This window comes from Acinetobacter wuhouensis (genome assembly GCF_001696605.3).
Taxonomy (GTDB): domain Bacteria; phylum Pseudomonadota; class Gammaproteobacteria; order Pseudomonadales; family Moraxellaceae; genus Acinetobacter; species Acinetobacter wuhouensis.
In genome coordinates, this window is record NZ_CP031716.1 from 3,572,545 (window position 1) to 3,630,215 (window position 57,671).

Here is a 57,671-nt window from a genome sequence, read left to right on the forward strand (position 1 = left end):
GGCTTGCAATTCCTCGATAAAGTTGTGGATATTGACCAAAGCCCGATTGGTCGTACGCCACGTTCTAACCCTGCAACCTATACAGGTTTATTTACACCAATTCGTGAATTATTTGCGCAAACGCCTGAAGCAAAAGCGCGTGGTTATGCAGCGGGTCGTTTCTCGTTTAACGTGAAAGGTGGTCGCTGTGAAGCCTGTGAGGGTGACGGCATGATCAAAGTGGCTATGCATTTCTTACCTGATATGTATGTGCCGTGCGATGCTTGTCATGGTGATCGTTATAACCGTGAAACCCTGGAAGTCGGCTATAAAGGTAAAAATATTTCTGATGTTTTAGGTATGACTGTTGAAGATGCAATGCATTTCTTTGATGCGATTCCTGTGATTCATCGTCGTTTGGAAACTTTAAATCAGGTCGGTTTGGGTTATATCCGTCTAGGTCAGTCTGCCACTACCCTTTCAGGCGGTGAAGCACAACGTGTCAAACTAGCACGTGAACTGGCGAAGCGTGATACAGGCAAGACTTTGTATGTGCTGGATGAACCAACGACTGGTCTGCACTTCCATGATATTGCGAAACTTTTAGATATTCTTCATGAGCTGCGCAATAAGGGTAATACCATTGTGGTGATTGAGCATAATCTGGATGTGATTAAAACTGCCGACTGGGTGATTGATCTCGGTCCTGAAGGTGGTGCTGGTGGTGGTCAGATTATTGCTGAAGGTACACCTGAAGAAGTATCAAAATCTAAAGTTTCGCATACAGCTAAGTTTTTGAAGCCGATGTTGAAGTAAACTAGTTTTTCAGGTAAAAGAGTCTAAAGAATTAATAATTTAGGCTCTTTTAATGGCTACACCTAGAGTTTTTGTAAGTTCAACTTGTTATGATTTGAAATACATCCGAGACAATTTACGATATTTCATTACAACTTTAGGTTATGAACCAATCCTTAGTGAAGATGGCGCAGTTTTTTTTGACCCTGCTTCACACACTCATGACTCCTGCTTAACTGAAATTCCAAATTGTCAATTGTTTGTTTTAATCATTGGTGGGCGATATGGTGGAAAATTTCAAGGTACAGATGACTCTATTACCAATATGGAATATAGAGAAGCTATCAAAAATAAAATCCCTGTGTTCACTTTAGTCGAATCTGGCGTTCTCCATGATCACCACACTTATTTGACTAATAGAAAAAATAAAGATATAGATTTAACAAAATTCAACTTCCCATCATCAGACTCGATAAAAATATTTGAATTTGTTGATGAAGTACGTAAAGCAGCCTCCAATAATGCATTAGTACCTTTTCGTGACTTCAATGATATTGAGTGTTATTTAAGAAAACAATGGGCTGGAATGATTTATGACTTTTTAACGAAAAAAAGTGCAAGTGAAAAAATTACTGATTATTTAGAGGTAATTAGCCAAATGAACTCACGGATAGAGTTATTATCCCATGAAATTTTAAATTCTGTTGGTACAAAAAAAGCTAAGCTAAATGCTATTTTTTATGAAGAAATGCTTAGCAATAAAGCTATACAAGATTTAACCTTCCTCGGTCTAAAACCAAAACCAACAGATATTTTAAATAATCCTGATTTTAGTTCTTATTGTAATAGTTTCAATATAGAACTTTTTATACATGATGATGACCACGAATTTTCAATTAGCGGAAATGGAGAAATTTCAAACTCACGCTTCGAAAACAATATAGAAAAATATCATAAAATTCAAAATTTTATCAAAGATATGCTAAAGAAAGATAACATGAGCATTGAAGAGTATTTAAATGATGAGAATTAATCTGACAATAATAATCACATCTACTACAACAACTTATTAAAATATCTTTAAGCCCCCAAGAACTATCTGATAAAACGGTGAATAACCCATCGTTTTATTCTTATAAACTTAGACATTACAATGAAAAAAATCCTACTTTCAGCTCTGTTATGCTACTCACCACTGACTCTGGCTGAGTCTGTTGCCATTCTCAGATATACACCTGTGTATACCGCAGAAAATGTTGCGCCAAACTCAATTTTCTGGATTGAAACACCTCAAAATGACAATACACCTTATCTCCTCAAATCTGGTAAGCAACAAATACGACTGATTGCACAAACTCCGATTTCCCACATTCAAGCCACACCATTTAAACCCGAAACACCCTTAATCACAGGTCAAACCTATACGTTGAATACTGCTGAAAAAAGCGAACGCTTTGCAAATGAACTGACCTATCATTATCCTGTCAAACAACACACAACCACTGCAAACATCCAATGGAGCGCCCCACCCAAACTTGAACACATTGAATTTTTTGAACATTCAAATGATCTAATATTAAAATTTTCAACACAAATGCAGTTCAATCCAAAAGACTATCTTATTCAGGTTCGCATCGCACCATTACATATATTCGCAGGCGAAACAGCTCACATCATCATCCCAACTGTGGATGATCAGAACAAGGTTCTCTTTAAATTAAACTTAGATCCCAAAACGATGACGCTATTTAATTCTGATTTACGAGGTGATATTCTCAAAATCAAATTTGATCTGATTCGTTATGACGGAAAAGTTTTCCTATGGCAGGGCAAAGCAGTTAAATACATTGTTAAAAAATTAAACAAGTAGAATCTTGAATTTTCACGAACTCTAAAGCTAGAAATTTAAAAAATGATCACCTATCAACCTTTTTACAATAGCTTATTCTAATTTAAACTCACACCACCACTTTATTCCGCCCTTGTGCTTTCGCTTTAAACAAAGACTCATCGGCTCGACTAAACAGTGTCTCCCAATTCGGCGCCCCAGATGCAATCCCAATACTCACAGACACTTTCAGCTGTTCATCTGTTCCAGGTAAATCAAAACGTAACTGCGAAATATCTGCCAAAATACTTTCCGCAATTTGAATCAACCAATCTTGCTTCAAATTTTTCAAAACAATTAAAAACTCATCACCACCAAAACGCACAATCAACTCAGAACGCGCAATATTGGCTTGTAAACAAGATGCAATTTGAGCAATCACATGATCCCCCAAAATATGCCCATATTGATCATTCACCGACTTAAAATGATCAATATCAACCACAATCAAACTCAACTGTTGAAACAACTGTGGCTCAGTCGCATACTCTTTTAAAAAAGTATCCAAAGCGACACGATTCGACACACCCGTTAAACTGTCGGTGTTCGCCATATTTTTCAATTTAAATTCAAATACATCCCGCTGTTGCAACATCTCTTTTAAAATATAAATTGCATCATTCAGCGTTTGCGCCTCTTTATACGTTAAATCAACGCCCCCTACATATTCACGCTGATGAGACTTCGATAATTCCACAATCATTTGCTGGGCTTGAATCAAAGGTTCAAACAATTTTTTACGCGTATAAAGCATTGTAAACATCGCGACAGCTAAGGAGATTAACGATGTAAAAAGTGTCAGCAAAAATTGTTGATGAGATGCGCTCGCTTTTTCTTGAGCATCGAGACTTTGCATTTCAAGCAAATAGGTTTGTAGATCCACAACAGTTGTAAATTTTCCCACCATCGCATCAGTAAGCTGATTTGCAGTGATGCTATAAGGCTGATGAAGATCACTCTCTTGCAAAAGCTTCACGACTATAGATAAACCTTGATCAATAAAGCGATCTTTGACCTGTTGATGTAAATTTAAATAATCTTGTGTTTTCAATGATTCAGGTTGGATCGTATCCAGCAACTGCCATAAATATTTTACTTGCTCCTGTGTTTGCAAAGATCGAAGTTTATTCTTTTCTGGAAATGAGGCTGAAAAACTTAATGGCGCCATAATATTTGATGCAACACGACCTGCTTGATCACGCAAATCTGCAAGTATCAGTACCATAGACGCATAGTCCGTCACTTCCTTATTGCGCTTTTTTGAATCCATGACCAATTGTTGTAAAAGTACTCTACAACTGTCCCATGCACCAAACATTCCTAAAATGGCTTGGTCCATCTGCTGAACAGTCCGTTTTTCTTTAGGTAATGCTAAATACACATCAACATGTTTACGGGCATTGCCTAAATCATATTTCAATTGCTGATCAACGCGCTTTGCTAACTCAGTAAAGCCTGCTCGATTTAATGTTTTGACGGTTATATCGATTTGCTGATCGACTTCGCTACGATATTTATTCAGTTCATTGATATTTTTTTGAGCTTCAAGGGTTGTACTCGACATTGCTTTATTTGTAGGTGCTCTTTCACGAGATATTTTATTTGATGTTTCCGCAAATACTCTCAATGTCTGGATGTCTAAAACAGCTTGATGTGAAATTCGATATTGTTGGTAACTACTAATAATTTGAGGAATTGCAATTAACAGCACAGATAAGATAATGATCGACATTAAAAGCAATAAGCGAGTACTAATTTGTTCTGAGCGCAATTGCTGTCCCATTTGTTTTCACCATATCTGTTGTTATTGGTCTACTTTGAAAATACAACTATTCGATTTATTTAACATCAATCTCATTATAAATTAGCCATTAAAAATGATCTATGACTCAAATAATTTTATGAATACCACACAATACCTATTTTTACCTAAGTTTGAATACTGTATATATAGCGATGTTTAACCACAATCTAAAAGCTTAATATTCAAAATAAAATTTGACTTAATTGACGATAATGAGAAGTTCTTTTTGTACCATCAATACATTCATTTAAAGAGTCAAACCAACGTTTAGTCTAAAGAATTAACCAATCGTTTAAAAAACCAACATTTAAAACCAAGTAAAATAATCAAGATTTTATAAAAAACAAATCTACATTCATTTACTTAAATAAAACCTCAATGCTAAATCGCTATTTCAGATCTGTAATATTCAAAATTAACATTTTACATAAAAGTAGAATGAACCTAAAATAAGAAACCAATAGAGATAAACATTATCACTATTTAAGAATTTAACGTTTTCTATGCCCAGTTATCCCCAATAAACTGGGCATTTTTTTGTCTATGATTTTGTAAATGATCTAACGCAAATAGAAAAATAAGCCTAATTTATCCAAAACATCTAAAGACAATTGTTTACGTTGAGCAGGATTATCATCTTTATTCATCTGCATATTTAAAGCAAAAGCTGTAACTTTACCATTCGGCTGTTCCACCCAACCGGTATACCAACCGACTTGAGGTTCAACATCCATTCCCCAACCACTTTTTGCATACAATTTTGCACCACCACGACTCTCCACATAGAGCATATCTTTCACTTGTTGTTGCACAGAAAGATCAAAAGGCAAAGTCTTCATTGCCAGTTGATAGGCAAATTTTGCTTCTTGCTCAGGCGTAATTTTTAATGGGCCAACCAACCAAAAATTATCAACTTGTTTTCCAATATTGGCATTTCCAAAACCAATACGTTTCACTTCTTTTTGCATAAGTTCAAGACCAATACGACGCGCAAGTTCCTGATAAACAGGTACAGCCGATGCCTGCATCGCCTCTCCCAAAGTCATATCTTTTTCCCATGAAGGAAAAAGCCTTTTCTCCCCATGCCATTTAAAAACTTCAGTGGCTGTTGCTTTGTGATGTTGCAAACCGATTAAAGCATTGAGCATTTTGAATGTAGAAGCAGGAATATACTGCGTATTTGCTCGAGTTAAATCATTGCCGTAACGATTTATTTGATTACCGTCATAGGTGATGAATACCGCTTGAGCTTTCGCTTGTTCAAATAACAATGGAATTTCATTCACCCGATCTTCGACTCTATGCTGAGTTTGCACATCGTACATGCAACCTGAAAGTGCAAAGCCCAACAAACAAATACCAAAATATATTTTAACTTTCATAAACTTAACCAGCAATCAAAAAACTATCACCCTTATATATTTATAATCTACTTAACTCCACCAACAATTTCTGTATGATTATTTAAAATATGATTGTAAGAAAATATTTACAGGTGCAATATATTGGTGCATAATGCACTCACTTAGGGCATATTATTAACATTCCTCAGCAGATTTTATTGATTTGCCCCAGATTTTGGCGAAAAATCCCAGTTTTCTTTGAAAATTGGGATTTTTTTTGGCAAAAATCATGCCAATATTTCATTCTATATATCAATAAAGCACCTTAATAGTGCATTTTAATAAATTATCGAATCATTCTCTGCAAAAAGTTGAGTACTTTATAAAGCTTGTAAGTTTTAAAGCAAAAAAAAGCCCAACCTTGGGGAAAGCTGGGCATATAAACTTCAAAATTCATCATATAAATAAACTCTATTTCTTAATTATGTTAAATATATAAATTTTTGTAAAACAAATTAAATAAATAAAACGCTAAAATTTTATCGCTTTTCTAGATAATTGAGGTTTAATTAACAATATATATAAAAAGTGAAGATTAATTCACAAATTATTATTTTATAAATTTAACCATTCATGACATTAATTTGAAATTACATAAAATAAATCATCGAAAATGACGATTAATAAGTATAAAATCAATCATAAAAGCAATTAATAAGTGTAGTATTTTGTCATACTTTTCAAATGAATTAAAAGTTTTATATTAATTTATTTTATTGTTCTGATTACACTTTTTATACGGTTGACTTAAATTTTAACAAATGAGTAGTTTTTAAACAATTTACTTTTCATGTAATTGATTTGTAACGAATGGCCGTAAACATCATTGACTTAATATCTTGTTACAATACAATGCCATGTGTTTCACCAATTTCAACTATTGGAAAAGATTATGAAAAAACTCGGTTTAGCCACTGCTTTATTATTAGCCATGACCGGCGCTCAAGCATACCAATTCGAAGTACAAGGTCAATCAGAGTATATCGATACAACTGTAAATGACAAAGACTTCACTGGTGGCGTACAAGGTACTTACTACCTTAAAAATGTTGACTCTTCTAAAGGTCCTTTAGCTGAAGCAGCATTCTTAAACCAAGCTTCTAATGTATCTTTAGCTTATAACTTTAGCCAATTAGATGCAGGCGTTGATGTTCATAATTTTGGTGCTAAAGCAGAAGCTTATGTTCCAACTCCATACGTTCCAGCTTATGCTAGCGTTTCTTATAGCCACACTATCCTTGATGGTAAAGTTGGTAACTCAGATGACAAAGGCGACCGTTATTCTCTAGAAGTGGGTGCTCTTCCAACTCAAAACTTCTTGGTTGCTGTAGGTTATACAAGCGTTGCTGACCAAACTGCTTTAGATGCATTCAATGTAATGGGTAACGGTGCTGCTAAAGCGGTTGCTGAAGCTGCAACTATCGGTGAAGACCAAGACGCGATCACTGCACGTGCTAAATACGTTGGCGGTATCGATGGTACTAACATGTCTTTAGCGTTTGAATCAGGTATTGTTTATGGTGATGCTACTGCTTACCAACTTAAAACTGATTTGTATTTGAACCCACAATTAAGCGTTGGTGCTTCTTATGCAGAATCTAGCTTTGACGCTACTCCTGATTCAGCTTGGGGCGCAAACGTAAATTACTTTATCACTCCTGCTATTGCAGTAGGTGCAAGCTACGTAAATGCAAACTCAAAAGCTGCGAACGACACTCAAACTGTTGGCGTAAATGCTAAATTCCGTTTCTAAGATCTAATCTTTAGAAATTGAATCAAAAAAGGACTCTAATTTAGAGTCCTTTTTTTGTATAACGAATTAAACTTAATTACGAATCACATTTAAAAAATGTAAATGACGTTCATATTGATCAATGATGTCTTGTAATAGATCTTCTTGCGTCCAATCCATCACATCATAACCCTGCCCGCCTTCACGTAAAAACACTTCAGCCTGATAAAACTCATCAATTTCATCATGTTGTTCATCTAACATAAAACTTGCTGCTTCAGTTTGATGGGTTTGTACTTTATAGACAAAGTTGAGTTCACTTTGGTGATCGACACTCAAAGCTAAACCATCATCGACCTCACGGATATTCACCTCTAAATGACGGCGCTTAAATTCACGTTGAATGCTTTCAAAAGCCTGTCGTACTTGATGTTGAATATAATTATTCACTTCATCGCGTGTATGCGGATAGTGCATGATCAAGCCTAAACGCTGTTGCCAACTGCGAGGATTTTGTACTGCACGCGGGGTAATTCGAGCAGCTTGCAAAGCATTCATTTTCGTGACATCTAAACGTAATGCTTTGAGTAATCCCCAACACAGCAACAACATAATAAATGTAAAAGGTAAAGCACTCATCATGGTTGCCGATTGCAATGCCCCTAATCCGCCAACAAGCAAAAGAATGATCGACAAAACTGCCATTAATGCCGTCCAAAAGAGGCGCTGCCAAATTGGCGAGTTTTCTGATTTCGCTGTGAGATAATCCGTCACTAACGCACCAGAGTCAGCAGAAGTCACAAAGAATAGCACCACCAAAATCGTGGCAATAAAGCTTGAAATACCAGCAAAAGGTAAATGACTTAAAAACTCAAACAGCGCTACAGATGAATCATTTTGAACTGCTGTGATTAAACTGGTGTGTCCTTGTTCTAAAATGCTGAACAGTGCGGCATTGCCCATGAAACCCATCCAAATCAAGGTAAATCCTGTTGGAATCAACAACACACCCACAATGAACTCACGAATAGTACGCCCACGGGACACCCGTGCAATAAACATTCCTACAAATGGTGACCAAGAAATCCACCATGCCCAATACATAATCGTCCAACCACCAATCCAACCATTCGGTTGATACGCATAAAGATTAAAGGTCATGGAGAATAAATTGGACATATACTGTCCAGCATTTTGAATTGTGGTTTGTAAAATATAAATACTTGAACTGGCTAAAAATACAAAGACCAATAAAGACAATGCAAGCACTAAATTCAGTTCAGATAAACGCTTAATTCCTTTATCTAAGCCCAAACCCACAGACAAAGATGCCAAAGCACTGACAAAAATAATCAGCATGATTTGCGTGCTGATCTGGTTTTCCCAACCAAATAAATAACTCAAACCTGAGTTAATCTGTGTGACGCCAAAACCCAATGTCGTTGCAACACCAAAAACCGTTCCAAGTGTTGCAAAGGTATCGACCGCATCACCCATTGGTCCATAGATTTTTTTACCAATAATCGGATATAAACCTGAACGAACTTTTAAAGGCAAATTATAGCGGAATGCAAAATAAGCCAATGTTAAACCAACTAAGGCATAGATTGCCCAAGCATGTAATCCCCAATGGAAAAAGGTGATTCGCATCGCTTGCTGTGCGGCTTGTACCGTTTGTGCATCACCTGTAGGTGGACTGACATAATGCATGACGGGTTCAGCCACACCAAAAAACATCAATCCAATCCCCATCCCTGCGGTAAATAGCATGGCGAACCAAGAGCCACTGCTATATTCGGGTTGGCTATGATCAGGGCCAAGTTTTATTTTCCCCATGTCTGATAATGCAATAAACACAAGAACCAAAAGAAAAATTGCAACCGCAAGTACATAGAACCAACTAAATGAATCGGTAATCCACTGATTCATTTGTTTGGTCATGAGATCAAAAGCATTCGGTGTCAAAATCACGAATGCTAAAAAAATAACGATAATTCCAACCGTACTGAAAAACACATTTGGATTGACATTATCAAACCAAGATGACTTTTTGGAAGGCATATCTTCCTCACATTTTTTTAATTAACGGGCAGACCCTATGGGTCAAGAAAGGCATTCACAAGAAGTGAAAAAGAGCAGACTCAGCTTAAGAAAAGTCCAGATTTGATTATAATTCAAGCAAAAAATCGATACAGTTTACTTACTGTAAAAAATATTCAATTGAAATTATTCATTTTTATGCGCGATATAGTGTAAAGAAATCAAACGCGAAACAATCAATGCCAAGTACATCACACCACCAAACATTTGTAGCATCGCAACAACCCGTGCAGGTGGTGCAAGCGGAATTACATCAGACAGCCCTGTAGCAGACTGCAAACTAAAACTAAGAAACAGCAAATCGAGCCAAGTTTGATATTCACCAAGATGATTTGGATTTTGAAAACTATTGGGCACGAGTAACTGACAAATACTATATAAAAATGCAAAGCCCCATGCGATCAAGGTAAAAACAGCCCCTGCTGCAAACAGTTCATCTTTGGTGAGATAGCGGTCTTCAAACATATAACGTACCAAACCATAAGCAGCGCAAAAATAAGCCATGGCTTCAAAGAAATGCGCTGTGATTTGCATCGGAATGGAACGTTGCCCAATGAGCATCAAAATCGAAAATATAAATGCACCACTAACAAAAATCATGCCCAAGATGGTAAATGTAGGTGTTTGTCGAATTACTTTGGCAATAATCAAAAGTGCCAAGACACCCACAGCCCACGTGAGAATTTGATAGCTTCGACTTTGACTGGTATAGAGATAAAGGAATAAGCTACTTAACTGAACCAATAGCAGCCAAGCAGAGGGCAATAGTTTAAAGTCTTTCCAAAAATCAACAATTGGACGCATATTTTAGATTCTGTTTGTTTTTATCAATTTCAAAGTTAGCACATTCATGCATGTTGATACATTTTTTCTACGATGAATACATTTTAAAACCATAAAAAAAACACCTCCAAGGAGGTGTTCTTTATAGGATCAGATCATTTGAATTAGTGATCTGAAGCACCTGAGATGCCAATACCTGTTTGTGAACGAACATACTGTGCATCAAATGCTTTGCGTTCTGCTTCTGCGCGAGCTGATTTATCAGTCACAGAGAATAACCAACAGCAGATGAATGCTAACGGCATTGCAAAGATTGCAGGGCCATTGAATGAGTTGATTGGTGTATCAGAGATTTTTAATGTATCTACCCAAACTGCTTTAGATAAGATAATTAACGTTACTGCTGTTACTAGACCAACAACACCACCGATCACCGCACCACGAGTTGTTAAACCTTTCCAGAACATTGAAAGTACAAGTACTGGGAAGTTTGCACACGCTGCTACAGAGAATGCTAAACCAACCATGAATGCTACGTTTTGTTTTTCGAACAAAATACCCAAGATCATCGCGAAGATAGCAAGACCTAAAGTCGCAATCTTAGACATACGTAATTCAGATTCAGGCGTCGTTTGACCTTTCTTCAATACGTTTGCATACAAGTCATGAGAGATTGCTGAAGCACCAGACAATGTCAAACCAGCAACAACCGCAAGGATCGTAGCAAATGCAACTGCTGAAATAAAGCCCATGAACAAGTCGCCACCAACAGCATCAGACAAGTGAACCGCAGCCATGTTGTTACCACCAACAAGTTCTAACTTGCCAGTAACTGCCATTTTTGCAACGTCGATGAATTGTGGGTTGTTTGATACGAAAAGGATCGCACCGAAACCGATGATGAATGTTAATAGGTAGAAGTAACCAATGAAACCTGTTGCAACTACAACTGATTTACGTGCTTCTTTCGCATCTTTAACTGTGAAGAAACGCATAAGGATGTGTGGTAAACCTGCTGTACCGAACATCAACGCTAAACCAAGAGATAAAGCATCTAATGGGTTTTTAGCAAGGCTACCAGGCCCCATGATCTTAGATGCATCTTCAAGGCTCACATCATGTACTTTTGCAAATACGTCGATTGATTGCTTGAACATTTCAGAGAAGCTATAACCTACAGAATGCATCACCATGAACGCCATGAATGTTGCACCTGAAAGTAACATCACCGCTTTAATGATCTGTACCCAAGTTGTTGCCAACATACCACCGAACATTACATAAGCCATCATGAGAAGACCCACGATCACAACTGCGATGTTGTAGTTCAAACCGAATAATAGTTTGATTAACTGACCTGCACCTACCATCTGTGCGATTAAGTAGAATGCAACTACAACCAATGAGCTGATCGCTGCAAGCGTACGTACTGGTTTTTCTTCTAAGCGGAATGAAACCACGTCAGACAGGTTATATTTACCTAAGTTACGCAGACGTTCAGCCACCAAGAACAATACGATCGGCCAACCCACCATGAAGCCTAGTGAATAAAGCAAGCCATCAAAGCCTGAGCTAAACACCATTGCGGAAATACCCAAGAACGATGCTGCTGACATATAGTCACCCGCAATCGCCAAACCATTTTGGAAACCTGAGATACCACCACCAGCAGTATAGAAGTCAGCAGTATTTGTCGTTTGTTTAGCAGCCCATTTGGTAATGAACAATGTTAAACCCACGAAAATCGCAAACATGATAATTGCGTGCCAGTTTGTTGCCTGTTGTTGAGCTTCACCTAAGTCAGGACCAGCTTGTGCGACAGTTGAAAGCAGTGCAGTAGATGCAAGAGCTGCTTTAGTTTTTAAAGAGTTCCATTTCATCATTAGTGCAGTCCTTTTTCATGAGCAATTTCTTCTACTTCTTTCATTGCTTCTTCAGTCAATTGATCCAAAGAATTGTTGGCGATATATGAATACACGCCACATAAAAGAAAAGATAAAACAATAATGCTCAGACCTAAAGGAATTCCCCAAGTGGTGACACCACCTTCCGATACTTTAGATAATAAAAACTCTTTGTTGTAGCCAACTAAAAGCATAAATCCAACATAAACAAACAACATAATTGCCGTAAGTGTCCAGCTCAATTTACTTTTCTTAGCAACCATTTCTTTGAATTTTGGATTTTGTAGAATCGCGTCTACTTGTCTCTCATCCATAACCATGCTCCTTGTTAAGCGACCAGTATCCTGGTTGCTTCTTTTTAATCATTTTTTTACATGGTCAAAATTAACAAGATTGTGGGGTTCTCGTAACTTAGACTTTGGTCGTTAAATTTTGATCGAAATGAACGAGTCAGTTCATAGATAGAGTATTATAGAACGAGATTTTTACATCGTAGTCCTTATGAGCAGTTGGTTAATTATAGGGGTTCTCGCCCTTTACATCCTCATTCTCTTCGTTTGCGCCTTCTTTGGAGAGAAGCATGCGAGTCGATTAAGCACGCGCGGCAGGATGTTACTCTTTAGTCTAACATTGGGGGTTTATTGCTCATCTTGGACATTTTATGGTGCAACGGGTGCAGCGGTTCGTGAAGGGATTATTTTCTTACCCATCTATTTAGGGCCACTATTATTTGTTTGGCTTGGTTACGATATTTGGCGTCGTTTAGGACGAGTTCGTCAGCATCATGCAATCTCTTCTATCGCTGACTTTGTCGCTGCACGTTATGGTAAAAGCGGGACACTGGCATCTTTAGTGACCATTCTTGCTGTAGTCGCAATTATTCCGTATCTCGCGCTACAACTGCGTGCCATTGCACTCAGTGCTTCCGTCATGCTGGATCACAACACTCAAGTGCTCTCTACGACAACGAATGGGGTTCTCGGTTTAACTGCAGTTTTAGCAATTTTGGCCATGATGTTTGGGACACGACAAATTGCCAATACAGAACAACATGGCGGTTTAATGTTAGCTGTAGCATTTGAATCTTTTGTGAAACTCTTTGCCCTACTCTGTGTTGCATTCTTTTTTATATTTGAAGCCCCTGAAAACATCGTCCAGATTTCGCATGATGTGCAAAAGACTTTCCACGAAGTGCAATTGTTTGGTGTCCCTGAAACCTTTTGGGTTCAAACGCTTTTAGCCGCATTGGCAATTATCTGTTTACCTCGCCAATTCCACGTAGCAGTCGTTGAATTACGCGATGAAAAGCACATTCGTGGCGCACGTCGTTGGTTCGCAGCTTATTTAATTTTAACCATCATTGCGATTATTCCAATTGCCAGCTGGGCGCTACACGCTGCACCAAAATATTTGACTATTCCCGATGTTGCAGTGCTATCTTTACCAATCAGTTATAACCAAGACTGGTTGTCTTTACTGGCTTTTCTAGGTGGTTTTTCAGCATCTACAGGAATGCTCTTGGTTTCATCTGTAGCATTATCAATCATGCTCAGTAACGATTTAATCATGCCTGCTTTGTGGAGATTTGGCATTCTGTCACGCCATGATAAACGCCTCCCGCAAGTACTCAAATTCACCCGTCGTGTATGTATTTTAGCGGTGATGTTGTTAGGCTTTTTATTCTTCCATTTTTTTAATGATATTGACCAGTTATCAACTTTTGGCTTATTGGCATTTAGTGCTGTTGCACAATTCTCTCCTGCATTGATTGGCGGATTATATTGGCGTGGTGGTAGTCGCCAAGGTGTTTACGCAGGCTTGGTGGTCGGCTTTATTCTATGGTCTTATACCTTACTCTTACCGACGATTTTGCGTAGTTTACCGACTGAATATGGGGACTTCGCTCATCAGTTTTTAATGTTTGGGCCTTTAGGGATTACATGGTTAAGACCTGAAGCCTTATTTGGTTTTGAGTCTTTTGCACCATTGACCCACGGTGTGATTTGGGCATTGGGCTTAAATATTATGCTTTACATTTGGGTATCTAGAATTTATCGCCCAAGTATTGCAGAACAAATTCAGGCAGAGAGCTTTTTCTACTATGAAACTAAACCTCTTCCTGCACAAAGTACCTCAACAGACATCAATTATTTACACCATGATGTTGCAAAACTTAAAGTTGGCGACTTAATCGCACTTGCCAAACGTATTACAGGTGAAGGTCCAACGACCCATGCATTCCGCCAATTTTGTATCATGAACAATGTGGTCATGAATGAGAATAGCAGTGCAAACGGGATGTGGTGGCGTTTTACTGAGCAGTATTTGGCAGGTACGATTGGTGCAGCATCAGCCCGTACCCTGCTGACTACAGCCATGGTGAATAATGGTTTAGCACTGGGGCAAGTGGCGAATATTCTTGACCAAGCCTCACAATGGCAACGCTTTAACCAAAACCTGATCATGACCATGATTGACCACATGACCCAAGGCGTCAGCGTAGTCGATGAGAATATGTGCTTGGTCGCGTGGAATAATCAATACCTTAAACTTTTTGATTATCCAAAAGATTTAGTTTATGTCGGTTGTCCAATTGCAGATTTGATTCGTTATAACGCTGAACGTGGTGAATGTGGTCCAGGTTCAGTCGAAGAACACGTTCGCAAACGGATTCACTGGATGAAAGTCGGTAGTGCGCACGAATTTGAACGGATTCGTAAAGATGGTCGCGTTATCCAAATGCGTGGCAATCCGATTGAAGGCGGTGGTTTTGTTACAACCTTTGCGGATATTACAGCGTTCCGTGAAAATGAAGCGGTACTTGAAGCACGTGTTTCTGATCGTACCCAACAGCTTGCAGATGCATTGACAGAACAGCAATTGGCTCGTGAGCAAGCCGATAAAGCCAATATGTCAAAAAGTCGGTTTATCGCAGCAGCCAGCCACGATCTTTTACAACCTATGCATGCAGCACGCTTGTTCAGCACTGCGTTAGAGCAAAGTATTCAGTCTGATGAAGACCGTAAAACCTTACAACAACTGGATCGGGCATTGCATGGCGCAGAAAGCATGCTTTCTGCCCTTTTGGATATTGCACGTTTAGAAGGTGGTTCAATCCAACCAAAGCGTCAAGCTTATCCACTGCATGACTTACTCAACGATTTAGAATTGCAATTTAAATCCATTGCCGCACAACGTGACATTCAATTTAGTGTCCATGATGCAAAATTCTGGATTGATACCGATCCACAATGGATTCGTCGTATTATTCAAAACTTTGTTAGTAATGCCCTACGCTATACTGCACGTGGTCGTGTCGTGGTTGGTGTACTTCGCGCTTCTAACCGCCCAAATCATATTCGTATCGGCGTTTGGGATACGGGTCCAGGTATCGCAGAAGAACAACGTATTAAACTATTCCAAGAGTTTGAACGTTGTGGACATACCTCACCTTGGGGTGAGCAAGGTTTAGGCTTAGGTTTAGCCATCGTACAACGTATGACCAGCCTACTTGATTACCCTGTGCATGTTTACTCTACACAAGGCAAAGGCTCATGCTTCATGATCGATGTACCGATTGTTGATGCACCGAAAGTCGTAGCCACGCCTGTACAAGCAGTTCCGCTCAAATCAAAAGCCTATAAAATCTTGTGCTTAGATAATGATGAAACCATTTTGGAAGGTATGTCTACATTGCTGACCAAGTGGGGGTATCAAGTCTTTAAAGCCACAGAACCTGAACAAGCTTTGGAGCTGATTCAGAAAGAAAATATCCAAGTCTGGCTCGTTGATCAACACTTGAATCATGGCAAAATCGGCTTAGATTTTATCATTGAACATCGTCAGGAAAATGTACCTTCCGCATTGATCACGGCAGACTCAGATCCTGAACTGCCACAACGTGTCAAAGATTTGAATATTGTGTTGTTAAAGAAACCATTGAAGCCAGCTTCGTTACGCTCATGGTTATCTGGTCTAAAAATTTCTCAGTAAATTTTAACTAGGCAGCTGTATCAATTTCATATTTTGATACATTTATAACCTCTATCCAGCTGATGGATAGAGGTTTTTGTTTCACTATTTTTAAGTGAAATAGCAATTTATTTTAAACTTTATGCAAAAGCATTCAAAAACAGTAAGAAAATAATCAGAATCATTGACCAAAAATTTCAAAGCTTTATTTTCTATGGCAATTTCAACCAAAATAGTAAATATACACTTGTATAATTAGTTACAATTAAATATGCTGCTGATTTTTATAAACAAAAATATCATCTTAACCCCGAATACAACTTTAGTCTTATTCCTATTGCAACCCATATAAATCGAAAATTATCACAACACAAAAGCACGCGCTTGTTCAGGGAAGCAACATTTGCGTATTAAATGAATTTAAATAGGATTTTTGCCATGAATATTTCAGAAGTTTCAAATGGGCATCAAGCTCAACAATTCCACCGTCAATATGGTGCAAATGCAATCCTGCCTGAAATCGATTGGCAAGATATTTTTAAACACAGCAAACTGCAAAACACACAAATCCAAGCCTTAAACACACTTTATCAAGCTGCTGTTCCATTGGCTTTACAAGTTTTTGAAGACTTGAAATTTGATGTTTTTGCACCTGTTGCATTCCACCCACAAGGTTTGGGCTTATTTGATAAATTAGCGCAACAAGAAGAAAAACTGGTTCAACGCTTAGAAGATGAATGTGAATGCTTAAATGATGAAGTTCGTCATCAAGTGTGGAGCATGTTGCTGCGTGGTGGCGCAGTACTTGTATTCAAAGCTTGGCTGGGTAAAGTTAAACTGGGAAATAATAGCTTAGATATGACTCAATTTGATGAGCTTTCTGATTTACTGTTTATTAAAACATCACCTACAACTTTAGCGCACCGTCTAAGTGTAAATTCACAAGCTAATTATGATCACGTCTTTTTAATGTATGGTAATGACGTATTCTTAGATCGCTTTAACAGCCTTGAAACTGCTGCATTATTTGTTGATCTCGGTGTATATGATGCCGCATTCTTAAGCTTACGTGACGACCGCGTTGCTGAATATTTAAAATCTAAAGGCTATGTCAGCCAAGATCAAATAGAAGACTTAAAATGTGCTTTAAACCCATTGGGTTGCCCAGATCAAGTATCGAAACAAGATTGTTTAGCTTAAAATAAAACGACAAAATAGATCTAAAGAAGCCAGTCATATGACTGGCTTCTTATCAATAATATCATTCAGAGTATATACATACTAAAATAATGCCTTCGGCAATTTAATCTGAATAATTTCATTATCATCTGCTTTTTTCGCATTTCGCCCAGATGATCCAGGGAAGTTATTATCATTCAATACCGTTAAGGTATTTTTATTCTCAATAATCACATCTTCAATGGTAAAAAATGGGAATGCGAAGTTTGTACCCGTACCAATGTCACCATCGCGAGCAGTACCATATAAATTATTTGGGTTCGCGATCTTCATTAAATCAACCAATTCGGCACGTTGAACAGCTTTACCCGATTCACCCAATTTAATTTGAATCAACTTCTTATAACCCTCTAACTTATTTTCTGAATCATCACGCTCAATGATCACACCTGATTCATGATCAAATAATTGAAAATCACCAATCGAGGTCGCTTTTTCATTTAAATCGAACAAATAATATTTGCCTGTATACGCTTTTTTCTTCACATCAAACTGTGAAATTAATAACTGACGCCGTACTGAACCTTTCAAAGGTTTTTCTAAAAGCGGATATAAATACTGACCATCTTTTGACAAAGCCATCCCCTCAAAACCACCACTTTGTAGCGTTAAAGGTTCTACATAATTTACATTGGCTTTATTCAATTGATTTTGTGGAGAACGCAATTCTGTACCGACTTTAAACGGATTTGGAAGCGAAATAGGTGCGTCAATTAATACACCATCTTTATCAAAATGAAGTAAATAAGGACCAAATTCATCTCCAATCCAATACGTTCCATCTGCAGTTCGTTGAATCGACTCAGGATCAAAATCTGCACCTGTTAATAAACGATCTGAAGTATTTTTATTGGTAATATCAAAGGGAACTAGCTTATTTGGATCGCGTAACTGAATAAAACTCATCACTTGAACTTTTGCTGAACCTGTTGATTTGGTACGAAAATCAGGTTTGATTTGATAGATGCGTAATAGAAAATCTGCTGAATTTTCTTGTGCACCAAAACCATTGTCCGCCATCACCATATACGTTCCGTCACCATTTTTCAAAGCGCCTGAAAAACCTTGTACAGGCTGCCCCTTAAATGGAGGGAAAATACCATTTGCTCCTTTCACTGCTGCACCTGAATTCGGTCCTGCGGCATAGGTTTCAACATCAAGCTTGGCAAATGACACCAACGTAGGCACTGAAACCGATGATTCAAATGAGAAGTCATCTTCATCATTACAGGCGGTTAAACCTAAAGCACTACAGCAGAATAAAGCCAATAAAATTTTCTTGTTCATGGTCTTATACATTTGATAAAAATTTACGCAAATTTAACAAGTTTTGATGACGCTTTTACTGCACTAAAATGAAGACTTCATGGCGGAAAAAATAACAATGTAACGCAATGCGTTGTGATCTGAATGAAAATAACACTCATCGAATCAGTATTACTCAAGTTTAGTCGGTTGATATTCACCCGCAATCGCTGCTTTTAAATACTTTTGAAAGGTTGGACATTGCATATGATTTTCTGCGGGGCATACGGCAGCATGTCTCAGTCCTTCACTGATGAAATGTAAGCGCCGAGTCATCTGTTCCAGTTGCTCGGCTTTCTGATTTAACATTTTTCGATCCAATTCAGGCTGACCATCTTGGCTAAACATCTGCGCAATTTCAGTTAAGGAAAAACCTGCCGCTCGTCCCAAAGCAATCAGTGCCAATTGATCTAAAACTTGCTTGCCATATTGTCGGCGTAACCCATGACGACCAATAGATTTAATTAAGCCCTTTTCTTCATAAAAGCGTAAGGTCGATGTCGCCACATTTGCCCGTTTAGCCACCTCTCCAATATCCATAAATACCTCTTGACTTCAAGTTGACTTTAATTTGCACACTATCTTTATCGCGTTTTATACAGAAAAGATCAAGGTGAAAAATGAAAACTGCGGAATTGCTGTTTCAAATCCTGTGCATGGGTATCGGTGCAACACTGATCATGGATATATGGCTTTTTATCTTAAAAAAATTCAATCTTCCCACACTCAATTTTGCTCTGCTGGGTCGTTGGGTCGGTTGGATATTTAAAGGTAAATTCACCCATACATCAATTGCCCAAAGTCCAAGCATTCGACGTGAATATGCATTGGGTTGGCTAGCGCATTACAGCGTCGGTATCCTCTTCGCATTTGGCTTTATTTTAATTGTAGGTAACGCATGGTTATTACAGCCTCAATTCTATTCTGCCTTTTGTTTTGGTCTTATCACGGTTCTGATGCCTTTTCTGATCATGCAGCCCGCCATGGGCTCAGGAATTGCTTCTGCTAAAACTGCACAGCCTTTGCACAACATTCTACGAAGTCTGATCAATCACAGTATCTTTGGCGGTGGTTTATATCTCAGCGCCCAATTACTTGCACTATTTCTATAAGGAGTCAAACCATGAAATCTATTGCCATTATTTATCATAGCCGCCAAGGTCATATCCAATTTATCGCCCAACAAATTCAACTTGGCGCAGCACAAGTCGAACAGATTAAAATTGATTTATTCACCGCTGAACAGTTGATGTCTCAACCTGAATTACTCTGTCAATATGATGGACTAATTTGGGGTACTCCAACCTATCTCGGTGGTGTCTCTGGCACTTTTAAACAACTCATGGATGCCACAGGTCCATTATGGAAGAAGCAGGCATTTAAAGGAAAATTAGCCGCAGGATTTACTGTTTCCTCATTACCTGCTGGGGATAAGCAATCGACCCTGATTTCACTTTTCACCTTTTCGATGCAACACGGTATGGTATGGATCGGCAACCCTATTTTACCTGAGCAACATCAAGGTGTTCCGTATACGCAAGCAGCCAATCGGCTCGGGTCATGGTCTGGTCTTATGGCACAAGCCGAACATGCCAGTGCGGCAGATGCTTTTGATATTGGCGATATTAAAACTGCTCAGTTATTTGGAGAAAACTTTGCATTTCGCTTAAATGCATATTAAGGAACATGATCGAATAAAAGGAGCTAGTCTTTAATTTTCATATTTTTTAATCTCTGACATTACCACATTAAAACATTGAGTGTTATTAACTGTTTCTTTTCTATGTGAATGTCAGCATGGATTAGGAATATATCTTATGAAGAAACCCCTGTCAGGATGATGGGGTTTTCTTTTATTTAGACAATAATTCCAAATCTATTCAACGCCCGTGTAACATTTTCGTTCGTATTCAAAAGGAATTTACCCTCTTTATCTTTCTCAATTCTAAACGAAAGTTTTTCTGATTTTGCAATTACACCAGCATCCAGTAGTCTACGAATCTCATTATTTGGAAAAATTAAAAAATTATTTATATATGCAGTACCTGTGAATGTTCTCATCACAAGAATATAGAAAGTAGAAGATGAATCTTTTGAATCAAAAGCCCGCTGATTTAATGTAAAAACATATTTGTTATTTTCAGATAAATTGGCAGTCTTTACTTGTATATGAAAGTATTTATTATCCTTACTTGCAATAATATCTATCCCATCATCAACTGCCATATATGATGCATTAAACCCGAAAAAGAGTAATTCAGACATCACTGCAAATTCACCAGCTTTGCCAGTGTAAAGTGCATTAACTTTAGGTTGTTGTGGTACAACTATTTCTTGACGAAGAATATTTCTCGGCGTCTTTATTTTATAAATTCCTCTTTTTGCACCTCCGTTTTTATTCTTTGGTTTACTAAAATTCGATTTCGTCTTATTTTTGAGAATATCAGCTGATAATACACTTGAAATTTTTTGTGGCAATTGTTCAAACGGAATTTGGATATGCGGATATTTCTTTACCAATACAGTCGCAATATCATCAACATGCATTTCTTTTTTTACATCTTTGAGAACTTCTGCAATTTGCTCTATCAACTTCATTTCTGTTATTCATCATCTTCTTCTAGCTCGTGTAAATATATGATATTTGAATTCTTTTAGCAAAGAATAGCCTTCATATATTTTTCACCCAATAAAAAACACCCCGATCTCGCTAGAGATTGGGGTGTTTTAAATTTAAAAGCTGGCGATGACTTACTCTCACATGGGTAACCCCACACTACCATCAGCGCTAAGAGGTTTCACTTCTGAGTTCGGGAAGGGATCAGGTGGTTCACTCTTGCTATTGTCGCCAGCAAACTGTTTATGATTAATCACTTGGTCTTATTTAACTGTATTTACAGTGTGTGCCTAGCTTTGGTCAAATGAGTTATTAACAGAATAATTTGAGTTGGTAATTGTATCTAGCTTTTGAACTAAATCAAGGTCAATCATTACTGATTGTTTGGTTTTGAATCGATTGATGCATACAACACAACTGTTTGGGTGTTGTATAGTCAAGCCTCACGAGCAATTAGTATTGGTCAGCTTCACATGTCACCATGCTTCCACATCCAACCTATCAACGTCGTAGTCTTCAACGGCTCTTTAGAGGACATAAAGTCCTAGGGAAATCTTATCTTGAGGTAGGCTTCCCGCTTAGATGCTTTCAGCGGTTATCCCTTCCGAACATAGCTACCCGGCGATGCGACTGGCGTCACAACCGGTACACCAGAGGTTCGTCCACTCTGGTCCTCTCGTACTAGGAGCAGATCCTCTCAAATTTCCAACGCCCACGGTAGATAGGGACCGAACTGTCTCACGACGTTCTAAACCCAGCTCGCGTACCTCTTTAAATGGCGAACAGCCATACCCTTGGGACCTGCTTCAGCCCCAGGATGAGATGAGCCGACATCGAGGTGCCAAACACCGCCGTCGATATGAACTCTTGGGCGGTATCAGCCTGTTATCCCCAGAGTACCTTTTATCCGTTGAGCGATGGCCCTTCCATACAGAACCACCGGATCACTAAGACCTACTTTCGTACCTGCTCGACTTGTGGGTCTCGCAGTTAAGCGCGCTTTTGCCTTTATACTCTACGCGTGATTTCCGACCACGCTGAGCGCACCTTCGTACTCCTCCGTTACTCTTTAGGAGGAGACCGCCCCAGTCAAACTACCCACCAGACATGGTCCTCGTCCCGGATAACGGGACAGAGTTAGAACCTCAATATTACCAGGGTGGTATTTCAAGGACGGCTCCATGGCAACTAGCGTCGCCACTTCAAAGCCTCCCACCTATCCTACACAAGTAAGATCAAAGTTCAATGTCAAGCTGCAGTAAAGGTTCACGGGGTCTTTCCGTCTAGCCGCGGGTACACCGCATCTTCACGGCGATTTCGATTTCACTGAGCCTCTGCTGGAGACAGCGCCCCCATCATTATGCCATTCGTGCAGGTCGGAACTTACCCGACAAGGAATTTCGCTACCTTAGGACCGTTATAGTTACGGCCGCCGTTTACTGGGGCTTCGATCAAGAGCTTCGCTTACGCTAACCCCATCAATTAACCTTCCAGCACCGGGCAGGCATCACACCCTATACGTCCACTTTCGTGTTTGCAGAGTGCTATGTTTTTAATAAACAGTTGCAGGGGCCTGGTTTCTGTGGCTGTCGTCAGCTCAGGAAGCAAGTTCCATCACCAACAACAGCGTACCTTCTCCCGAAGTTACGGTACCATTTTGCCTAGTTCCTTCAGCAGAGTTCTCTCAAGCGCTTTGGTCTACTCGACCTGACCACCTGTGTCGGTTTCGGGTACGATTCCTGTGTAACTGAAGCTTAGAGACTTTTCTTGGAAGTATGGTATCAGCCACTTCGCTAGTAAACTAGCTTGCTATCAGTTCTCAGCATAGAGCACCCCGGATTTGCCTAAGATGCATGCCTACTACCTTTCACCTGGACAACCAACGCCAGGCTGACTTAACCTTCTCCGTCCTCTCATCGCATTACACAGAAGTATTGGAATATTAACCAATTTCCCATCGACTACGCCTCTCGGCCTCGCCTTAGGGGTCGACTCACCCAGCCCCGATTAACGTTGGACTGGAACCCTTGGTCTTTCAGCGAACGGGTTTTTCACCCGTTTTGTCGTTACTCACGTCAGCATTCGCACTTCTGATACCTCCAGCATGCTTCTCAACACACCTTCATCGGCTTACAGAACGCTCCCCTACCACTTACACTTACGTGTAAATCCGCAGCTTCGGTACTATATTTTAGCCCCGTTACATCTTCCGCGCAGGCCGACTCGACTAGTGAGCTATTACGCTTTCTTTAAAGGGTGGCTGCTTCTAAGCCAACCTCCTAGCTGTCTATGCCTTCCCACATCGTTTCCCACTTAATATAGATTTTGGGACCTTAGCTGGCGGTCTGGATTGTTTTCCTCTTGACTACGGACGTTAGCACCCGCAGTCTGTCTCCCGGATAGTACTCATTGGTATTCGGAGTTTGCATCGGTTTGGTAAGTCGGGATGACCCCCTAGCCGAAACAGTGCTCTACCCCCAATGGTATTCGTCCGAGGCGCTACCTAAATAGCTTTCGGGGAGAACCAGCTATCACCGAGTTTGATTAGCCTTTCACCCCTATCCACAAGTCATCCCCTGGCTTTTCAACGACAGTGGGTTCGGTCCTCCAGTTAGTGTTACCCAACCTTCAACCTGCTCATGGATAGATCACCCGGTTTCGGGTCTATACCCAGCAACTATGCGCCCTATTAAGACTCGATTTCTCTACGGCTCCCCTATACGGTTAACCTTGCTACTGAATATAAGTCGCTGACCCATTATACAAAAGGTACGCAGTCACCGAACAAGTCGGCTCCCACTGCTTGTATGCATGCGGTTTCAGGATCTATTTCACTCCCCTCACAGGGGTTCTTTTCGCCTTTCCCTCACGGTACTGGTTCACTATCGGTCAGTCAGGAGTATTTAGCCTTGGAGGATGGTCCCCCCATATTCAGACAAGGTTTCACGTGCCTCGCCCTACTCGTCATCATTATATGTGCCCTTTCGTGTACGGGACTATCACCCTCTACGGTAGCACTTCCCAGAGCTTTCCGCTAAAACACATATAACTTAATGGGCTGATCCCCGTTCGCTCGCCGCTACTGAGGGAATCTCAATTGATTTCTTTTCCTAAGGGTACTGAGATGTTTCACTTCCCCTCGTTTGCCTCGTAACACTATGTATTCATGTTACGATACCTATCTTATGATAAGTGGGTTCCCCCATTCAGAAATCTCCGGATCACAGGATATTTGCCGCCTCCCCGAAGCTTATCGCAGGCTATTACGTCTTTCATCGCCTCTGACTGCCAAGGCATCCACCACATGCACTTAATTACTTGACTATACAACCCCAAACAGTCGCTTGTTCCTACAAGTAGAACAATCAACATTACAGTTTGAAGTACTGTGCACCTAAGCACCGTACAGCTTCAATCTAAATTCATATACCAAAACGCTTGATTCAGTTTAATCGCTAGTAACTCAATTTCTCTTAATCATTCAAACATGTCACTTGCGTGTCATATTCTTATGTTTAATTGAAATGAGTATGAACAATTTATTTCAACTCAAATATATTCTGTTAATGATTAACTACCATCTCGTCGATGCGTAGTAAACTGTGATAAATCACAGAAGTTAACAAGACGCGTATAATACGCCGACTTCTTATTAATTTCTATAATCTAGGACTTCGTTCGATTAAAGCCTGCGCAAAGCATAGCTTTTTGCTTAAATTTTAAGGAAAAGCGTTGCTTTTCTATTCTTAAAATTTGGTGGAGACTAGGAGAGTCGAACTCCTGACCTCCTGCGTGCAAAGCAGGCGCTCTACCAACTAAGCTAAGTCCCCAGCTTAAGACCAATATATCTAATTTTCTGTATTCTATATTTAAACTCTCATTCAAATATTTCGTTAGTCAGAATGGTGGGTCTGACAAGACTTGAACTTGTGACCCCACGCTTATCAAGCGTGTGCTCTAACCAACTGAGCTACAGACCCTCAGATACATCAATGAAGAACAACTTGTTGTGGATTCTTACCAATCGTCAATCTTTCGTTAAGGAGGTGATCCAGCCGCAGGTTCCCCTACGGCTACCTTGTTACGACTTCACCCCAGTCATCGGCCACACCGTGGTAAGCGTCCTCCTTACGGTTAGACTACCTACTTCTGGTGCAACAAACTCCCATGGTGTGACGGGCGGTGTGTACAAGGCCCGGGAACGTATTCACCGCGGCATTCTGATCCGCGATTACTAGCGATTCCGACTTCATGGAGTCGAGTTGCAGACTCCAATCCGGACTACGATCGGCTTTTTGAGATTAGCATCACATCGCTGTGTAGCAACCCTTTGTACCGACCATTGTAGCACGTGTGTAGCCCTGGTCGTAAGGGCCATGATGACTTGACGTCGTCCCCGCCTTCCTCCAGTTTGTCACTGGCAGTATCCTTAAAGTTCCCACCCGAAGTGCTGGCAAATAAGGAAAAGGGTTGCGCTCGTTGCGGGACTTAACCCAACATCTCACGACACGAGCTGACGACAGCCATGCAGCACCTGTATGTAGATTCCCGAAGGCACCAATCCATCTCTGGAAAGTTTCTACTATGTCAAGACCAGGTAAGGTTCTTCGCGTTGCATCGAATTAAACCACATGCTCCACCGCTTGTGCGGGCCCCCGTCAATTCATTTGAGTTTTAGTCTTGCGACCGTACTCCCCAGGCGGTCTACTTATCGCGTTAGCTGCGCCACTAAAGCCTCAAAGGCCCCAACGGCTAGTAGACATCGTTTACGGCATGGACTACCAGGGTATCTAATCCTGTTTGCTCCCCATGCTTTCGTACCTCAGCGTCAGTATTAGGCCAGATGGCTGCCTTCGCCATCGGTATTCCTCCAGATCTCTACGCATTTCACCGCTACACCTGGAATTCTACCATCCTCTCCCATACTCTAGCTTCCCAGTATCGAATGCAATTCCCAAGTTAAGCTCGGGGATTTCACATCCGACTTAAAAAGCCGCCTACGCACGCTTTACGCCCAGTAAATCCGATTAACGCTCGCACCCTCTGTATTACCGCGGCTGCTGGCACAGAGTTAGCCGGTGCTTATTCTGCGAGTAACGTCCAAGCATCTTGGGTATTAACCAAGAGCTCCTCCTCCTCGCTTAAAGTGCTTTACAACCATAAGGCCTTCTTCACACACGCGGCATGGCTGGATCAGGGTTCCCCCCATTGTCCAATATTCCCCACTGCTGCCTCCCGTAGGAGTCTGGGCCGTGTCTCAGTCCCAGTGTGGCGGATCATCCTCTCAGACCCGCTACAGATCGTCGCCTTGGTAGGCCTTTACCCCACCAACTAGCTAATCCGACTTAGGCTCATCTATTAGCGCAAGGTCACAAGTGATCCCCTGCTTTCTCCCGTAGGACGTATGCGGTATTAGCGTTCCTTTCGAAACGTTGTCCCCCACTAATAGGCAGATTCCTAAGTATTACTCACCCGTCCGCCGCTAGGTCAGTTACCGAAGCAACTTCCCCCGCTCGACTTGCATGTGTTAAGCCTGCCGCCAGCGTTCAATCTGAGCCATGATCAAACTCTTCAGTTAAAATCATTAGTGACTTAAGGTCACAATTCTGGCTCATCAATTACTGACAAATTCTCTCAAATAAACTTCGAGTAATTTAAACCAATCAATCAATGATAATATTTCGATCAATCAATCAGTAAAAATCCACACAAGTTGTTCTTCATATTCTCTTAATGATCTTCTCAATGCTTCGTCAGCATCAAGCTAGGTCGGCTATATTACTCTGAATCTCTTCAAAGTCAACCAGTAATTCAAATTATTTTAAACTTTCTTTCTAAAACCCAACTCAATCAATCTTAACTAAGTCACTGTTTTATCAGAAGTTTTAATCTTCATCACCGCCGATGGATGTGCATTCTACAGCATTTCAGAGCAGACACAACCCCTTTTGGAATTTATTTTTAAAAAACTGCTCTGTCTGTTTATTTATTCTGCAAAATCTGCCTTTTTTATTCAAAATTTTACTTTTTTGCTTAAAAATACAACCGTGTTATGCAGCGTATTCACCGCAACAAGTTTCAAATCAATAGAACATGACTATATGTTTTCCTGTTATTTACTCTCTACAAGGAACAATCACACTACTAACTTCAATATTTTAAAGGAATGTCTATAAGAGTTCTTTACTGCCTATTTAAAGTCATAGGTCGATTTAAGTTATAGCTCATCTAAGACTTTTACAGTTTTGAATCAGTCTCTAAATAAGCCAAAATCATCGTGGTTAGTTCTTTTTTCAATTGTTGTTCTGAAATCAGAAAATTATTGTTACTGACATAACGCATCATAGTAAATAAAGTGCTATTGATGATGACAAAAGATTTGTTCTTAAGTGTCTCAAAACTCCAATCTTTAAAAAACCGACTAAATACGTATAAACCGACTTCATAAAAATGTTTTTCTAAAATTTTGGAAGCATCTGAATTGTTATAACCATGCCAATGTTTCAACACTTCTATAAAGAAGCCGTCATCGGCTTTCATCATGTCAAAACCGAATTGAATACTAAGTGGAATAATTTCTCTAATCGTTAAATCTTCTTGGCTAATCGCAATCTGCTTGAGCGCCAAACCCAGTTGCTCACTCTTACGGCGCAAAAGCTCCTGAATGATTTCTTCTTTATTACCAAAATATTGATAAATCGAACCAACACTGACACCTGATTTTTCTGCAATTTTAGGTGTAGTCACATTGAGCAATCCATGTTCAGCAATACATATTTGAGTCGCTTCAAGAATGCTTTCAACAATCATTTTTGCGCGTTGTTGTTGTGGTTTTTTTCTCATCATGCGCCCTCATTCAAATGCGAATTGAATGCGAATAATTATTCATATTAGAGTTTGATTAAACAATAAACAGGTCAAACGAGAAATGCAAACTTTAATTAAACCGACGCGTTTAGCACCTTTTGAAAAAATGTCACGAAATAATATTAAATTTAAAATTTTTAATTATTTGACAAATCAGCAAGCTCAACCCAGTTATGAAGAATACATTTCCTTAAATGCGGCATTACAAACAGGTGATGTTCCGATGGATAAAGTCATGCAATGGGTCATGACCAATCCTCGCCAAAACCGTAAGTTATTTGAAACAGCACTTTATCAAGGTATCGACAAATTGCCTCAAGAAGAGCCTGTCCTCACTGAGTTTTTTAATCTAGTTGAAAAGAAACCAATGTGGTTTGACCCTGTTAAAATTGAGACAGCCATTCAATTTACGCACCGACTAGGCGCTAATGGAACTTATATTCTTCGTGATTTGGCATTAATGACGGGTTATCAATATCCTGGCTTCAATCAGCCTTTGATTGCGACGGGTGCACTGAGCAAATATGCAGGGAAGCGTCTGGCTGAAACACATAAATGGTGGTTAGATATCAATAAACCCAATAGTTTCTCTCGTTTTAATGATGGTTTTACATCAACAATTTATGTCCGTTTCATTCATTCCTTAGTCCGTTATCAACTGAATAAATCTAAAGATTGGGATCGAGAAGTTTGGGGTGAGCCAATCAATCAATACGATCAAGCCATGACCAATATTGCATTTAGTGCTGTATTATTGATTGGAGTTCGTGCAATTGGTATTTTCCCAAGCAAAGCGGAATCCGAAGCCATTATGCATTTTTGGAAATATGCGGGTTGGCTTATGGGCATCGATGATAAATGGCTCGTTGATAAAGAATCAGAAGCATGGAAATGGATGCAATGGTTGGATTTTGCACATCCAAAGGTTGATGAAAGTAGTCGGGTTTTGGCAAAAGGACTATCCAAAGAACCTTTTGAACGTCAATACAAACATTTCAATACCTTTTTACAGAAAAAAGCTTATCAAAATCATTTAGATGTCACTCAACTCTTTATTGGTCCCAAAAAGATGAAAAAATTGGGGTTAAAACCACGCACCCTCGCTTGGTATCCATTCTATCTCATGGCGAAGAACACCGTTCTATATAATGGTGCAAAGCATATTGGTGTTTTGGATCGTTATTTACAAAAACATGGTCGTGCAGAACAGGAATACAGCCTAGAACTTTATCAAAATGCTGGAAAGCAATTGGCAAGTATGCATCAGTAGCCTTTTCAAAATTAAAGAATAAGGAAGCATGTTCGCTTCCTTATTCTTCACTGATCTAACTTTTAAAATTTATTGATGATGACCATGCATTGGCTCAGAGGCTGAAGCATTCATATGATCCATCTTTGCCATATCCTCTTGGCTCATCGAAGCGTGACTCATACCTTCATGCGCTATATTGTCATGCTTCATTTCTTGATTCATTTGTGACATATCATGTTGCTGAGCTGATTTCTGTTGCTTACTCGGCATGTAATCTGGTTCATTCTCTATTGCCAAATAGAAAATTCCCATAAAAATACAGCTTAAAATAATCGCAACAACCAAGAGTGGCCATCCCCAAAATGATTTTTCAGGGGAGAGTTTATTGCTGTCATTACTCATATAAAGTCCTCAAATTTAAAATATTTCAATGAATTAAAATTTCATGCTCAGACGCGCCCAATAATTACGTCCTGTATTGTTAAATTGCTCATTCGAAGCAAAGCCGAAGCCTGAACTGCCTGCCTTATTCAAATGTTCGGTATAGGTTTTATCCAAAACATTATCCACACCGACCGCAAGATTTAAATCTTTCTGAATATTATATGAAGCATTCAGCGCCAAGGTGGTAAAACCCGCACTCTCACCCATGTCGTAGCCGACGATATTACCTTGATTTAGGCTAATACGATCCTGCTTTGCCACAGTACGAACCAACATTCCCAATGAATATTTATCTTGTACATAACGTACATTCAAACGAGCCTCTAAGGGTGCAATTTGCGGTAATGGCTTATTCGTATCTGTATTTTCACCCCAAGCATACATTGCACTTAGATCTGCTTGAATCGTATTAGTAAATTGATAGCCCACACCTGCTTCAGCACCTGCAATGGTTGCGTCGACATTTTTAGCACCAGCACTAAATGATGAACCATGATCATGTCCACCTGAAGTTGGATGATTATGATAACTCATCAAAATATAATCATTGACCAAGCCTGCGTATGCCGATACCCATGAGCTGAATGCACCATGTTCATGCTGATAACCTAGATCCAACTGCAAAGTCTTTTCATTTTTTAAATCATTAAAAGCTGGCATAGGCATTCCCGTATTACCATGAGCTGTACTGAATAACTCCCAATAATCAGGTACACGCTCTACATAACCCAAACCAATATAAGATTTGGCATTATGTTCAGGATGTTGATTCTCCAAACGAATAAATCCACTCGGAAGTGTTTCTTTACGTTCATCATTGAGTTTGAGTGCATCAATTTTGACTTGATCAATACGCCCGCCTGTCACCAATTTATAGGTATCATTAAATTGGTAAGCAAGTTCTCCAAATGCACCGTATGAATGAAACTTCATATTAGTGGATAAAGGCATATCCATCATACGAGATGTCATAGCACCTGCATGGTGATTCTGCTGGGTATCCACACCTGTAATCAGGCTGAGTTTATCCCATTCCGAAGTCATCACAAGACGTGTGTTTAAAGTACGACGTGTCACTTGCATAGAAGATTTATCTAAATACATTTCATGAGTCATATGATCATGTTTTATTTCAGGTGTACGTAAACTAAAGTTATCCATCACGTGATCGTTATAACTATAGTTCACCTGCCCTTCGATTTTTTTAATCACATTGGTGATGTTTTTCTTTTCAAAACGTAGCCCTAAGCTTTCACGTGCAAACTGTGAGCCATCCATTTCACGACCTGCATATTCAGCTTCACCATCGGCTTTACCACCCGTCAGCTCAATCCAAGTATCCTCATTCGGTGTCCAACCCAGTGCTAAATCTGTATTCCAACGCTCCCATGAAGATGGAACAGAATGACCATCACCATCCTTATAACTATTCGATTCTGAACGATTGGCATTTAAACGAATGTATTTTTGGCTATCACCAACAGTTGCTTCAACATTATGATCCAGACGTCCAAATGAGCCCGTTAACACACTGGCTTGACCTTGATAATGTTTATCTTCTAATTGAGGCTTCTCTCGTTCAAAAATAACCGTTGCAGCAGAGCCTGTATTGGCATATTGAACGGTTTGAGGTCCTTTAATCACTGAAATACGATCAAAACTTTCAGGTTGAATATACGAAGTTGGCGCATCCATACGTGCAGGGCAAGCACCGAGATTTTCACTACCATCGGTTAAAATTTTAATACGTGAACCGAACATACCTCGGAAGGTCACATCACCATTGGTTCCACCACTTTTAATCGAGTTAAACCCTGCAATACTTTGTAAATAGTCTGCGCCATCAGTTGCAGGCACAGGTTGAATCGGCTGTTTTGGATCTGCATGAATAATCAGACCATTGGCATCATTATTCAGTTGTGCAGTTACTACAATCGGGGCAAGTTGCGTTGTGTTCTCTTGCTCATGAGCAAAGGCAATTGATGAATAACAAGCAATACAAATCGCAGCCGCTAAAGGCTGTAAAAAAAATTGAGGCTGAGACATTTTCTTTCTCTTAAATCTGGTTAAAACAAGGCTGGAGTCAGTCAAGACCCTAGAAAACATGTTGTGATTTAAGCGAAAAGTGGTGGGGCTCGCCCTTGAGGGAGCAGAAATAGGCGTTGCAGAACAAAATAAACATGGCGAAATGCTTTTTGAAATGCAAATAAACGGACTTGAATGCGATCTAAAACTTCTTTGACTTCAAGTTCAGGCGGTAAAACCAAATTACCATACACCGTACAGTATTGGCACTGATGACCTGCGTCATGGTGATGAGAACTTGTAGAAGTTTCAACGTGATGATCGGCATGAGCTGAAAGCTGATTCATCGCAGAACCGTGTATTACAGAATTACTTGGTACAGAATTATCTAATACAAAATCATGCGATGCTAAATGATGTTGATGATGCGAACTTTGTTGATGCTTTTCATAGAAATGACTTTCTGTTAAAGCTTGAGAAATAGTTTCACAGACCGGAGCAATTTGATATTGCTTCGGTAGCAAAGGCTGTAGAAATACAGCAATCTGTAAAAATACTGCGGCAAAACCCAGCAGTAAACCCAATCTCAACAAAACGTTCATCTCAACATTTTACGGCGACAAGTATAACAAAGCCCAATTGAAATTGGGCTTTGTAAACAACAGAAAATTTTAAATACTAAAATTTCAAAACTGAATTCAAAAACTGAACATTAACGCTTCGCGGGCACTTTTTGCTTTTCACGCTGACGCACAATTTTTTCGACTTTTTCACGCGCACGTTGGCGTTTTAAAGGAGATAAATAATCGACAAATAACTTACCATTTAAGTGATCCATTTCATGTTGGATACAAACAGCAAGAAGTTCATCCGCTTCTAGCTCAAAAGCTTTGCCTTCAAGGTTAATTGCTTCAATTTTTACGCGTGACGGACGCTCAACTTTATCGTATATTTGTGGGACAGAGAGGCAACCTTCTTCATAAGGTAATGTTTCTTCTGTAAGGGGCGTTACTTTGGGGTTAATGAACACCATTGGTTGATCTTTATTTTCAGACAAATCCATCACGATAAGTTGAATATGATGATCGACCTGTGTCGCAGCCAGACCTATACCTGGTGCTTCATACATGGTTTCAAACATGTCGGCAGCTAATTGGCGAATTTCGTCAGTCACTGTATCGACAGGTTTTGCAATGGTGCGTAAACGGGGATCAGGAAAACTTAAAATAGGTAATAAGGCCATACTGAATCCTCTGTTGCTATGCCATTGATCTTAAAACTAAATGAAGAGTGTGCTTCATTAAAAAAATGTCTGTAATATGCGTATTATAACGCATATAGATACATAATTTTAGGAATTATGATAATGAAAAAGGTTTTATCTGGCATAACGAACTTTCATGCCAAGGGGTTCAAGAAGCACTTGCTTGCTGTAACACTATGTTTAAGTGCAGGATTCACTTACATGGAAGCAACACATGCAAGCCCGAATACTAACCCACCTGCGCTCAAAGCCAATGCGCCAAATGTCTATGTGGTGAAGCGTGGCGACACATTGTGGGATATTTCAGGAAAATTTTTGAGTAAACCGTGGCGTTGGCCTGAAATTTGGGCAAGCAATAAGCATGTAAAAAATCCACATTGGATTTATCCTGGCGATAAATTATTGCTTTGTACGCTGGATGGTCGTCCTTTGATTGGGGTCGATGAAGGTGATGGTTGTGAAGGAATTATCCGTCGTCATCAAGGTGGCGCATCTTTACGACCTCAAGTACGCGTTGAATCGATCAATAATGCGATTTCAGTCATTCCATTGTCAGATATTAAACCTTGGTTAGAACACAGTATTGTGGTCAATCCAGAATCTTTACAAAACATTCCTTATACCGTGGGTGCTGCAGATAATCGTGTCATTACAGGTGCAGGTCAAACTGTTTATGCACGTGGTAATGGTTTAGTTGTCGGACAACGCTATGGTGTTTACCGTGAAGGTAAACCTTATACATTTGTAAATGCGGAAGGTAAGAAATTCAACGCAGGGCTTGAATTAACTGAAGTTGCTTCTGCAGTTGCTTCTGCGTCTGAAAATGATGTCACCACACTCGAACTGACAGATAGCTACAATGCTGAAGTCCGTAAAGGTGATTATGTTCTACCACGTTATGATGCTGAATTACCGAGCCTATTTTACCCAACAACAACCAATCAAGTGACTTCTGGTGGCAAAGTCGTTCGTGTTCAAGGTTCGATTGGCACAGCAGCACAACACAGTGTCGTCACCATTGACCGTGGTAGCTTACAAGGGGCTCAGTCAGGTCAGGTATTTAGTATTTACCAACAAGGTGAAACTGTGCGCGATCCAAAAACCAAAGAATCAATCAAATTACCTGGTCAACATATTGGTACATTAATGATTTTCAAAAGTTTTGACCACCTCAGCTATGCCTATATCTTAGACAGCAGTTTGCCGATTAAAGTTGGTGCGGACATCCGACCGCCTGCAATTTCTGACAACTGAGTTTTGTCAAAAATGATCTCTATATAGCGTGATATGAATATGTTGAATCAAATACCCGATGATCAATTCAATACCATCAAACTGTGGTATTTGGTTCAACATTCACTCAGCGCATTTCGGAAATTAGAAACTTATTTCGGATCTATTCAACAGGCAATTCAAGCTGAAAATTTAGCGAGATGGTCTGAACTAAAAATTCATAAAAGTCATATTGAACGAGCCAATGAGTATTTAAGCTCAAACGGCGAAGCTAAATTTCAAATTTGTATTGATAAAATAAAACAACATACTGATTTTATTCTATTAGACACAGATCCTCATTACCCTCAACAACTCTTAGCTTTTGACAATCATCCACCAATATTATTTGGCAAAGGTTCTTTCCAAAATTTAAGCCAACCGCAAATCGCGATTGTAGGCAGTCGCAAACCTAGCCCACATGGTAAACAAGTGGCTTATGATTTTGCCTATTATCTCAGTGAAAAAGGCTTTTTTATCACTAGTGGTTTAGCACAAGGCATAGATGAAGCAGCCCATATGGGTGGCTTAAAAAATCATCGAACCATTGCTGTGATTGGAACAGGCTTAGATCTGATTTATCCAAGTCAAAATAAGCATGTACAAGAACAAATTTTGCAAAACTCAGGCACAGTCATTACTGAATATCTGCCTGAAACCCAACCCATTCAACGAAACTTCCCTTATCGCAATCGTATCGTCAGCGGGCTGAGTTTAGGGGTACTGGTTGCAGAAGCACAATTGGGCAGTGGCTCACTGATCACGGCGCAAACTGCTGCAGAACAAGGTAAAATCATTTTCGCGATCCCTGGACATATTTATGGTGAACATCATCAAGGCTGTCATCAACTGATCCGTGAAGGCGCAATTCTGGTCGACCACCCTGAACAAATTGTTGAAGACCTCGCTTTACCTACACAATGGCATTGCGAACAACATGTTGAAAATACTGAAAAGCGTACAGAAGTCAGACTATCACCTGAAATTCCAGCACATTTATTTAGTCTTTATCAGCTTCTCGATTGGATTGGACAAGATTTAGATTCACTGGTTGAAAAATCACAATTAAATACAGCAGAATTAACCAGTTATCTGATGGAACTCGAACTTTTAGGGCTGTGTATTCAGCAGTTTGGACGTTACTTACGTTGCCGAGCGAGTCATTAAGGTTCACAATAGTCCTTTACTCAAATAATGGACAAGGTGAATCTCAATGATTACAACCTCAGTTGCTGAAGCTGCTCAAGTTCTTCAACAAGGTAAAGTATTGGCTTATCCAACAGAGGCAGTATGGGGTCTGGGCTGTGACCCTTATAATGAAACAGCGTTCTTAGAGATTTTAAAATTAAAACAACGTCCAATCGAAAAAGGCGTCATTTTATTGGCTGGACAACTTTCCCAAGTTGAACATTTGCTCACTGATATCGATCCTACCATTCGTGAGCAAATCATTCATTCATGGACTCAACGTTCAAAAACAGAACGTGCCACCACATGGTTACTCCCTGCCGATGACCAAATTCCTACATGGATTAAAGGCGACCACCCTCAAGTGGCTGTCCGTGTCACCAATCATCCTTTATGCACCGCGCTTTGTAATGCATTTAATGGATTCATTGTTTCAACCAGTGCTAATCCCGCAGGTTTAGAGCCTGCTCGATCATTACAAGAGGCAAACCAATACTTTGGTTCTGATCTCAATTATTTAAATGGTGATTTAGGTTTAAGTCGTGAGCCAAGTAAAATTATTGATGCATCTACAGGTGCAATTATTCGTGCTTAATACTTTACTTTTACAATATAAATTACATGACAAATTTTAATATTTTCAATAAAAAAGCAAAAAAAAACTCAGCCATATATAGGGTTGGCTGAGCATAAAAAAGGATGCGTTTAACCACATCCAGAGGGTATGACAAATTGATTGAGATTTTAGTTTAAGTAAAACTTAATCAATCTCGATAGAAAGATTATGCTACAAATACTTTTTTAATACAAATGCATTAATCTTCACATACTTAGCCTCAAACCTGCGATACAAAGAAAATTCGATCAACCAATAAAATTAAGTAATTCAATTTATTTTAGTATTTAACTTTTTAAATAAATTGGATGATTATTTTCGAATAAATTGAGTGCTAAAAATATTTTAAATTTGAGTTTAATTGCATACTTTTCCACCAAAAACAACCTAAAATTATTCGACTTATGTACTATTTTTGACACTAAGTGACTTTTTTTTGCGCCAATGCAATTCCGAGTAAAATAATTACCCCACCGATTGTATGCGAAACTGTCCAATCTTCGTGTAACCAAAAATAAGCAATGATCGCGGTAAACACGGGCATCAAATTCATAAAAATACTGGTACGGTTAGGACCAAGATATTGCACAGCAAGCATCCACAATAAAGGTGCCATCAACGATGGGAAAATACCTGCATAAAGCACACTGGCAACATTGTCATGATTGATTGAATCCAAGCCGAAATACAGAATAAACGGTAAGTGATAGACCAAGCTAAATGCAATTTGCACATATAAACTAATCAGCAAGGGAACTTTTAACTGCCACTTTTTTAGGAATACCCCATAAAAAGCATAAAAGAACACTGCCATCACCATCAGTACGTCGCCCCAATGCCCTCCCAATTGGGCAAGGTTGGCGAAACTTCCTCGACTAATGACGTAAAGCAACCCAAAGAAAGACAAAAGACTTCCGACGACAGCGAAACGATTCGGAATTTCTCTAAGAATGAGGATTGAAACAAAAATCGTAAATACAGGTATAAAAGCGTTGATAATCCCCATATTGGTTGCTGTCGTATAGTGCGCTGCGCTATAAGCTAAACCTTGGTACAACACCATACCAAAAGCACTCAATACAGCAAATTGCATAAAATGCTGTTGAATGAGTTGGCGTTGCTGCCACGCTTTTGGCAACATAAACGGTGTTAAAATAACGAATGCCACCAACCAACGATAAAAACTAATGCTGACAGGCGAAATATAATCCGAAACATAGCGTGTTACAGCAATATTCATTGACCAGATTAAAACGGCAAAGATCGGTAAGCTGATTGCCCACCACATCGATTTACTATTGGTGTACATAATTTTAGCAATTCAAGGTTGTTTTAAACATTATCAAAGAAGTCGGAATTAATTTAAATATCGTATTTCAGACATCAATAGCGGATTTCAGACACATGTTATTCTTTCCAAGCTTAAAACAATGTCCATGTTTTAAGTGCCAAAGTCACAACATTCTCCAATTGCTCTATCGCAACGCCATCACGCGCTTGCATAGTCAAACCTTGAATCACTGTTGAATAGTAATCCGTCATGGCTTGAATATCAGCATCTGAGCTTAAATCGCCATCTTCGACACCCTGCTGTAAGCGTTGATAAATTTTTTCTTTAACCTGTTGTCTTTTTAACAATAAATCATGCTGAAGTGGCTGATGTTGCTCCGAACAATTCATCGTTGCAGTCACCAACATACAACCTGTCGGTTTATCCTGTTGCAACAATTTTTTAAGATTTTCATAGAGATAGATTTCAATTGCAACTTTCGCAGTCTCAGCTTGTTGAAAAATCAAGTCCAGTGAACAGGCTTCATGTTTTAAATAATAATCTAAACATGCGTGGAACAGCTGTGATTTATCTCCAAAGGTACTGTAAATACTCGGTGCTGTGAGGTTTAGGGCTTTGGTTAAATCACTCATCGCAGTCGCTTCATAACCATATTTCCAAAAGAGCATCATGGCTTTTTGTAAAGCTTCCTGCTCATCAAAGCATTTTGGGCGACCACGGCGTCGCTTCAATTCTGGATGAATATCTTGCTTTTCTGATACTTGAATATGCTCTTCTGAATTTGCCATAAACTTCACATATATTTTTATAACGAACATTATTAAATTAATTGACAATCAAAAAACAATCAAATATTTTATTTTTATAACGATCGTTAATGAATTAAAAACAAGCCAAGCAAACTATCGCCAGACAGGAAATCGCCTCATGAATATGATGCAACCACAAGATACGCGACCACAAAACTTAGAAACGCCCCCCAGTAGCCAAGGCAGCTGGGTTGCTTTATTGACAGTTGCCATTACTGCTTTTGCTCTTGTCACCAGTGAATTTCTCCCCATCGGAGTGATCAATAATATTTCTGCGGATTTAAATGTTTCTGTCGGGACAGCAGGTCTGGTCATCACCCTACCTGGAATCATGGCAGCTTTAGCTGCACCACTCCTACCTGTTTTGGTTAAAAATTTAGACCGACGTTATTTATTATTGGCACTTGCCGCAACGATGGTCGTTGCCAATGCTGTTACGGCGATTGCACCTAATTTTGAAGTTTTATTACTCAGTCGTTTTATTCTCGGTTTTGCCATTGGTGGATTTTGGGCAACCGCAATTGCTTTGAGTGGTCGTTTAGCACCAGCGCATTTACCGATTGCTAAAGCCACAGCAACAGTCATGGCAGGTGTAACCCTTGCCACAGTCTTAGGTGTACCGATCGGAACATGGTTGAGCAATGCTTATGGATGGCGTACATCGTTTGCAATCACCTCTATCATTGGCTTTTTCGTCGTCGCATTAGGGGTTAAGTTTATTCCGAACTTAAAACCAGAATCAGCGATTCATTTTAGAGATTTGCCTGCTTTATTACGCATTAACAAAGCAAGACAGGGCTTAATTATTATCTTGCTGATTGGTTTGGCTCATTTTTCATCTTATAGTTATTTAACCCCATTCTTTAAAAACTCTGCTGGTTTTGACAACACCACTATCAGCTCATTACTCTTATTATTTGGTATAGCAGGGATTTTTGGTAATGCTTTCGCAGGTTATAGTGGTAACTTAAACGTCCGATATACTTTTGCCTTTGTGGCGATCTGTTTTGCGATTGTATTCTTTGGTTTCCCATTATTTGCTATACATATTTCAGGTGCATTTATTCTGACAGCGTTATGGGGTTTTGCCTTTGGTGCATTCCCAACAACAGCGAATATCTGGATGTTTCTACACGCACCACATGCTGTTGAAAAAGGAATGCCGTTATTTGTTGGCTTTTTCCAAGTCATGATTGCAACTGGTGCATTGATTGGTGGTTATGTAGTAGACCATTTTAATGCCAATATTTTGTTGTATAGTGTACTGAGTTTTATCATTTTAGCTTTTATTTCTATATTTACCCTGAGTCGTGGGCTGAATAATCCAAAAGCAGAGCTAAATCCTGTGCCATGTAAGAATTAGTTATTTTTTTAAATAACCAAATGCAAAAAAAAATTGACATCGATATAGACCCGCCCATGTATGCAGATTTGATTTCAGTAGAAGAATTCTTCTACCAAAAACATGATGTCATCACACCCCATTCTAATTTATGGGGTGATTTTAATTTAAGTTTAAATGGCACTTTAGAACTGACGATTGCAGATGAAATTTATTTGTCACCGCCGAGTTATGGTCTGTGGATTCCTCCACAAACGCATCATTACTGTGCAGGAGTCAATGATCAACAAACCCATTATATTTGTATTCGGATTCATCCTCGATTGTGCAGTCAACTCGCCGATAAAACCAGAACCTTAAATGTCCGTCCCTATCTTAAGCAAACCATTGAAGAAATTTTAGATCAACAAAAACAAGGCATCCCAATTCCACAATATTATGAACATTTGTTGCAATTGGTTGTCGATCAGATCCAACACAGTTCCTGCTACGAGCACTATTTACCCAAGAGTAATCACCCCATTCTAAATCCTATTTTAGATTGTCTCGCAGACACTTCACGCTTTCATAAAAGCATGCAAGAACTGTTAGATCCCTTTCAAATCACCGAACGGCATGCACTTCGACTCAGTCAGGAACAACTTCAACTCAGCCTTTCTGAATGGCGTAATCGTGCCAAAATTATTTATGCCATCTCATGCATTCAACAAGGTCAATCTATTAAAAAAATTGGTTTAGATTTGGGTTATCAACATAGCTCAAGCTTCATTGAGTTTTTTAAACGTTATACTGGTCAAACACCTGCACAAATGCGAAATCTTTAAAAATCATGATACAAATCATAAGAGCAACAACATATATTTCAAATACCAAAATTTAACAGCTAGGCTTTAAAATAAAGGCTTCTATCAGCCTTTTTCACCCTATTAATAAGTATATATACAAAAAAGCTATAGAAAAATGCTTTAAAAGTGGGCATTTTCGCTCTTATGCGAATAAATCTGCATCTTGAATTTGTTTATTTTACATACAAATTAATTTCAAGTTCTTAACAATTTTAAATAATGAAGGGTTTCAATAATGAAAAAATTACTCCTTGCAACATTCATTGCATCTACATTTGCTTTAGCAGCATGTGACAAAAAACCTGCTGATGCTACAACGTCTGGCTCGGATGCAAAACCTGCTGCTGCAGCAGTTTCACTCAGTAGCAACAACATTGCAGACATTAAAAGTGACTTCACTGCAATCCAAGCAATTTCTGTAGAGAAATCTAAAGAAGCACTGACGTTTCAAACTGAAGTGATGCAAGCTGCACAAAAAGGTGATAAAGATGCGCTGAAAGGCGTTGTTGATAAAATGAAAACCTATGTAGATGGTTTTAACAAAGACCTAGATGGCTTAGCACTTAAGAGTTCTGAAGTTGCTTCTATCCGTGACAAAATGAAAGAATCGAACAAACTTGGTGTAGAAATGTCTGAAGCTGGTTTAGCGGGTTCTCCTGATCCGCAAAAAATTATGGATCTTCAAAAGAAAGGTACTGAACTACAGCAAAGCTTGATGACAGACATGCAAGCATTACAAGCTAAAATCAATGCAGCACCGTAATTGGTTGTAAATAATTCCGTTTCAACTGTTCATATTCAAAAGCAGATCACATGATCTGCTTTTTTTATTACCACATAGATACAAATGTAACTTGCTGAAATCTTAGAATATCGCTAAAACATTAAACAACCTACACATAAATTTCTCTCACTTTCAAAGGATAAAAAGATGAGCAATTCTGTTTATGATATTTCCGTGAATACCATCAAAGGTGAAGCAACAACCTTAAACCAGTATCAAGGAAAAGTATTACTCATTATCAATGTTGCATCTAAATGTGGCTTAACACCTCAGTATGAAGGTTTAGAAAAACTCTATACAGAAAAGAAAGCGCAAGGTTTAGAAATTTTAGGCTTCCCTGCCAATAATTTCCTTGCTCAAGAACCAGGTACTAATGATGAAATTCAGCAATTTTGTTCATTGACCTACAATGTAGACTTCCCGCTATTCGCTAAAATTTCAGTTGCAGGTGATGATAAACATCCGTTATACGACACATTGATTCATGCGATTCCTGAACGTATTGGCGAGGGTCCTTGGTGGAAAGACTTGGTTGATTATGGCTTAACGCCAAATCCAAAACCTGAAGTGTTATGGAACTTTGAAAAATTCTTAGTCAATAAAAATGGGGAAATCGTAGCGCGTTTTGCGCCAGATATTACAGCTGATGACCCACGTATTGTTCAAGCAATTGAAGCTGAATTAGCAAAATAATTTCACATTTAAATGGAAATTCTTATCAATAAGAGTGTGATTGATCATACTCTTATTTTTTTATTTACGCATAATAGATTGATATCGTTACAAACTGTATGCCCTTTGCAACAATCCTCATTCCCTACACTTTTCCAACTTATAGTATTCAAATAGCCAATCAATTTTAATTTTGGATAATGATGAAAAAGCTCTTACAAGGTGCAGTATTACCTTTTATTATTTTTACTTCAGGTGTACTCCTTTTAGGATGTAATCAACCCATCGAACAATCACATCAACATGACGATTCCCAAATTGAATCGGCACAAAATAATCACTCTCAAAATGAACAAAGCCAAGATTTAGCATCCACTGATCATGATCAAGCCGCTCATAAAAACACGGCTGATTTAAAGCAAGGCAATATGTTTTATATCGCACGTGATGTTGCCGATATGCAATTGAAAACAGGCAATTATGTTGAAAAGTTGCAACAGGCTCAGACAGAGCTACAACAAGCGATTGAATCTAAGGATCATCTACAGCTTCAACAAACTGTGAAAGACCTCACTCGTCAATTACAAGGTTTCAATACTGCCTTGATTTCATTAGATTTAAAAACACAAGAAATTGACAATATTCGCCAACAGGTATTGAGTGCCAATAAACAAGTTTTAAATTCATCACTGTTAAATGGTGACTTGGATATTTCCAAAGTTGATTTTAATAAAATCGAAAAGCAAATGGATTTGATTCAAACAGATATGATGAAACTTGCTGGAATGGTGTTGCTTTCAGCGGGTTCAGAACAATCTTCAAATCAATCAGAAGATAAAAGCTAAAATTTAAATCCACACATTCATCATTTAAATTAGATAGGTTTGGCGACATTACACATTGGATCTTTACCCAAAGCGCGCTGAGCATCTAACTTTAAGCGGCTTTGGGCAAACTTATAGCTTGACGGCAAAAATAGCGTCATACGAGTTTTATTTTGCCCAATCGATTCGATTAAAGCCTTGGATAAATATGCACCACCCTCAGTACGAGCAAATAATGTCCCCATTTCTAAATCTTCTTCTAATTTATTGTCTGTAAATACAAAATCTTTTTCGCCAGTAAATGCCACACAACGACTATAAGCCGACTTTAAATTTTTAAATGCCGTTACATAATCAATATTAAGCTCTGTTTCTAAACCATTGCCAACTGAATCAGCGACCAAACTTGCCTCCGTGGGTAAATTCGGAGTCGTCACAAACTGTTGCTGGCAAGCAGTAAAGCTACTTAACATAACGACTGATAATAAGATTTTGAATTTAAAATAGTTTTTCATTCTCTTTTACGTTTAAATTGATTGTTATATTAGAGAAATTGTAGCAAATACATTTGCATGCTTTAATGTCGAAATGAACGTATTTTTGTAGTCATTACATGCAACTGATTATTTTTACAGGTGTTCAAGCTTCTGGTAAATCAACTTTTTATCAGCAATATTTCTATCACACACATCTGCGTTTAAACCTAGATATGCTGAAAACACGACATCGTGAAAACATCTTATTTGAGGCTGCCCTTACCTCTAAAACCAAGATAGTTATTGATAATACCAACATGACCCGCGCTGATCGTGAACGTTATATACAGCGAGCCAAAGATGCCGAATTTGAAATCATTTCATATTATTTTGAAACAGATCTGCACAGCACTTTACAACGTAATGCACAACGTGAAGGCAAAGCCAATATCCCTGAAAAAGGCGTGAGAGCAACTTTGCAACGTTTGGAAATTCCACGACAATCGGAAGGCTTTGACGAGTTATTTAAAGTCAATTTGGTTGAAAATGATGGCTTTGCAATTCATGTTATATCTGAATAAAAATTAACGTGTTGCCATTCGCCAAGCTTTAAATGCAGTTTGAATCTCTTGTTGAATCTGTTCAGGAACAGCACGCGCTTCTAAATTGGAAAAATCACCACGATAGGTTTCTGCGACAATTGCATTGGTCAAATCTTCAATCGCCACTCTACCCTGTTGTTTAAACTCTTCCGCTTCTGAGTCTGTGAGCTGAATATCCCAACACGATACAACAGAACTCATATCCACAGCGATGCTCAAATAATATTGGTCTTGGTTTTGGTAAAGTTCCCAAAAGTGGGGTTGTTGATCAATCAGTTTTAACATCGTCGAATCAGCCATTAAACATAGAGGGAATTACTTAATCTCCATTTATACAAAAAATTGCGATAAAAGGCATCATTTCATTTTTGATTAAGTCTAAATTATTCAGCACATTGATTGAGCAATCATGAAAACCAATACATTATGAATGATGCAACATTTACAAAAATCAGATGCCCTGGTAAGATTCTATACCCAAGCTATAAACTTCCACCGTGCTTAAAATGAAGCAAATCCACATTAAATTAAACGAACAACTTCATCATGATCTTCGTATTGAATGTGCGAAACGGAATATTTGCATTCAAGACTATGTTGCTGAATTATTATATAAAAATTTAAAAAATTCGAATACGACAGACCTGCTTTCTCCATTGGACAATCACTTTAAATTCATTGATCTATTTTCAGGCATTGGCGGTATTCGCTTACCGTTTCAAGAACTTGGTGGAGAATGCGTATTTAGTTCAGAAATTGATAAATTTGCCAAACAAACCTATCAAGCATATTACGATGACTTACCCGCGGGTGATATCACGCAAATTGTACCAAGTGAAATTCCAAACTTTGATGTGTTACTCGCTGGTTTTCCCTGCCAACCCTTTAGCCAAGCAGGTCAACGTAAAGGCTTCGATGATACGCGTGGAACGATGTTCTTTTATATCGAAGAAATTATTAGAATAAAAAAACCACGCGCTTTTCTACTGGAAAATGTCAAAGGTCTAAAAGGTCATGATAAGGGCAATACCTTTAAAGTGATTTGTAAACATTTAAATGACTTAGGCTATCAAATTCATCATCAAATCTTGGCTGCCAAAGATTTTGGCCTACCGCAAAATAGAGAACGAATTTATATTGTTGGCTTTCTTGAAGAGGATGCTTATAACAAATTTCATTTTCCAGAACCTTTAAATATCGCAACCAAAGTCGGTGATATTTTAGAAAAGAATGTTGCTGAAAAATATACAATTTCCGATCGTTTATGGGAAGGACATCAGCGTCGTAAACTAGAGCATGCCAGAAAAGGCAATGGTTTTGGCTATTCAATGGTCGATGAAAACTCAGCTTACACCAATACTATTTCTGCGCGTTACAATAAAGACGGTTCTGAAATTCTGATTTCGCAAGGTGAAAATAAGAACCCGAGAAAATTAACCCCTATTGAGGCAGCACGACTACAAGGTTTCCCAGATGAATTAGTGATTAAAGCCAGAGAAGCCGGTGTTTCGGATGCCCAACTGTATAAACAATTCGGGAATTCTGTCGCGGTGAGTGTCATCCGTGCAATTGCTCAGAATATGGTAAAAGCTTTGGAAAATTAGCAATATCAGTCACTTGTATTTTTAAATAATTCTACCATCTTAAACGGTATTGTATTTAAATGCCGTTTTCAGGTTTAACTTATTGTCAGCCAAAGCTGAATCACTTTGATTCTGAATACATCCCGCATGATTTTTAATAGTTTAAACTTCCCTGCTGTTCGTAAATCAGCCCGATCTATCTCTTCTTTAAAATCAATCCTTGGTTCATTTCGCAACTTAAACAAATTTCCATCTAATTGAGCAATATTTAAAACATAAAAAAACCGCCCTTTCGGACGGTTCTTCAATCTCAAACTGCGTCTTATTGAGCGCGGTTTTTGATTTTGCGGATGGTTTCCAACTGAGCAGCAGTTTCTGCAAGAGCAGCCAAAGCAGCAGCAGAGTCCAAGTCGCTCTTTTGATTTGCTAACAATTGTTCAGCATTTTTACGTGCTTCGATAATTGCTGCTTCATCAAGGCTTTCCGCGCGTACAGCTGTATCTGCAAGAACAGTTACAACATGCGGTTGAACTTCAAGAACACCACCAGATACATAGATTAACTCTTCTGTACCGTTCTCAAGCAGAACGCGAATCGCGCCCGGCTTAAGTAAAGTTACTAACGGAGCGTGACCAGGCATAATACCCAATTCACCGCCAGCACCTTTTGCGATAAGCATTGTTACAGTGCCTGAGTACAAAGACTCTTTAACACTTACAACGTCACATTGCATAGTCGACATGTGAATCTCCTAAATTAGAGTTGCTAATTAAAGCTTCTCGGCTTTAGCGATCACTTCGTCAATACCACCAACCATATAGAACGCTTGTTCTGGAATGTGGTCGTATTCACCAGCTAGAAGACCTTTAAAGCCACGAATTGTTTCTTTAAGCGGTACAAGTTTACCAGGCGCACCAGTAAACACTTCAGCTACGTGGAACGGTTGAGAGAAGAAACGTTGGATCTTACGTGCACGGTATACAGTAAGTTTGTCTTCTTCAGCCAATTCGTCCATACCAAGAATTGCGATAATGTCTTTCAATTCTTTATAACGTTGAAGAACGTTTTGAACTGAACGAGCGATTTCGTAATGCTCAGCACCGACTACAAGTGGATCTAACTGACGTGAAGTAGAGTCAAGTGGATCGATCGCTGGGTAAATACCAGAAGATGCGATGTCACGGCTCAGTACAACAGTCGCATCCAAGTGAGCGAACGTAGTTGCAGGCGATGGATCTGTTAAGTCATCGGCAGGTACATATACTGCTTGGATAGACGTAATAGAACCAGACTTAGTCGATGTAATACGTTCTTGAAGAACACCCATCTCTTCTGCAAGTGTAGGTTGGTAACCTACTGCAGATGGCATACGACCTAACAATGCTGATACTTCAGTACCCGCAAGTGTATAACGGTAGATGTTATCTACGAACAATAAAACGTCACGGCCTTTACCGTTTTCGTCTTTCTCGTCACGGAAATATTCAGCCATAGTCAAACCAGTTAACGCTACGCGTAAACGGTTACCTGGTGGCTCATTCATCTGACCGTAGACCATTGCTACTTTGTCAAGAACGTTAGAATCTTTCATCTCGTGATAGAAGTCGTTACCTTCACGAGTACGCTCACCAACACCAGCAAACACAGATAAACCTGAGTGAGCTTTCGCGATGTTGTTGATCAATTCCATCATGTTTACAGTTTTACCAACACCGGCACCACCGAATAAACCAACTTTACCACCTTTAGCAAACGGGCAAAGCAAGTCGATGACTTTAATACCAGTTTCTAAAAGGTCAGTAGAAGCAGCTTGTTCAGCATAAGAAGGTGCTTGACGGTGAATCGGTAAACGCTCTTCAGTCGCTACAGGACCAGCTTCGTCGATCGGGCGACCAAGAACGTCCATGATACGACCTAAACATGCAGTACCTACAGGTACAGAAATAGGCGCACCAGTGTTAGATACGTTTAGACCACGTTTAAGACCTTCAGTAGATCCCATTGCGATGGTACGAACTACACCATCACCAAGTTGTTGCTGAACTTCTAAAGTAGTTTCAGTACCGTCAACTTGGAGAGCGTCATAGATCTTAGGAACGCTGTTGCGTTCAAACTCGACGTCGATAACCGCGCCGATGATCTGAATGATACGACCGCTACTCATTGCTGTCTCCTCAATTCAAAATAATGTTAAACGGCAGCGGCACCACCAACGATCTCAGAAATTTCCTGAGTAATCGCGGCTTGACGCAGCTTGTTATAAATGAGTTGTAGGCTCTTGATGAGGTCACCTGCGTTGTCAGTTGCAGCTTTCATTGCAACCATACGAGCAGACTGCTCACACGCGATGTTTTCAATCACGCCTTGATACACCATAGACTCAATGTAACGAACCAATAAACCATTTAAAAGCTCTTCAGCTTCTGGTTCATATAGGTAGTCCCAACCGTATTGACGGTTTAGACCCTCGCTCTCTTCAGCAGCAGCTAAAGGAACAAGTTGTTCGATTTTTTGGTTTTGAGTCATGGCATTGACAAAGCCGTTTGACACAAGATAAATACGATCTAATTCGCCTTTATCAAATGCGTCTAACATCACCTGTACAGAACCAGTTAACTGTTCAAGACCTGGAGCATCACCTAAGTTGGTTGTTGCACCCAGCACTTTACCGCCGTAGTTTTTAAAAAACGAAACCGCTTTTTGACCAATCAAAGCAAATTGAACTTCAATTGACTGCTCTTGTTGCTGTTGTACGTGTTTAACCACTTTTTTGAACAAGTTAATGTTCAAACCACCAGCAAGGCCACGATCTGAAGAAACAATGATATAGCCAACGCGTTTTACAGGGCGTTCAACCATATAACGATGTTTGTATTCAGGATTCGCTTGTACCAAATGAGCAATTACACGGTGCATATTTTCGGCATACGGACGGCCCTGAGCCATGCGCTCTTGCGCACGACGCATCTTAGAAGCTGCTACCATTTGCATCGCTCGAGTAATCTTCTGCGTGCTCTTGATACTAGCTACTTTGGCGCGAATTTCTTTTAAATTTGCCATACGCTTAACCTAGTATTCGAAAGCCCTTTCGAGCTTTCGAAGGTTGATCCGTGAACCAAACCAACACTAAATCCAACTAAGTTGAATATTAGTAAGTTTGAGTCGCTTTAAAGCTTTCAATACCAGCTTTGAATGCTGCTTCGATATCTTTATCCCAAGCACCAGTCTCATCAATTTTTTGCATTAACGCAGCATGTTCTGCACGGAAGTAAGAAACTAACGCAGCATCAAATGCAACGATTTTCTTCACTTCTACGTCAGCCATATAACCTTCGTTAGATGCATAAATTGAAACAGCTTGGTCAGCAATTGAATATGGAGCATATTGTTTTTGCTTCATTAATTCAGTTACACGTTGACCATGTTCAAGTTGCTTACGAGTTGCTTCATCAAGGTCAGAAGCGAACTGAGCAAACGCTGCCAATTCACGATATTGAGCCAAAGCAGTACGGATACCACCAGACAATTTTTTGATGACCTTAGTTTGCGCTGAACCACCAACACGAGATACAGAGATACCCGCGTTCACTGCAGGACGAATACCTGAGTTGAATAATGATGTTTCAAGGAAGATCTGACCATCTGTAATCGAAATTACGTTTGTTGGTACGAATGCAGATACGTCACCCGCTTGAGTTTCAATGATCGGTAATGCAGTCAAAGAACCAGTTTGGCCTTTAACTTCACCTTTCGTGAATTGCTCAACGTAGTCAGCAGAAACGCGCGAAGCACGCTCAAGAAGACGAGAGTGAAGATAGAATACGTCACCAGGATACGCTTCACGACCTGGTGGACGACGAAGAAGCAATGAAATTTGACGGTAAGCAACAGCTTGCTTAGACAAATCATCATAAATAATCAAAGCGTCTTCACCGCGGTCACGGAAGTATTCACCCATTGTACAGCCAGAATACGGAGCAAGGAAAAGCATTGCTGCTGGATCCGCTGCCGCTGCTGCTACAACAGTTGTATACGCCATAGCACCAGTTTCTTCTAGCTTACGTACAACGTTTGCAATCGTTGATTGTTTTTGACCAACTGCAACGTAAACACATTTAATGCCAGAATTTTTCTGAGCAATGATCGCATCGATCGCCATCGCTGTTTTACCAGTTTGACGGTCACCGATGATCAACTCACGCTGACCACGGCCTACTGGAATCATTGTATCTACTGATTTATAACCAGTTTGTACAGGTTCATCCACTGATTGACGCCAAATTACACCAGGTGCAACTTTTTCAACTTTATCAGTCAATTTTGCGTCAATTGGGCCTTTACCATCAATCGGGTTACCAAGAGCATCTACTACACGGCCTAAAAGTTCTGGACCAACCGGAACTTCTAATACACGACCTGTGCAACGCGCTTTTTGGCCTTCTTGAAGGCTTAAGTAGTTACCTAAAACAACGACGCCCACTGAATCCTGTTCTAGGTTCAGTGCCATACCGTATAAGCCGCCGTCGAATTCGATCATTTCACCGTACATAGCATCAGCTAAGCCGTGAATACGCACAATACCGTCGGAAACCATAACAATGGTTCCTTCGTTCTTAGCGGTCGCGCTGGTGTCCAGATCGCCGATACGCTGTTTAATGAGCGCACTGATCTCGGATGGATTCAGTTGTTGCATTGCGCTATACCTCAATCTTTTATTAGTTCAGTCTTCGTCTTTGCAGTGATTGTTAACAATTACGCTAAAAGACGAGTACGCATTTTTTCAAGCTTGCTAAGCGCAGAATCATCTATCACTTGGTCGCCTGCACGAATAACAACACCAGCAATCAATGCTGGATTTACTTCTACTGTAACTTTCACAGCGCTGTTCAAACGTTTTTCCAACGCATGAGCCAACTTCTGTTCTTGTACTGAATCAAGCGGAAAAGCTGATTCAATCACAACGTCAACAGTGTTGTTATTTTGCGATTTGAGTTGTTCAAATTCTGCTTCAATTTCAGGTAACAAAGTCAAACGACCATTGTCAGCAAGAAGTGTCAAAAAGTTTGACACTGCTTCAGTTTGCTGTTCACCTAAAACTTTCGCAAAAAGTGCAACCTGCTCAACAGGTGTCAACTCAGGGCGATTTAAATAAGCGGAGAATGCTTCATCTTGCACCGCAGCACTGAGCACTTGTAATGCTTGTGACCAAGAGTCAGTTGCATTTTGCTCAGATGCATAAGCAAATGCTGCTTTAGCGTATGGGCGTGCCAACGTCAAGAGTTCAGCCATATTCGCCTCTCTTAAAGTTTAGCAGCCAGCTGATTCAGCATGGCATTATGAGCTTCTGCGTCAACTTGTTGGTTCAGAATTTTTTCTGCACCAGCAACTGCAAGAGCAGCAACTTGTTGACGTAATTCTTCGCGAGCAGAATTGATGTCTTGGTCAACAGCTTCTTTCGCTTGTTGACGAATACGCTCACCTTCAGCAGATGCTTGAGTACGCGCTTCTTCGACCAATTGTGCCGCACGGCGGTTCGCTTGTTCGATCAATTGAGCCGCTTGTGCTTTTGCTGCGTCAATTTCTGTCTTCACTTGTGCTTGCGCATCAGCAAGATCAGCTTTTGCTTTTTCAGCAGCATTTAAGCCATCAGCGATTTTACGCTGACGCTCACTAATCGCATTGATTAGTGGTGGCCATACAAACTTCATGCAGAATGCGACAAAAATCGCAAATGCAATCGCTTGGCCAATCAATGTGAGGTTGATATTCATTGCAAATTCCTCAATGGTTTAATTTAGGAATTAAGCTGATTAACCTACAAATGGATTTGCGAAGATGAAGAACAAACCAATACCAACGCCGATCATAGGCACAGCATCAAGAAGACCCGCGATTAAGAACATACGAGTTTGAAGTTGTGGAGCCAATTCTGGTTGACGAGCAACAGCTTCAAGGAAGCGACCGCCTAAAAGACCGAAACCAATCGCAGTACCTAAAGCACCAAAAGCGATCAAGATAGCAGATGCAATTGCAACTAGACCTAAAGTGAGTTCCATGATAATTCCTCAGAGGTTAGGTTTTATACCAAATTAAGTTAAAAAAACTGTACCTAACCACCGGTTGATAGTTAGGTAATACCATTAATGCTTTTCGCTTGCCATGCTTAGATAAACGATGGTTAGCATCATAAAAATAAATGCTTGCAGGGTGATAATCAAAATATGGAAAATCGCCCATGGCACAGACAATGCCCATTGGATCCAGAACGGTAGTAACGCGATTAAGATGAAGATTAACTCACCTGCATACATGTTACCGAAAAGTCGAAGAGCCAAAGAGATTGGACGCGCAAGGAAAGTTACCAATTCCAAAAGCAAGTTAAATGGAATTAAAAGCGCTTTAGCGATTGGATTCTTAGGATTGAACGGATTCAGCGCCAATTCACCTACGAAACCGCTCACACCTTTTTCACGAATACTGTAGAAAATGATAAGAGCAAATACAGATAAAGACATACCAAGGGTAATGTTAGGATCTGTAGTAGGTACAATTTTGAAATACACGCTATGTGGATCCATACCAAACACGTTGCTACCAATAAGCGTAGCTAAATGTGGGATGAAATCTACAGGTACTAAATCCATTAAGTTCATGAGGAAAATCCACACAAAAATGGTTAGTGCCAACGGTGCAATCAAACGAGACTTCCCGTGGAAAGTATCACGAACACTTGAATCTACAAACTCAATAATCATTTCGATTGCAGACTGGAACTTGGTTGGAACACCAGAGTTTGCAGCTTTCGCTACACACCAGAACAACAAACAGAAAATCAAACCAAGTCCGATAGACCAACCCATTGAATCCAAGTGAATAGCAGTGAACCCCATCTGTTGAGCTTCAGCACCACTTTCTGCCAATTTCCATGTACCGTCTGGCATTTTGCCATAGGTCATATTGGTCAAGTGATGCTTGATATACTCGGTCGAAGTAAGGGCATGTTCTTCAGCAGCCATAAATCACACCTGGTCAATGTAAAAAAACTAATAGAATAAAACGAATATCGCGTGCTGCTTGATATCTCGCCTATTCCTGAAAAACTTTTCAATTTTTGCTGTGTTTATACTCATTTTTGTAAACGGGTTGCCCAAAAAGGAGCGATCCACGTCATGGCTTGTACAAGTATAAAACCACAAAACAAAGCCACCGGGGATAACGGCTGGACATTGCTTAAAATTAAAATGAATCCAACGATCACAATTGCAAATTTGCCCATCATGCCTCGGTACATGTTCGAAAGAACCTGTTTTGAAGCACGTGCGCCTGCTGCTCGAAACGACTGCCATGAAAAATAACAACTGGCAAGCCAACAAATGAACGCACCTAATGCTGCACTCAAAGCCGCAGTCGAGTCTTTCAAGACCCACGCTATCAAGGCTGAAACAGGAATCATTATTGCTTGCAAATAGACCAAAGCTTTTGCTAATCGTCGGTCAATCATGCGACTAGTTGGGCTCATTTTTTATCCACTCACAGCATATATGCTTGACAAGTTTAGCTGATGATCGTTTTTAATCGCAGGCATTATAGAGTTACACCCCTGAACATGCAATCTTTTCCCGACCTTAGTCGTGTTTTTTTCGATATTCATGGTGCTTTTCATATGTACGATTGTTGATTATTTTTTGCATCATTTTCGTGCATTAAGTACACAAGCTTGTGTTTCTTGTGCCAAAGTCCGCCAAGCAACCACAAAATCTTGTTGTTTTGCCAATGACTCATCTACCGATTGAAAGGTAATTTCACCCAATTTACGGTACTGACTTGGACTGGTACTGGCTTCTGCCAATAAGCACATTTTTTTGTAAGGGCGCGTGTCATTCATATATTTAATTTGTGTTACCGTTGGTGCCACATGGGGATCATCGGTCATTGCCCCCGCAAATTTCAAGTTCAAAGAACGCTCTAAATATTGATATGCATCATGATATGCCCAATAAGGTCGTACTGTACCTACGCCTATGTATTTTTGCGAAACAAGCAACATCTCATTGGCAAATTTTTTGGCATTATTCCAATACGCTGTTTTATTTTCTGGATGCTGTTGTGAACGCAAAGCGGCAATAAAGAAGCCAATGCGCACCGCATTATTTGGATCTAGCCAAACATGAGTATCCATGGTGTCTTTTAAAGCAATGCCACGTGTGCTACGCAATGGCAAAGCTTGAATAATGCCTGAGTTGAGAATAGAAATCGCTTTTGCATTATTCGCCAAGACTCTTTCTAACGGTGCTTCGTGTTCTTTGCCTAGCCAAATCACCAAAGAAGCATCCATGATTGTTTTACGATTATCAGGAGTGAGCTGTACGTCATGTCCCGACTGATTTCCTAAAAGTAAAACAGGTTCTTCCACACCTTGGGTAATCGATTTTGCGATGAGGTAAATCGGATGTGTAGAGACGACTAAAGGTGCTTGAGCCCAAGCAAGATTCGCCAATAATGCAGTTAAGCAAAAGGCAATGATGCGTTTCATGGAAATGTATTACCAAATAAGATTCATGTTATAATATAACAAATGCTAAAAAATGCCTATGCCATTCGTAACTTGATCGTGCTTCATGTTAATATTCACAATCCCCTTTCATTTAAACAAGAAGTCTTGAGGTCTGATATGAGCTTATGTTCACACGAGCACCATGATACTTTGCATGGCGTACACGATCATCTCAATGTTGAAACTCGCCTATCAGAAGCAGAGAACCTTTGTGCAACCTCAGGGGCACGCCTTACACCTTTACGTAAAGAAGTGCTTGAGTTGATTTTAAATGCGACAGGTCCTATGGGTGCCTATGATCTTTTGGCAAAAATGAAAGGATCAGCAGAGCGCCCTGCTGCCCCACCAACGGTTTATCGCACCTTAGACTTTTTATTGGAAAAAGGGTTTATTCATCGTTTAACTTCAATCAATGCCTACATTCCGTGTTGTCATCCACGTGAAGGGCATCAAGCTGCATTTTTAATTTGTACTGAATGTCATACAGTTAAAGAAGCTTCTGCAAAAGGCTTAATCCAAGAGTTGGATGATTTAGCCGCTTCAGATCACTTCAAGCCACATCATAGTATTATTGAGATTTCAGGAATATGTCAGCAGTGCTCGAACAAAGCATGAACGCCGCTCTCGTTCAACTGCAACAGATCAATGTCCGGATTGATGAACGTGACATTTTGAAAAATGTTGATTTTTCACTGCAAGAAAAAGAAATTGTCACGTTGATTGGGCCGAATGGTGCGGGTAAATCAACACTGATTAAAGTGTTATTGGGCATTTTAAAACCCAATTCAGGAAAAATTGTGGGTGCAAAAAATTTAAAGCTTGCCTATGTCCCACAAAAATTTAATCCATCACACAGCCTACCACTTCGTGTCAAAGACCTGCTTGATTTAGAAAAATGTGATAAAGCGATTAAGGCTGAAATCATTCGTGATACTGGCATTGCCAAATTAGAACATTCTAAAGTTCAACAACTTTCAGGTGGTGAACGACAACGGGTATTGTTAGCTCGTGCTTTATTACGCCAACCCAATGTTCTGGTCTTAGATGAACCAATGCAAGGCTTAGATATTCAATCTGAAGCAGAGCTATATGAATATGTTCGTAGCTTGCCTGAGCGTTATGGTTGCTCGATTTTAATTGTGTCACATGATTTACAATGGGTCATGCAAGGTACACAACGCGTTGTGTGTTTGAATAAGCATATTTGTTGTAGCGGTTTGCCCGATAGCATTCAGCAACATCCTGAATATTTGGCATTATTCGGCACCAGTCGTGTTCCATATCAGCATCATCATGATCATTGTGCGCATGGCGACTCAGCAAAAACCTGTGAACATGGTTCACATCCTCATATTCACCCAGAACCGGAAGCTTAAACCATGATGGAATGGTTAGAACTACTCTTACCTGCATGGATTATGGGAACACTGTTGGTGTTTCTCACTGCGCCACTGGGTTGTTTGATGCTTTGGCGTAGAATGTCTTTCTTTGCCGACACCATGGCACATGGGACTTTGCTTGGCGTGGCTTTGGCTGCTGTTTTGAGCTTACCGCTGTGGGTCGGTGTAACCTTCACTGCTGTGCTTTTGGTAGCTGTACTGTGGGTCTTACATGATCCTCGTTTACCGAATGATGCCTTACTGGCGCTTTGTGCAGCGACCCTGCTCTGTTCAGGGTTATTGCTGATTCAACATTTACCCGCATTGCGTCCTGAATTATTGAGTTATTTATTTGGTGATCTGTTGACTATTGAATGGTCTGATTTACCAATATTTACTGCGGTAATCGTCGGTGCATTGGCTGTGCTCTATCACTACTGGCAAGCACAGGTTCAAATTGCCATTGATCCTGATATTGCTGTCAGTGAAGGTGTCAATGCGAAATGGCAACGCTTAATTTTTATGTTGTTATTGGCTTTATTTACCGTATTGGCCTTGCGTGCAGTGGGTTCATTATTAATGGGTGCTTTACTGGTTATTCCTGCTTTGGCTTCCCGTTTGATTGCTCATTCACCTAAACAAATGGTGATTGGTGCTTTTATCATTGCCCAAATCGGGGTGACTGTCGGCTTATGGTCGAGCGCAGCTTTAAATATCTCAACAGGTTTAAGCATTGTTTTAACCATGTCGATTTTGTTTGCAGTTGTCTTTATTTCTCAAAAAATTAAAAAAGTGGCTTGATCCGAAGCCACTAGATCAAACTTTTCAATGAAATATACAAACCATACACTGCAATCACAATAAGAATCACGCCACACAAGCCCAACACTTTTGCATAAAGTTTACTTTTGGCTAACTTGTTAAAAGACAAATAAACCAAAGACAATGTCAGAAAATCTAAAATAATCCATGCCATGACCAAAATTGCCAAACTAATATTAATATTTGCATGAATCCCGATAAATTGAGGGAAGAAAGACGAGAAGAAAATAATATCTTTGGGATTTGAAATGCCAACTAAGAAACCTTTAACCACACCGCCATCAACTGGTGATAATACAGTTTCAGCTTGATCATTCTTCTGAGAAGAAACATCTTTGAGTATGTCATAACCCAAATAGGCAATATAAAAACAGCCAAGAATTTTAATGATAAGAAACAATGTTTCATTAACACTAAACATGCCTTTTAAAATTAAAATTGATGCGGTGATCAACACCAATGAAGCTAAGTTTGTACCAATAATGGTTTGCAAAGCTTTGCGATAGCCGCCTTTTAAACCCGCGCTCGCCACCAAGATCATCACAGGCCCAGGTGTCGCAATCATGATAATGACGGTGATAACGTAAAGATACAGTTCAAGATAATTCAAACATTGCCCTCTGATTTTTCAATCAAACTACTGATGTACCAAACTCAACAAACCAGCTGCACAGCTAAATAACACAGCAAAGGTACGGTTCATATATTTCTGCTGCTTTGGTGATTTGAGCAATCTTAATACTTTCGCCGCCAAGCCCGTATAACCAGCCATCACGATCAAATCAATCGTCACCATGGTGGTCGCCATAATCACATATTGAATCCATTGCGGTTTTGATAAATCTAAAAATTGTGGCAAAACTGCCAGTAAAAATACAATTGCTTTGGGGTTACTGATATTGACAATAAAACCATTTAAAATCAGTTTTGGAATAGATTTAGTTGGCTGTTCAGTTTGAATATCAATGGATTGTGTTTTTGCTGTCCATTGTATATAAGCCAAATATAAGAGATATAAGACACCAAACCATTTCACGACTAAAAAAGCTACGGGTGTTGTGGCAAATAAAACCCCAACACCTGCCGCAACAACCATGATTTGCACAAGTAGCGCCAACTGGAGTCCAATCGCATTCCAATAACCACGGCGAAAACCATAGTTTAAACCACTCGACATAGACGCAATTGCACCTGCACCAGGGGAAATACTAATCACCCAACACGCCAACATATAGGCAA

The 57,671-nt window shown here is 39.6% G+C and carries 52 protein-coding genes, 2 tRNA genes and 3 rRNA genes (2 of these 57 only partly in view); 22 read left to right on the forward strand and 35 right to left on the reverse strand.

The genetic code is table 11. The features are described from left to right. The 3 genes from uvrA to BEN71_RS17760 all read left to right on the forward strand — a co-directional run. Nucleotides 1-795, forward strand: the 3' end of a protein-coding gene (gene uvrA, locus BEN71_RS17750) for an excinuclease ABC subunit UvrA (RefSeq protein WP_068974977.1). It extends 2,037 nt beyond the left edge of the window; the window shows 795 of its 2,832 coding nt (coding positions 2,038-2,832); its start codon lies beyond the left edge, outside the window; it ends in the stop codon at nt 793-795. A 52-nt stretch (nt 796-847) separates the two neighbouring features. Next, on the forward strand, nt 848-1,807 hold the full coding sequence (locus BEN71_RS17755) for a DUF4062 domain-containing protein (protein WP_068974976.1): 960 nt from the start codon (nt 848-850) through the stop codon (nt 1,805-1,807). A 120-nt stretch (nt 1,808-1,927) separates the two neighbouring features. Next, nucleotides 1,928-2,644 carry a hypothetical protein gene (locus BEN71_RS17760; protein WP_068974975.1) on the forward strand — a complete coding sequence of 239 codons (717 nt, stop codon included), beginning with the start codon at nt 1,928-1,930 and terminating at the stop codon, nt 2,642-2,644. A gap of 88 nt (nt 2,645-2,732) precedes the next feature. Here BEN71_RS17760 and BEN71_RS17765 read toward each other — a convergent pair whose 3' ends face one another. Both BEN71_RS17765 and blaOXA read right to left on the reverse strand, forming a co-directional pair. Further along, nucleotides 2,733-4,445, reverse strand: a complete 1,713-nt coding sequence (locus BEN71_RS17765) for a GGDEF domain-containing protein (RefSeq protein ID WP_068974974.1) — start codon at nt 4,443-4,445, stop codon at nt 2,733-2,735. A 581-nt stretch (nt 4,446-5,026) separates the two neighbouring features. Further along, nucleotides 5,027-5,848, reverse strand: coding sequence for a class D beta-lactamase (gene blaOXA, locus BEN71_RS17770; protein ID WP_068974973.1), 822 nt, complete (start codon nt 5,846-5,848; stop codon nt 5,027-5,029). Nucleotides 5,849-6,761: 913 nt separating this feature from the next. Between blaOXA and omp33-36 the strand changes: the two genes are divergently transcribed. Beyond that, nucleotides 6,762-7,622 (forward strand): porin Omp33-36, encoded by an 861-nt coding sequence (omp33-36, locus tag BEN71_RS17775; RefSeq protein WP_068974972.1) that lies wholly within the window; start codon nt 6,762-6,764, stop codon nt 7,620-7,622. 72 nt (nt 7,623-7,694) lie between these two features. Here the strand turns inward: omp33-36 and BEN71_RS17780 are convergent, their stop codons facing one another. The 4 genes from BEN71_RS17780 to BEN71_RS17795 form a co-directional block, all read right to left on the reverse strand. After that, entirely contained in the window at nt 7,695-9,662 is a 1,968-nt protein-coding gene (locus tag BEN71_RS17780; protein ID WP_068974971.1) for a BCCT family transporter, read from the reverse strand. Between the two features lie 165 nt (nt 9,663-9,827). Further along, nucleotides 9,828-10,505 (reverse strand): ion channel, encoded by a 678-nt coding sequence (locus BEN71_RS17785; protein ID WP_068974970.1) that lies wholly within the window; start codon nt 10,503-10,505, stop codon nt 9,828-9,830. Nucleotides 10,506-10,648: 143 nt separating this feature from the next. Then, nucleotides 10,649-12,364: a cation acetate symporter gene (locus BEN71_RS17790; protein ID WP_068975111.1), complete on the reverse strand. Its 1,716-nt coding sequence runs from the start codon at nt 12,362-12,364 to the stop codon at nt 10,649-10,651. A 2-nt stretch (nt 12,365-12,366) separates the two neighbouring features. Further along, nucleotides 12,367-12,702 carry a DUF485 domain-containing protein gene (locus BEN71_RS17795; protein ID WP_068974969.1) on the reverse strand — a complete coding sequence of 112 codons (336 nt, stop codon included), beginning with the start codon at nt 12,700-12,702 and terminating at the stop codon, nt 12,367-12,369. Between the two features lie 187 nt (nt 12,703-12,889). Here BEN71_RS17795 and BEN71_RS17800 point away from each other — a divergent pair, with 187 nt between their 5' ends. Both BEN71_RS17800 and BEN71_RS17805 read left to right on the forward strand, forming a co-directional pair. Beyond that, entirely contained in the window at nt 12,890-16,381 is a 3,492-nt protein-coding gene (locus BEN71_RS17800; protein ID WP_068974968.1) for a hybrid sensor histidine kinase/response regulator, read from the forward strand. Between the two features lie 417 nt (nt 16,382-16,798). Next, complete coding sequence (locus BEN71_RS17805; protein WP_068974967.1) at nt 16,799-17,560, forward strand: hypothetical protein; 762 nt, start codon at nt 16,799-16,801, stop codon at nt 17,558-17,560. A gap of 81 nt (nt 17,561-17,641) precedes the next feature. On the opposite strand, the gene BEN71_RS17810 is transcribed toward BEN71_RS17805, so the two are convergent. Together BEN71_RS17810 and BEN71_RS17815 are read right to left on the reverse strand one after the other, a co-directional pair. Further along, nucleotides 17,642-18,886 carry an esterase-like activity of phytase family protein gene (locus BEN71_RS17810; protein WP_068974966.1) on the reverse strand — a complete coding sequence of 415 codons (1,245 nt, stop codon included), beginning with the start codon at nt 18,884-18,886 and terminating at the stop codon, nt 17,642-17,644. A 150-nt stretch (nt 18,887-19,036) separates the two neighbouring features. Then, nucleotides 19,037-19,444 carry a helix-turn-helix domain-containing protein gene (locus BEN71_RS17815; RefSeq protein WP_068974965.1) on the reverse strand — a complete coding sequence of 136 codons (408 nt, stop codon included), beginning with the start codon at nt 19,442-19,444 and terminating at the stop codon, nt 19,037-19,039. Nucleotides 19,445-19,524: 80 nt separating this feature from the next. Between BEN71_RS17815 and BEN71_RS17820 the strand changes: the two genes are divergently transcribed. Both BEN71_RS17820 and BEN71_RS17825 read left to right on the forward strand, forming a co-directional pair. Further along, nucleotides 19,525-20,016 (forward strand): DUF2938 domain-containing protein, encoded by a 492-nt coding sequence (locus BEN71_RS17820; protein WP_068974964.1) that lies wholly within the window; start codon nt 19,525-19,527, stop codon nt 20,014-20,016. Nucleotides 20,017-20,027: 11 nt separating this feature from the next. Then, nucleotides 20,028-20,585 (forward strand): flavodoxin family protein, encoded by a 558-nt coding sequence (locus tag BEN71_RS17825; RefSeq protein ID WP_068974963.1) that lies wholly within the window; start codon nt 20,028-20,030, stop codon nt 20,583-20,585. A gap of 176 nt (nt 20,586-20,761) precedes the next feature. Here the strand turns inward: BEN71_RS17825 and BEN71_RS17830 are convergent, their stop codons facing one another. From BEN71_RS17830 to BEN71_RS17865, 7 genes are all read right to left on the reverse strand, one after another. Continuing rightward, on the reverse strand, nt 20,762-21,502 hold the full coding sequence (locus BEN71_RS17830) for a hypothetical protein (RefSeq protein ID WP_068974962.1): 741 nt from the start codon (nt 21,500-21,502) through the stop codon (nt 20,762-20,764). A gap of 140 nt (nt 21,503-21,642) precedes the next feature. Next, nucleotides 21,643-21,757 (reverse strand): 5S ribosomal RNA (gene rrf / locus BEN71_RS17835). Between the two features lie 196 nt (nt 21,758-21,953). Continuing rightward, nucleotides 21,954-24,845, reverse strand: a 23S ribosomal RNA gene (locus BEN71_RS17840). 430 nt (nt 24,846-25,275) lie between these two features. Beyond that, nucleotides 25,276-25,351 (reverse strand) — tRNA-Ala (locus BEN71_RS17845). A gap of 73 nt (nt 25,352-25,424) precedes the next feature. Beyond that, nucleotides 25,425-25,501 (reverse strand) — tRNA-Ile (locus BEN71_RS17850). 59 nt (nt 25,502-25,560) lie between these two features. After that, a 16S ribosomal RNA gene (locus tag BEN71_RS17855) occupies nt 25,561-27,099 on the reverse strand. The 16S, 23S and 5S rRNA genes sit together here with 2 tRNA genes alongside, the layout of an rRNA operon. A gap of 659 nt (nt 27,100-27,758) precedes the next feature. Beyond that, nucleotides 27,759-28,364 (reverse strand): TetR/AcrR family transcriptional regulator, encoded by a 606-nt coding sequence (locus BEN71_RS17865; protein ID WP_068975667.1) that lies wholly within the window; start codon nt 28,362-28,364, stop codon nt 27,759-27,761. An 85-nt stretch (nt 28,365-28,449) separates the two neighbouring features. On the opposite strand from BEN71_RS17865, the gene BEN71_RS17870 reads away from it, so the two are divergent. Next, nucleotides 28,450-29,658, forward strand: coding sequence for an oxygenase MpaB family protein (locus BEN71_RS17870; protein WP_068975666.1), 1,209 nt, complete (start codon nt 28,450-28,452; stop codon nt 29,656-29,658). Between the two features lie 69 nt (nt 29,659-29,727). On the opposite strand, the gene BEN71_RS19560 is transcribed toward BEN71_RS17870, so the two are convergent. The 4 genes from BEN71_RS19560 to def form a co-directional block, all read right to left on the reverse strand. Beyond that, nucleotides 29,728-30,042: a hypothetical protein gene (locus tag BEN71_RS19560; protein ID WP_068975665.1), complete on the reverse strand. Its 315-nt coding sequence runs from the start codon at nt 30,040-30,042 to the stop codon at nt 29,728-29,730. A gap of 33 nt (nt 30,043-30,075) precedes the next feature. After that, on the reverse strand, nt 30,076-32,130 hold the full coding sequence (locus tag BEN71_RS17880) for a TonB-dependent copper receptor (protein WP_068975664.1): 2,055 nt from the start codon (nt 32,128-32,130) through the stop codon (nt 30,076-30,078). 68 nt (nt 32,131-32,198) lie between these two features. After that, a complete protein-coding gene (locus BEN71_RS17885) occupies nt 32,199-32,711 on the reverse strand; it encodes a DUF2946 family protein (RefSeq protein ID WP_068975663.1) in 513 nt (170 codons plus the stop codon). Between the two features lie 110 nt (nt 32,712-32,821). Continuing rightward, nucleotides 32,822-33,352, reverse strand: coding sequence for a peptide deformylase (def, locus tag BEN71_RS17890; protein ID WP_068975662.1), 531 nt, complete (start codon nt 33,350-33,352; stop codon nt 32,822-32,824). Between the two features lie 123 nt (nt 33,353-33,475). Here def and BEN71_RS17895 point away from each other — a divergent pair, with 123 nt between their 5' ends. Genes BEN71_RS17895 through BEN71_RS17905 form a run of 3 tightly spaced genes read left to right on the forward strand, consistent with a single transcriptional unit; the run spans nt 33,476 to nt 36,428 of the window. After that, nucleotides 33,476-34,627 (forward strand): LysM peptidoglycan-binding domain-containing protein, encoded by a 1,152-nt coding sequence (locus BEN71_RS17895; RefSeq protein WP_068975661.1) that lies wholly within the window; start codon nt 33,476-33,478, stop codon nt 34,625-34,627. A 39-nt stretch (nt 34,628-34,666) separates the two neighbouring features. Continuing rightward, entirely contained in the window at nt 34,667-35,812 is a 1,146-nt protein-coding gene (gene dprA, locus BEN71_RS17900) for a DNA-processing protein DprA (RefSeq protein ID WP_068975660.1), read from the forward strand. A gap of 46 nt (nt 35,813-35,858) precedes the next feature. Then, complete coding sequence (locus BEN71_RS17905) at nt 35,859-36,428, forward strand: L-threonylcarbamoyladenylate synthase (protein WP_068975659.1); 570 nt, start codon at nt 35,859-35,861, stop codon at nt 36,426-36,428. Between the two features lie 442 nt (nt 36,429-36,870). On the opposite strand, the gene BEN71_RS17910 is transcribed toward BEN71_RS17905, so the two are convergent. Together BEN71_RS17910 and BEN71_RS17915 are read right to left on the reverse strand one after the other, a co-directional pair. After that, entirely contained in the window at nt 36,871-37,758 is an 888-nt protein-coding gene (locus BEN71_RS17910) for a DMT family transporter (RefSeq protein ID WP_068975658.1), read from the reverse strand. A 113-nt stretch (nt 37,759-37,871) separates the two neighbouring features. Next, a complete protein-coding gene (locus BEN71_RS17915; protein WP_068975657.1) occupies nt 37,872-38,528 on the reverse strand; it encodes a TetR/AcrR family transcriptional regulator in 657 nt (218 codons plus the stop codon). A gap of 139 nt (nt 38,529-38,667) precedes the next feature. Between BEN71_RS17915 and BEN71_RS17920 the strand changes: the two genes are divergently transcribed. From BEN71_RS17920 to BEN71_RS17940, 5 genes are all read left to right on the forward strand, one after another. Next, the gene (locus BEN71_RS17920; protein WP_068975656.1) at nt 38,668-39,912 is read left to right on the forward strand and encodes an MFS transporter; all 1,245 of its coding nucleotides are present in this window, start codon (nt 38,668-38,670) and stop codon (nt 39,910-39,912) included. Nucleotides 39,913-39,968: 56 nt separating this feature from the next. Then, nucleotides 39,969-40,715 carry an AraC family transcriptional regulator gene (locus BEN71_RS17925; protein WP_068975682.1) on the forward strand — a complete coding sequence of 249 codons (747 nt, stop codon included), beginning with the start codon at nt 39,969-39,971 and terminating at the stop codon, nt 40,713-40,715. 256 nt (nt 40,716-40,971) lie between these two features. After that, nucleotides 40,972-41,499, forward strand: a complete 528-nt coding sequence (locus BEN71_RS17930) for a hypothetical protein (protein ID WP_068975655.1) — start codon at nt 40,972-40,974, stop codon at nt 41,497-41,499. Nucleotides 41,500-41,667: 168 nt separating this feature from the next. Continuing rightward, nucleotides 41,668-42,213, forward strand: coding sequence for a glutathione peroxidase (locus tag BEN71_RS17935; protein ID WP_068975654.1), 546 nt, complete (start codon nt 41,668-41,670; stop codon nt 42,211-42,213). Between the two features lie 182 nt (nt 42,214-42,395). Then, entirely contained in the window at nt 42,396-43,037 is a 642-nt protein-coding gene (locus BEN71_RS17940; RefSeq protein WP_068975653.1) for a hypothetical protein, read from the forward strand. 29 nt (nt 43,038-43,066) lie between these two features. On the opposite strand, the gene BEN71_RS17945 is transcribed toward BEN71_RS17940, so the two are convergent. Further along, a complete protein-coding gene (locus BEN71_RS17945) occupies nt 43,067-43,489 on the reverse strand; it encodes a hypothetical protein (protein WP_227542632.1) in 423 nt (140 codons plus the stop codon). Nucleotides 43,490-43,629: 140 nt separating this feature from the next. On the opposite strand from BEN71_RS17945, the gene BEN71_RS17950 reads away from it, so the two are divergent. Continuing rightward, complete coding sequence (locus BEN71_RS17950; RefSeq protein WP_068975651.1) at nt 43,630-44,073, forward strand: ATP-binding protein; 444 nt, start codon at nt 43,630-43,632, stop codon at nt 44,071-44,073. A gap of 3 nt (nt 44,074-44,076) precedes the next feature. On the opposite strand, the gene BEN71_RS17955 is transcribed toward BEN71_RS17950, so the two are convergent. Beyond that, nucleotides 44,077-44,379 carry a hypothetical protein gene (locus BEN71_RS17955; protein ID WP_068975681.1) on the reverse strand — a complete coding sequence of 101 codons (303 nt, stop codon included), beginning with the start codon at nt 44,377-44,379 and terminating at the stop codon, nt 44,077-44,079. Between the two features lie 221 nt (nt 44,380-44,600). Between BEN71_RS17955 and dcm the strand changes: the two genes are divergently transcribed. Next, nucleotides 44,601-45,698 (forward strand): DNA cytosine methyltransferase, encoded by a 1,098-nt coding sequence (gene dcm / locus BEN71_RS17960; protein WP_068975650.1) that lies wholly within the window; start codon nt 44,601-44,603, stop codon nt 45,696-45,698. A gap of 301 nt (nt 45,699-45,999) precedes the next feature. Here the strand turns inward: dcm and BEN71_RS17970 are convergent, their stop codons facing one another. The 10 genes from BEN71_RS17970 to BEN71_RS18015 form a co-directional block, all read right to left on the reverse strand. Further along, the gene (locus tag BEN71_RS17970; RefSeq protein WP_068975648.1) at nt 46,000-46,419 is read right to left on the reverse strand and encodes a F0F1 ATP synthase subunit epsilon; all 420 of its coding nucleotides are present in this window, start codon (nt 46,417-46,419) and stop codon (nt 46,000-46,002) included. Between the two features lie 27 nt (nt 46,420-46,446). Continuing rightward, the gene (gene atpD, locus BEN71_RS17975) at nt 46,447-47,841 is read right to left on the reverse strand and encodes a F0F1 ATP synthase subunit beta (RefSeq protein ID WP_004831984.1); all 1,395 of its coding nucleotides are present in this window, start codon (nt 47,839-47,841) and stop codon (nt 46,447-46,449) included. Between the two features lie 26 nt (nt 47,842-47,867). Next, nucleotides 47,868-48,737 carry a F0F1 ATP synthase subunit gamma gene (gene atpG / locus BEN71_RS17980; RefSeq protein ID WP_068975647.1) on the reverse strand — a complete coding sequence of 290 codons (870 nt, stop codon included), beginning with the start codon at nt 48,735-48,737 and terminating at the stop codon, nt 47,868-47,870. 88 nt (nt 48,738-48,825) lie between these two features. Continuing rightward, complete coding sequence (atpA, locus tag BEN71_RS17985; protein ID WP_068975646.1) at nt 48,826-50,370, reverse strand: F0F1 ATP synthase subunit alpha; 1,545 nt, start codon at nt 50,368-50,370, stop codon at nt 48,826-48,828. A 59-nt stretch (nt 50,371-50,429) separates the two neighbouring features. Continuing rightward, on the reverse strand, nt 50,430-50,966 hold the full coding sequence (locus tag BEN71_RS17990; RefSeq protein WP_068975645.1) for a F0F1 ATP synthase subunit delta: 537 nt from the start codon (nt 50,964-50,966) through the stop codon (nt 50,430-50,432). 11 nt (nt 50,967-50,977) lie between these two features. Then, entirely contained in the window at nt 50,978-51,448 is a 471-nt protein-coding gene (locus BEN71_RS17995) for a F0F1 ATP synthase subunit B (RefSeq protein ID WP_068975644.1), read from the reverse strand. A 39-nt stretch (nt 51,449-51,487) separates the two neighbouring features. Next, a complete protein-coding gene (gene atpE, locus BEN71_RS18000) occupies nt 51,488-51,733 on the reverse strand; it encodes a F0F1 ATP synthase subunit C (protein WP_000424060.1) in 246 nt (81 codons plus the stop codon). A gap of 84 nt (nt 51,734-51,817) precedes the next feature. Next, entirely contained in the window at nt 51,818-52,693 is an 876-nt protein-coding gene (atpB, locus tag BEN71_RS18005; protein ID WP_068975643.1) for a F0F1 ATP synthase subunit A, read from the reverse strand. A 110-nt stretch (nt 52,694-52,803) separates the two neighbouring features. Further along, entirely contained in the window at nt 52,804-53,196 is a 393-nt protein-coding gene (locus tag BEN71_RS18010) for an ATP synthase subunit I (protein WP_068975642.1), read from the reverse strand. 171 nt (nt 53,197-53,367) lie between these two features. Further along, entirely contained in the window at nt 53,368-54,210 is an 843-nt protein-coding gene (locus tag BEN71_RS18015) for a metal ABC transporter solute-binding protein, Zn/Mn family (protein ID WP_068975641.1), read from the reverse strand. 138 nt (nt 54,211-54,348) lie between these two features. On the opposite strand from BEN71_RS18015, the gene BEN71_RS18020 reads away from it, so the two are divergent. Genes BEN71_RS18020 through znuB form a run of 3 tightly spaced genes read left to right on the forward strand, consistent with a single transcriptional unit; the run spans nt 54,349 to nt 56,411 of the window. Then, complete coding sequence (locus BEN71_RS18020) at nt 54,349-54,846, forward strand: transcriptional repressor (protein WP_068975680.1); 498 nt, start codon at nt 54,349-54,351, stop codon at nt 54,844-54,846. Next, the gene (gene znuC, locus BEN71_RS18025; RefSeq protein WP_068975640.1) at nt 54,819-55,607 is read left to right on the forward strand and encodes a zinc ABC transporter ATP-binding protein ZnuC; all 789 of its coding nucleotides are present in this window, start codon (nt 54,819-54,821) and stop codon (nt 55,605-55,607) included. Before BEN71_RS18020 ends, znuC begins: the two co-directional genes overlap by 28 nt. A gap of 3 nt (nt 55,608-55,610) precedes the next feature. Further along, on the forward strand, nt 55,611-56,411 hold the full coding sequence (znuB, locus tag BEN71_RS18030; protein ID WP_068975639.1) for a zinc ABC transporter permease subunit ZnuB: 801 nt from the start codon (nt 55,611-55,613) through the stop codon (nt 56,409-56,411). A gap of 10 nt (nt 56,412-56,421) precedes the next feature. Here znuB and BEN71_RS18035 read toward each other — a convergent pair whose 3' ends face one another. After that, complete coding sequence (locus tag BEN71_RS18035; RefSeq protein WP_068975638.1) at nt 56,422-57,042, reverse strand: LysE family translocator; 621 nt, start codon at nt 57,040-57,042, stop codon at nt 56,422-56,424. A 27-nt stretch (nt 57,043-57,069) separates the two neighbouring features. Next, nucleotides 57,070-57,671, reverse strand: partial view of a LysE family transporter gene (locus BEN71_RS18040; protein WP_068975637.1) — the 3' portion only. Its footprint extends 19 nt past the window's final position; only the last 602 of its 621 coding nucleotides appear in the window; the start codon falls outside the window, past its right edge — the gene reads right to left on this strand; it ends in the stop codon at nt 57,070-57,072.

Coding starts and splice junctions, on each gene's coding strand:
- atpE (WP_000424060.1), bottom strand. CDS start 51,733: ATGGAACTCACTTTAGGTCTAGTTGCAATTGCATCTGCTATCTTGATC.
- BEN71_RS17830 (WP_068974962.1), bottom strand. CDS start 21,502: ATGAAGTTGATAGAGCAAATTGCAGAAGTTCTCAAAGATGTAAAAAAA.
- BEN71_RS17950 (WP_068975651.1), top strand. CDS start 43,630: ATGCAACTGATTATTTTTACAGGTGTTCAAGCTTCTGGTAAATCAACT.
- BEN71_RS17755 (WP_068974976.1), top strand. CDS start 848: ATGGCTACACCTAGAGTTTTTGTAAGTTCAACTTGTTATGATTTGAAA.
- BEN71_RS17760 (WP_068974975.1), top strand. CDS start 1,928: ATGAAAAAAATCCTACTTTCAGCTCTGTTATGCTACTCACCACTGACT.
- BEN71_RS17905 (WP_068975659.1), top strand. CDS start 35,859: ATGATTACAACCTCAGTTGCTGAAGCTGCTCAAGTTCTTCAACAAGGT.
- BEN71_RS17885 (WP_068975663.1), bottom strand. CDS start 32,711: ATGAACGTTTTGTTGAGATTGGGTTTACTGCTGGGTTTTGCCGCAGTA.
- BEN71_RS17820 (WP_068974964.1), top strand. CDS start 19,525: ATGAAAACTGCGGAATTGCTGTTTCAAATCCTGTGCATGGGTATCGGT.
- atpB (WP_068975643.1), bottom strand. CDS start 52,693: ATGGCTGCTGAAGAACATGCCCTTACTTCGACCGAGTATATCAAGCAT.
- BEN71_RS17940 (WP_068975653.1), top strand. CDS start 42,396: ATGAAAAAGCTCTTACAAGGTGCAGTATTACCTTTTATTATTTTTACT.
- znuC (WP_068975640.1), top strand. CDS start 54,819: ATGTCAGCAGTGCTCGAACAAAGCATGAACGCCGCTCTCGTTCAACTG.
- dprA (WP_068975660.1), top strand. CDS start 34,667: ATGTTGAATCAAATACCCGATGATCAATTCAATACCATCAAACTGTGG.
- BEN71_RS17925 (WP_068975682.1), top strand. CDS start 39,969: ATGTATGCAGATTTGATTTCAGTAGAAGAATTCTTCTACCAAAAACAT.
- BEN71_RS19560 (WP_068975665.1), bottom strand. CDS start 30,042: ATGAGTAATGACAGCAATAAACTCTCCCCTGAAAAATCATTTTGGGGA.
- atpD (WP_004831984.1), bottom strand. CDS start 47,841: ATGAGTAGCGGTCGTATCATTCAGATCATCGGCGCGGTTATCGACGTC.
- BEN71_RS17810 (WP_068974966.1), bottom strand. CDS start 18,886: ATGAACAAGAAAATTTTATTGGCTTTATTCTGCTGTAGTGCTTTAGGT.
- BEN71_RS17935 (WP_068975654.1), top strand. CDS start 41,668: ATGAGCAATTCTGTTTATGATATTTCCGTGAATACCATCAAAGGTGAA.
- BEN71_RS18010 (WP_068975642.1), bottom strand. CDS start 53,196: ATGAGCCCAACTAGTCGCATGATTGACCGACGATTAGCAAAAGCTTTG.
- BEN71_RS17920 (WP_068975656.1), top strand. CDS start 38,668: ATGAATATGATGCAACCACAAGATACGCGACCACAAAACTTAGAAACG.
- BEN71_RS17880 (WP_068975664.1), bottom strand. CDS start 32,130: ATGTCTCAGCCTCAATTTTTTTTACAGCCTTTAGCGGCTGCGATTTGT.
- BEN71_RS17930 (WP_068975655.1), top strand. CDS start 40,972: ATGAAAAAATTACTCCTTGCAACATTCATTGCATCTACATTTGCTTTA.
- BEN71_RS17825 (WP_068974963.1), top strand. CDS start 20,028: ATGAAATCTATTGCCATTATTTATCATAGCCGCCAAGGTCATATCCAA.
- BEN71_RS17865 (WP_068975667.1), bottom strand. CDS start 28,364: ATGAGAAAAAAACCACAACAACAACGCGCAAAAATGATTGTTGAAAGC.
- BEN71_RS18015 (WP_068975641.1), bottom strand. CDS start 54,210: ATGAAACGCATCATTGCCTTTTGCTTAACTGCATTATTGGCGAATCTT.
- dcm (WP_068975650.1), top strand. CDS start 44,601: ATGAAGCAAATCCACATTAAATTAAACGAACAACTTCATCATGATCTT.
- BEN71_RS17990 (WP_068975645.1), bottom strand. CDS start 50,966: ATGGCTGAACTCTTGACGTTGGCACGCCCATACGCTAAAGCAGCATTT.
- omp33-36 (WP_068974972.1), top strand. CDS start 6,762: ATGAAAAAACTCGGTTTAGCCACTGCTTTATTATTAGCCATGACCGGC.
- blaOXA (WP_068974973.1), bottom strand. CDS start 5,848: ATGAAAGTTAAAATATATTTTGGTATTTGTTTGTTGGGCTTTGCACTT.
- BEN71_RS17795 (WP_068974969.1), bottom strand. CDS start 12,702: ATGGATGAGAGACAAGTAGACGCGATTCTACAAAATCCAAAATTCAAA.
- BEN71_RS17955 (WP_068975681.1), bottom strand. CDS start 44,379: ATGTTAAAACTGATTGATCAACAACCCCACTTTTGGGAACTTTACCAA.
- BEN71_RS17870 (WP_068975666.1), top strand. CDS start 28,450: ATGCAAACTTTAATTAAACCGACGCGTTTAGCACCTTTTGAAAAAATG.
- BEN71_RS17915 (WP_068975657.1), bottom strand. CDS start 38,528: ATGGCAAATTCAGAAGAGCATATTCAAGTATCAGAAAAGCAAGATATT.
- def (WP_068975662.1), bottom strand. CDS start 33,352: ATGGCCTTATTACCTATTTTAAGTTTTCCTGATCCCCGTTTACGCACC.
- BEN71_RS17815 (WP_068974965.1), bottom strand. CDS start 19,444: ATGGATATTGGAGAGGTGGCTAAACGGGCAAATGTGGCGACATCGACC.
- BEN71_RS17895 (WP_068975661.1), top strand. CDS start 33,476: ATGAAAAAGGTTTTATCTGGCATAACGAACTTTCATGCCAAGGGGTTC.
- BEN71_RS17780 (WP_068974971.1), bottom strand. CDS start 9,662: ATGCCTTCCAAAAAGTCATCTTGGTTTGATAATGTCAATCCAAATGTG.
- BEN71_RS17785 (WP_068974970.1), bottom strand. CDS start 10,505: ATGCGTCCAATTGTTGATTTTTGGAAAGACTTTAAACTATTGCCCTCT.
- BEN71_RS18020 (WP_068975680.1), top strand. CDS start 54,349: ATGAGCTTATGTTCACACGAGCACCATGATACTTTGCATGGCGTACAC.
- BEN71_RS17765 (WP_068974974.1), bottom strand. CDS start 4,445: ATGGGACAGCAATTGCGCTCAGAACAAATTAGTACTCGCTTATTGCTT.
- BEN71_RS17945 (WP_227542632.1), bottom strand. CDS start 43,489: ATGTTAAGTAGCTTTACTGCTTGCCAGCAACAGTTTGTGACGACTCCG.
- znuB (WP_068975639.1), top strand. CDS start 55,611: ATGATGGAATGGTTAGAACTACTCTTACCTGCATGGATTATGGGAACA.
- BEN71_RS17790 (WP_068975111.1), bottom strand. CDS start 12,364: ATGAAATGGAACTCTTTAAAAACTAAAGCAGCTCTTGCATCTACTGCA.
- atpG (WP_068975647.1), bottom strand. CDS start 48,737: ATGGCAAATTTAAAAGAAATTCGCGCCAAAGTAGCTAGTATCAAGAGC.
- atpA (WP_068975646.1), bottom strand. CDS start 50,370: ATGCAACAACTGAATCCATCCGAGATCAGTGCGCTCATTAAACAGCGT.
- BEN71_RS17910 (WP_068975658.1), bottom strand. CDS start 37,758: ATGTACACCAATAGTAAATCGATGTGGTGGGCAATCAGCTTACCGATC.
- BEN71_RS17805 (WP_068974967.1), top strand. CDS start 16,799: ATGAATATTTCAGAAGTTTCAAATGGGCATCAAGCTCAACAATTCCAC.
- BEN71_RS17995 (WP_068975644.1), bottom strand. CDS start 51,448: ATGAATATCAACCTCACATTGATTGGCCAAGCGATTGCATTTGCGATT.
- BEN71_RS17970 (WP_068975648.1), bottom strand. CDS start 46,419: ATGTCGACTATGCAATGTGACGTTGTAAGTGTTAAAGAGTCTTTGTAC.
- BEN71_RS17800 (WP_068974968.1), top strand. CDS start 12,890: ATGAGCAGTTGGTTAATTATAGGGGTTCTCGCCCTTTACATCCTCATT.